The organism is Streptomyces sp. NPDC058326 (genome assembly GCF_042879855.1).
Lineage (GTDB): Bacteria > Actinomycetota > Actinomycetes > Streptomycetales > Streptomycetaceae > Streptomyces.
Genome location: NZ_JBHVZO010000019.1, coordinates 1 through 56,020, shown reverse-complemented (window position 1 = coordinate 56,020; position 56,020 = coordinate 1). Strand labels below are relative to the sequence as shown.

General features: G+C 71.4%; 51 protein-coding genes and 1 pseudogene (1 of these 52 cut by a window edge). 16 read left to right on the top strand and 36 right to left on the bottom strand.

Annotated elements, in window-relative coordinates; genetic code table 11:
- Positions 1 to 627, bottom strand: partial view of an alkaline phosphatase PhoX gene (locus tag ACFVYX_RS28650; RefSeq protein ID WP_389684381.1) — the 5' portion only. Its footprint begins 819 nt before the window's first position; the window shows 627 of its 1,446 coding nt (coding positions 1–627); the start codon lies at positions 625 to 627; the stop codon falls past the left edge of the window.
- Positions 628 to 928: 301 nt separating this feature from the next.
- On the bottom strand, positions 929 to 2,383 hold the full coding sequence (locus tag ACFVYX_RS28645) for a hypothetical protein (protein WP_389684380.1): 1,455 nt from the start codon (positions 2,381 to 2,383) through the stop codon (positions 929 to 931).
- A 205-nt stretch (positions 2,384 to 2,588) separates the two neighbouring features.
- On the opposite strand from ACFVYX_RS28645, the gene ACFVYX_RS28640 reads away from it, so the two are divergent.
- Positions 2,589 to 4,451 (top strand): endonuclease/exonuclease/phosphatase family protein, encoded by a 1,863-nt coding sequence (locus tag ACFVYX_RS28640; RefSeq protein ID WP_389684379.1) that lies wholly within the window; start codon positions 2,589 to 2,591, stop codon positions 4,449 to 4,451.
- Positions 4,452 to 4,466: 15 nt separating this feature from the next.
- Here the strand turns inward: ACFVYX_RS28640 and ACFVYX_RS28635 are convergent, their stop codons facing one another.
- Positions 4,467 to 5,183, bottom strand: a complete 717-nt coding sequence (locus ACFVYX_RS28635; protein ID WP_389684378.1) for an antibiotic biosynthesis monooxygenase — start codon at positions 5,181 to 5,183, stop codon at positions 4,467 to 4,469.
- Between the two features lie 93 nt (positions 5,184 to 5,276).
- On the opposite strand from ACFVYX_RS28635, the gene ACFVYX_RS28630 reads away from it, so the two are divergent.
- Positions 5,277 to 5,720 (top strand): GNAT family N-acetyltransferase, encoded by a 444-nt coding sequence (locus tag ACFVYX_RS28630; RefSeq protein ID WP_389684377.1) that lies wholly within the window; start codon positions 5,277 to 5,279, stop codon positions 5,718 to 5,720.
- Positions 5,721 to 5,781: 61 nt separating this feature from the next.
- Here the strand turns inward: ACFVYX_RS28630 and ACFVYX_RS28625 are convergent, their stop codons facing one another.
- Complete coding sequence (locus ACFVYX_RS28625) at positions 5,782 to 6,534, bottom strand: SDR family NAD(P)-dependent oxidoreductase (RefSeq protein ID WP_389684376.1); 753 nt, start codon at positions 6,532 to 6,534, stop codon at positions 5,782 to 5,784.
- 135 nt (positions 6,535 to 6,669) lie between these two features.
- Here ACFVYX_RS28625 and dapA point away from each other — a divergent pair, with 135 nt between their 5' ends.
- Positions 6,670 to 7,554 carry a 4-hydroxy-tetrahydrodipicolinate synthase gene (gene dapA, locus ACFVYX_RS28620; protein ID WP_389684375.1) on the top strand — a complete coding sequence of 295 codons (885 nt, stop codon included), beginning with the start codon at positions 6,670 to 6,672 and terminating at the stop codon, positions 7,552 to 7,554.
- On the opposite strand, the gene ACFVYX_RS28615 is transcribed toward dapA, so the two are convergent.
- From ACFVYX_RS28615 to ACFVYX_RS28600, 4 genes and pseudogenes are all read right to left on the bottom strand, one after another.
- Positions 7,533 to 7,751 (bottom strand): hypothetical protein, encoded by a 219-nt coding sequence (locus tag ACFVYX_RS28615; RefSeq protein ID WP_389684374.1) that lies wholly within the window; start codon positions 7,749 to 7,751, stop codon positions 7,533 to 7,535. The two genes, dapA and ACFVYX_RS28615, sit on opposite strands and share 22 nt — an antisense overlap.
- 74 nt (positions 7,752 to 7,825) lie before the next feature.
- The gene (dapD, locus tag ACFVYX_RS28610) at positions 7,826 to 8,809 is read right to left on the bottom strand and encodes a 2,3,4,5-tetrahydropyridine-2,6-dicarboxylate N-succinyltransferase (RefSeq protein ID WP_389684373.1); all 984 of its coding nucleotides are present in this window, start codon (positions 8,807 to 8,809) and stop codon (positions 7,826 to 7,828) included.
- 44 nt (positions 8,810 to 8,853) lie between these two features.
- Positions 8,854 to 9,261 (bottom strand): annotated as a pseudogene (locus tag ACFVYX_RS28605) (hypothetical protein).
- Positions 9,258 to 9,578, bottom strand: a complete 321-nt coding sequence (locus tag ACFVYX_RS28600) for a DMT family transporter (protein ID WP_389684372.1) — start codon at positions 9,576 to 9,578, stop codon at positions 9,258 to 9,260. The pseudogene ACFVYX_RS28605 and the gene ACFVYX_RS28600 overlap by 4 nt, the downstream one beginning before the upstream one ends.
- Positions 9,579 to 9,716: 138 nt before the next feature.
- On the opposite strand from ACFVYX_RS28600, the gene ACFVYX_RS28595 reads away from it, so the two are divergent.
- The gene (locus ACFVYX_RS28595; protein ID WP_389684371.1) at positions 9,717 to 10,763 is read left to right on the top strand and encodes an oxidoreductase; all 1,047 of its coding nucleotides are present in this window, start codon (positions 9,717 to 9,719) and stop codon (positions 10,761 to 10,763) included.
- A 68-nt stretch (positions 10,764 to 10,831) separates the two neighbouring features.
- On the opposite strand, the gene ACFVYX_RS28590 is transcribed toward ACFVYX_RS28595, so the two are convergent.
- From ACFVYX_RS28590 to ACFVYX_RS28555, 8 genes are all read right to left on the bottom strand, one after another.
- Positions 10,832 to 11,170, bottom strand: coding sequence for a metal-sulfur cluster assembly factor (locus tag ACFVYX_RS28590; protein ID WP_030205917.1), 339 nt, complete (start codon positions 11,168 to 11,170; stop codon positions 10,832 to 10,834).
- Entirely contained in the window at positions 11,167 to 11,637 is a 471-nt protein-coding gene (sufU, locus tag ACFVYX_RS28585) for a Fe-S cluster assembly sulfur transfer protein SufU (protein ID WP_389684370.1), read from the bottom strand. Before sufU ends, ACFVYX_RS28590 begins: the two co-directional genes overlap by 4 nt.
- Positions 11,638 to 11,646: 9 nt before the next feature.
- Positions 11,647 to 12,915: a cysteine desulfurase gene (locus tag ACFVYX_RS28580; RefSeq protein ID WP_209494174.1), complete on the bottom strand. Its 1,269-nt coding sequence runs from the start codon at positions 12,913 to 12,915 to the stop codon at positions 11,647 to 11,649.
- Entirely contained in the window at positions 12,912 to 13,679 is a 768-nt protein-coding gene (gene sufC, locus ACFVYX_RS28575; protein WP_384143233.1) for a Fe-S cluster assembly ATPase SufC, read from the bottom strand. The genes ACFVYX_RS28580 and sufC overlap by 4 nt, the downstream gene beginning before the upstream one ends.
- 7 nt (positions 13,680 to 13,686) lie before the next feature.
- Positions 13,687 to 14,004, bottom strand: coding sequence for a bifunctional 3-phenylpropionate/cinnamic acid dioxygenase ferredoxin subunit (locus ACFVYX_RS28570; protein WP_030322524.1), 318 nt, complete (start codon positions 14,002 to 14,004; stop codon positions 13,687 to 13,689).
- Positions 14,004 to 15,188: a Fe-S cluster assembly protein SufD gene (gene sufD, locus ACFVYX_RS28565; RefSeq protein WP_389684369.1), complete on the bottom strand. Its 1,185-nt coding sequence runs from the start codon at positions 15,186 to 15,188 to the stop codon at positions 14,004 to 14,006. Before sufD ends, ACFVYX_RS28570 begins: the two co-directional genes overlap by 1 nt.
- A 62-nt stretch (positions 15,189 to 15,250) precedes the next feature.
- Positions 15,251 to 16,666, bottom strand: coding sequence for a Fe-S cluster assembly protein SufB (sufB, locus tag ACFVYX_RS28560; protein ID WP_329419615.1), 1,416 nt, complete (start codon positions 16,664 to 16,666; stop codon positions 15,251 to 15,253).
- On the bottom strand, positions 16,663 to 17,391 hold the full coding sequence (locus ACFVYX_RS28555; protein ID WP_389684368.1) for a helix-turn-helix transcriptional regulator: 729 nt from the start codon (positions 17,389 to 17,391) through the stop codon (positions 16,663 to 16,665). The genes sufB and ACFVYX_RS28555 overlap by 4 nt, the downstream gene beginning before the upstream one ends.
- Before the next feature lie 180 nt (positions 17,392 to 17,571).
- Here ACFVYX_RS28555 and ACFVYX_RS28550 point away from each other — a divergent pair, with 180 nt between their 5' ends.
- From ACFVYX_RS28550 to ACFVYX_RS28540, 3 genes are all read left to right on the top strand, one after another.
- Positions 17,572 to 18,516 (top strand): ABC transporter ATP-binding protein, encoded by a 945-nt coding sequence (locus ACFVYX_RS28550; protein WP_389684367.1) that lies wholly within the window; start codon positions 17,572 to 17,574, stop codon positions 18,514 to 18,516.
- Complete coding sequence (locus ACFVYX_RS28545) at positions 18,513 to 19,277, top strand: ABC transporter permease (protein ID WP_389684366.1); 765 nt, start codon at positions 18,513 to 18,515, stop codon at positions 19,275 to 19,277. Before ACFVYX_RS28550 ends, ACFVYX_RS28545 begins: the two co-directional genes overlap by 4 nt.
- A 73-nt stretch (positions 19,278 to 19,350) precedes the next feature.
- Positions 19,351 to 20,310, top strand: coding sequence for a heme A synthase (locus ACFVYX_RS28540; protein WP_389684365.1), 960 nt, complete (start codon positions 19,351 to 19,353; stop codon positions 20,308 to 20,310).
- Positions 20,311 to 20,343: 33 nt separating this feature from the next.
- Here the strand turns inward: ACFVYX_RS28540 and ACFVYX_RS28535 are convergent, their stop codons facing one another.
- The 3 genes from ACFVYX_RS28535 to ACFVYX_RS28525 form a co-directional block, all read right to left on the bottom strand.
- Entirely contained in the window at positions 20,344 to 21,438 is a 1,095-nt protein-coding gene (locus tag ACFVYX_RS28535) for an amidohydrolase family protein (protein WP_389684364.1), read from the bottom strand.
- Between the two features lie 75 nt (positions 21,439 to 21,513).
- Positions 21,514 to 21,834: a hypothetical protein gene (locus ACFVYX_RS28530; protein ID WP_389684363.1), complete on the bottom strand. Its 321-nt coding sequence runs from the start codon at positions 21,832 to 21,834 to the stop codon at positions 21,514 to 21,516.
- A 125-nt stretch (positions 21,835 to 21,959) separates the two neighbouring features.
- Entirely contained in the window at positions 21,960 to 22,907 is a 948-nt protein-coding gene (locus ACFVYX_RS28525) for a heme o synthase (protein ID WP_389684362.1), read from the bottom strand.
- Between the two features lie 313 nt (positions 22,908 to 23,220).
- Here ACFVYX_RS28525 and tkt point away from each other — a divergent pair, with 313 nt between their 5' ends.
- The 5 genes from tkt to pgl are packed head-to-tail and all read left to right on the top strand — an operon-like array spanning position 23,221 to position 29,818.
- Positions 23,221 to 25,308: a transketolase gene (gene tkt / locus ACFVYX_RS28520; protein WP_389684361.1), complete on the top strand. Its 2,088-nt coding sequence runs from the start codon at positions 23,221 to 23,223 to the stop codon at positions 25,306 to 25,308.
- Between the two features lie 37 nt (positions 25,309 to 25,345).
- Positions 25,346 to 26,464, top strand: coding sequence for a transaldolase (tal, locus tag ACFVYX_RS28515; RefSeq protein ID WP_389684360.1), 1,119 nt, complete (start codon positions 25,346 to 25,348; stop codon positions 26,462 to 26,464).
- A 5-nt stretch (positions 26,465 to 26,469) separates the two neighbouring features.
- Positions 26,470 to 28,002, top strand: coding sequence for a glucose-6-phosphate dehydrogenase (gene zwf, locus ACFVYX_RS28510; protein WP_389684359.1), 1,533 nt, complete (start codon positions 26,470 to 26,472; stop codon positions 28,000 to 28,002).
- Positions 27,999 to 29,045, top strand: a complete 1,047-nt coding sequence (gene opcA, locus ACFVYX_RS28505; RefSeq protein ID WP_389684358.1) for a glucose-6-phosphate dehydrogenase assembly protein OpcA — start codon at positions 27,999 to 28,001, stop codon at positions 29,043 to 29,045. The genes zwf and opcA overlap by 4 nt, the downstream gene beginning before the upstream one ends.
- Positions 29,042 to 29,818 (top strand): 6-phosphogluconolactonase, encoded by a 777-nt coding sequence (pgl, locus tag ACFVYX_RS28500; protein ID WP_389684357.1) that lies wholly within the window; start codon positions 29,042 to 29,044, stop codon positions 29,816 to 29,818. The genes opcA and pgl overlap by 4 nt, the downstream gene beginning before the upstream one ends.
- Positions 29,819 to 29,840: 22 nt before the next feature.
- Here the strand turns inward: pgl and ACFVYX_RS28495 are convergent, their stop codons facing one another.
- The 15 genes from ACFVYX_RS28495 to ACFVYX_RS28425 all read right to left on the bottom strand — a co-directional run bounded on the left by ACFVYX_RS28495 (position 29,841) and on the right by ACFVYX_RS28425 (position 48,101).
- Positions 29,841 to 31,394, bottom strand: coding sequence for a PH domain-containing protein (locus ACFVYX_RS28495; RefSeq protein ID WP_389684356.1), 1,554 nt, complete (start codon positions 31,392 to 31,394; stop codon positions 29,841 to 29,843).
- Complete coding sequence (locus tag ACFVYX_RS28490) at positions 31,391 to 31,891, bottom strand: PH domain-containing protein (RefSeq protein WP_389684355.1); 501 nt, start codon at positions 31,889 to 31,891, stop codon at positions 31,391 to 31,393. The genes ACFVYX_RS28495 and ACFVYX_RS28490 overlap by 4 nt, the downstream gene beginning before the upstream one ends.
- 4 nt (positions 31,892 to 31,895) lie before the next feature.
- Positions 31,896 to 33,557 (bottom strand): glucose-6-phosphate isomerase, encoded by a 1,662-nt coding sequence (gene pgi / locus ACFVYX_RS28485; RefSeq protein WP_389684470.1) that lies wholly within the window; start codon positions 33,555 to 33,557, stop codon positions 31,896 to 31,898.
- Positions 33,558 to 33,745: 188 nt separating this feature from the next.
- Positions 33,746 to 34,081 carry an RNA polymerase-binding protein RbpA gene (locus ACFVYX_RS28480; RefSeq protein WP_189505794.1) on the bottom strand — a complete coding sequence of 112 codons (336 nt, stop codon included), beginning with the start codon at positions 34,079 to 34,081 and terminating at the stop codon, positions 33,746 to 33,748.
- A 77-nt stretch (positions 34,082 to 34,158) separates the two neighbouring features.
- A complete protein-coding gene (gene secG / locus ACFVYX_RS28475; protein ID WP_024758014.1) occupies positions 34,159 to 34,389 on the bottom strand; it encodes a preprotein translocase subunit SecG in 231 nt (76 codons plus the stop codon).
- A 97-nt stretch (positions 34,390 to 34,486) separates the two neighbouring features.
- Positions 34,487 to 35,263: a triose-phosphate isomerase gene (gene tpiA, locus ACFVYX_RS28470; protein WP_389684354.1), complete on the bottom strand. Its 777-nt coding sequence runs from the start codon at positions 35,261 to 35,263 to the stop codon at positions 34,487 to 34,489.
- A gap of 7 nt (positions 35,264 to 35,270) precedes the next feature.
- On the bottom strand, positions 35,271 to 36,482 hold the full coding sequence (locus ACFVYX_RS28465) for a phosphoglycerate kinase (protein ID WP_389684353.1): 1,212 nt from the start codon (positions 36,480 to 36,482) through the stop codon (positions 35,271 to 35,273).
- A gap of 105 nt (positions 36,483 to 36,587) precedes the next feature.
- The gene (gap, locus tag ACFVYX_RS28460; RefSeq protein WP_389684352.1) at positions 36,588 to 37,598 is read right to left on the bottom strand and encodes a type I glyceraldehyde-3-phosphate dehydrogenase; all 1,011 of its coding nucleotides are present in this window, start codon (positions 37,596 to 37,598) and stop codon (positions 36,588 to 36,590) included.
- Between the two features lie 218 nt (positions 37,599 to 37,816).
- Positions 37,817 to 40,768 carry a M14 family zinc carboxypeptidase gene (locus tag ACFVYX_RS28455; protein ID WP_389684351.1) on the bottom strand — a complete coding sequence of 984 codons (2,952 nt, stop codon included), beginning with the start codon at positions 40,766 to 40,768 and terminating at the stop codon, positions 37,817 to 37,819.
- 175 nt (positions 40,769 to 40,943) lie between these two features.
- Positions 40,944 to 41,933, bottom strand: coding sequence for a DNA-binding protein WhiA (gene whiA, locus ACFVYX_RS28450; protein WP_073806627.1), 990 nt, complete (start codon positions 41,931 to 41,933; stop codon positions 40,944 to 40,946).
- Positions 41,924 to 42,949, bottom strand: a complete 1,026-nt coding sequence (gene yvcK, locus ACFVYX_RS28445; RefSeq protein WP_389684350.1) for a uridine diphosphate-N-acetylglucosamine-binding protein YvcK — start codon at positions 42,947 to 42,949, stop codon at positions 41,924 to 41,926. The genes whiA and yvcK overlap by 10 nt, the downstream gene beginning before the upstream one ends.
- A complete protein-coding gene (rapZ, locus tag ACFVYX_RS28440) occupies positions 42,946 to 43,935 on the bottom strand; it encodes an RNase adapter RapZ (RefSeq protein ID WP_389684349.1) in 990 nt (329 codons plus the stop codon). The genes yvcK and rapZ overlap by 4 nt, the downstream gene beginning before the upstream one ends.
- Positions 43,932 to 45,908, bottom strand: a complete 1,977-nt coding sequence (gene uvrC / locus ACFVYX_RS28435) for an excinuclease ABC subunit UvrC (protein WP_389684348.1) — start codon at positions 45,906 to 45,908, stop codon at positions 43,932 to 43,934. Before uvrC ends, rapZ begins: the two co-directional genes overlap by 4 nt.
- 814 nt (positions 45,909 to 46,722) lie before the next feature.
- Entirely contained in the window at positions 46,723 to 47,511 is a 789-nt protein-coding gene (locus ACFVYX_RS28430) for a hypothetical protein (protein ID WP_389684469.1), read from the bottom strand.
- A 5-nt stretch (positions 47,512 to 47,516) separates the two neighbouring features.
- Positions 47,517 to 48,101, bottom strand: coding sequence for a papain-like cysteine protease family protein (locus tag ACFVYX_RS28425; protein ID WP_389684347.1), 585 nt, complete (start codon positions 48,099 to 48,101; stop codon positions 47,517 to 47,519).
- A gap of 229 nt (positions 48,102 to 48,330) precedes the next feature.
- Here ACFVYX_RS28425 and ACFVYX_RS28420 point away from each other — a divergent pair, with 229 nt between their 5' ends.
- Positions 48,331 to 49,260, top strand: a complete 930-nt coding sequence (locus tag ACFVYX_RS28420; RefSeq protein ID WP_389684346.1) for a hypothetical protein — start codon at positions 48,331 to 48,333, stop codon at positions 49,258 to 49,260.
- A 121-nt stretch (positions 49,261 to 49,381) separates the two neighbouring features.
- On the opposite strand, the gene ACFVYX_RS28415 is transcribed toward ACFVYX_RS28420, so the two are convergent.
- Positions 49,382 to 49,807, bottom strand: a complete 426-nt coding sequence (locus ACFVYX_RS28415) for a Rieske (2Fe-2S) protein (RefSeq protein ID WP_389684345.1) — start codon at positions 49,805 to 49,807, stop codon at positions 49,382 to 49,384.
- Between the two features lie 91 nt (positions 49,808 to 49,898).
- The gene (uvrA, locus tag ACFVYX_RS28410; RefSeq protein WP_389684344.1) at positions 49,899 to 52,943 is read right to left on the bottom strand and encodes an excinuclease ABC subunit UvrA; all 3,045 of its coding nucleotides are present in this window, start codon (positions 52,941 to 52,943) and stop codon (positions 49,899 to 49,901) included.
- A gap of 169 nt (positions 52,944 to 53,112) precedes the next feature.
- Between uvrA and ACFVYX_RS28405 the strand changes: the two genes are divergently transcribed.
- The 3 genes from ACFVYX_RS28405 (at position 53,113) to ACFVYX_RS28395 (ending at position 55,931) form a co-directional block, all read left to right on the top strand.
- Entirely contained in the window at positions 53,113 to 53,814 is a 702-nt protein-coding gene (locus ACFVYX_RS28405; protein ID WP_389684343.1) for a maleylpyruvate isomerase family mycothiol-dependent enzyme, read from the top strand.
- Between the two features lie 36 nt (positions 53,815 to 53,850).
- Positions 53,851 to 54,507, top strand: a complete 657-nt coding sequence (locus ACFVYX_RS28400) for an MBL fold metallo-hydrolase (protein WP_389684342.1) — start codon at positions 53,851 to 53,853, stop codon at positions 54,505 to 54,507.
- Between the two features lie 131 nt (positions 54,508 to 54,638).
- Positions 54,639 to 55,931 (top strand): MFS transporter, encoded by a 1,293-nt coding sequence (locus ACFVYX_RS28395; protein ID WP_389684468.1) that lies wholly within the window; start codon positions 54,639 to 54,641, stop codon positions 55,929 to 55,931.
- The last annotated feature ends 89 nt before the right edge of the window (positions 55,932 to 56,020 follow it).

The window sequence follows — 56,020 nt, the reverse complement described above, 5'->3', positions numbered from 1 at the left end:
GAGCGGGTCGACCTCGAAGACGTAGCCGTGGTCCTTGGTCATGCCGTTGACGCCGGCGCGGTCGGAGTTCTCCTCGCCGGTCAGCCAGGTGCCCCACGCGGTGCTGCCGCCCGCGCAGTTGGTGGAGGTGCCGGCGATGCCGACCCACTCGGCGACGGTGCCGTCGCGGTGGACCTCGATGACCGTGCAGCCGCCGGCCGCGGCGGGGTCGTAGACGAGGCCTTCGGTGAGCGGGACGGGGTGCGCCCACCTGTCGCGGGTGCCCTTGAGCTCGTGGTTGTTGACCAGGTACGTGGAGCCGCGCGGCCCGGCGAAGGCGGCGGTGCCGTCGTGGTTGGACGGCGTGAACTCGCCGGACTCCAGCCGGGTCACGCCGGTGCGGGTGAGGACGCGGTAGGAGAACCCGGCGGGCAGGGCGAGGATCCCGTCGGGGTCGGCGACGAGCGGTCCGTAGCCGAGCCGGTGGCCGTGGCCGTGCCCATGGCCGTGGTCGGATCCGTACGCCTCCGGCTCGTCGGACGCGAGGGCCGCGGGGGCGGTGGCGAGAGCGCCGACGACCCCGGTGAGGGCGAGGCCCGCACCGGCGACGGCGGACTGCTGGGTGAACTCTCTGCGGTTGAGAGGCATGGTGTGGCGTTCTCCCTGTGGTGGCCGGATCTCGCGGGCCACCCTGCCGCGCCGCCACGAACACCGCCTGAACGCCACGGGAACACCGCCGGGCGCGAGCCCCGGCGGACAGGGCGCGAGCCCCGGCGCGCGCCGGACGCACCGGAACACCACCCGCCGGAAGCAACCCACCCGAAGCCCGGCCCCGAACCCGCCGCCGAAAACGACCCACCCGAAGCCCGGCCCCGAACCCGCCGCAGGACCCCGCCGATCGCAGGAACCCCGCCCCGCCGTCACGCCCCCCGCGCCGGCCGGCCCGTCGTCAGGAGCCCGACCTCGAGCGCGCCTTGAAGGCGGCCTTGCGGGCTTCCTTCGCCGCGCCCTTGTCCCGGTGGAGCCGTCCCATCGCCTCCAGGACCTCCGCCGTCGCCGGGTGCTCCACCCGCCAGGCCGCCTCGAAGAAGCCGCCGTGGCGGCCGGTGAGGCCCTCGATCAGCTCCTGGAGCTCTTGCAGGTCGCCCTCCGCGTCGAGCTGGGCCGCGATCGTGTCGATCGCCAGCCAGAAGATCATCGACTCCGGCGGCGCGGGCACGTCCGTCGCGCCGCGTTCCGCGAGCCAGACCCGCGCCAGGCCGCCGAGTTCCGCGTCGTCCAGGACCTCCCGGAGGGCGGGCTCCGCCTCGGCGCCCACCAGGGAGAGCGTCTGCTGGCAGTGGAGGCGGCGGAGCGGCGAGCCCGCGTCCACGCCCCGCGCCGCGTGCAGCAGCTCCCGGGCCGCGCCCAGGACGTCCCGCCCTTCGAGCCAGGCGGCGGTCTCCTCGCGGGCCGCGGCCTCGGGGTAGCCGGCGATGCCGTCGAGGAGCGCGTCGGCGCCCTTGTCCGCGAGGTCGCCGACGGCGGGCGCGTCCACGCCGGCCTCCAGCATCCTGGCCCGGACGCCGTAGAGGCCGAGCGGGGTGAGCCGGACCATGCCGTAGCGGGTGACGTCCTCGTCGTCGACAGGCGGCGCGGGCTCCTCGCCCTCCTCGGCCATCAGGGCCTCGTCGACGGGCTGGTACTCGACGAGTCCGATCGGTTCGAGGAGCCGGAACTGCTCGTCGAGCCGCATCATCGCGTCCGAGACCTGCTCCAGGACGTCGTCGGTGGGTTCGCCCATGTCGTCGGGGACGACCATCGACGCGGCGAGCGCGGGCAGCGGCACCGGCCCCTCGCCGGGTCCGCTCTCGCTGACGGTGAGGAGGTAGAGGTTGCCGAGGACACCCTCCAGGAACTCGGCCTCCGCCTCGGGGTCCCAGTCCAGCGCCTCGATGTCGATCTCGCCGTCGTCGCCGACGATGGCGTCCAGGTCGTCGAGGACGGGGGCGACTGCGTCGGCGAAGACCGTATCGAAGCCTTCGAGCCAGAGCGCGAGGACGTCCTGGGGCGAACCGCCCGTGACGACCGGCAGGTTCTCGCCGGGCGCGGCCCGCCCGGGGGTGTCGCCGTCCTCCGTCTCCTGGCCGTCCTCCACCGCCACCAGACCGGTGTCGACCGCGAGCCGCCAGGCGTCGCCCGCCCACATCTCGGCGTCCTCGTCGTCGCCGAGGCCGAGGACCTCGACGGCCTCGGGCAACTGCTCGTCGACGAGTTCGCCGCCCGCGTCGACCCGGGTGTCGGGCCCGGCCCAGCGGGCGAGCCGTACCGCGTGGGCGAGGAGGGGGGCGGCCAGGGCGTCCCGCGCCAGCTCCGCGTCCGCACGGAGCCGAACGGGGGGAAGGGTGGGGTGCTCCGCTGACATCTGGGGGGTCTCCTCGGCGCGTACGTGGGTGAAGGGGGCTCAAAGAGCGGCTCCCAGCGTAGACGCATCCGCGAGGGCGTCCGGCGGTTCACGGATCCGTCAGCCTTCGTACACCCGTCGACTCTTGACAAGGTGGGCGCTCTGCCAAGAGATTGACGCGCGTAGATCTATCTGCCGTTCCTCCAAGCACCCTCGGAGTCCCCTGATGCCTTCCTCCATACCGAGATCTGCCGGCCGTACCGTCGCGCGATCCGCCGCGGTCTCCGCCGTCGTCGCCTCGGCCCTCGCCGCGGGTCTGCTCGGCGGTTCGACGAGCGCCGCCGCCGATGACGCCGCCGGCGTCCGCGTCCACGACATCCAGGGCACGACCCGGGTCTCCCCCCTCGTCGGCAAGCAGGTCACCGGCGTCACGGGCATCGTCACCGGTGTCCGCACCTACGGCTCGCGCGGGTTCTGGATCCAGGACCCCCAGGCGGACGCGGACCCGGCCACCAGCGAGGGCCTCTTCGTCTTCACCAGCTCCGTCCCGACGGTCGCCGTCGGCGACGCGGTCAGCCTGAACGGCACCGTGACCGAGTACGTCCCCGGCGGTCTGAACTCGGGCAACCAGTCGCTCACCCAGCTGTCGAAGCCGGTCGTCACCGTGCTCTCGAAGGGCAACGCCGTCCCGGAGCCGGTGACGATCTCGGGCTGGTCCGTGCCCGACGCGTACGCCCCCGAGGGCGACCCGGCCGCCGGCGGCTCGATCAACGGCCTGACGCTCGACCCGGAGACGTACGCCCTGGACTACTACGAGTCCCTCGAGGGCACCAACGTCCGGATCGGCTCCTCGCGCGTGGTCGGCGCCACCGACCCGTACGCGGAGCTGTGGGTGACGGTGAAGCCGTGGGAGAACGCCAACCGGCGCGGCGGCACGGTCTACGGCTCGTACGAGTCGCAGAACACCGGCCGGCTCCAGATCCAGTCGCTGACCCCGCTCGCCCAGCAGCCGTTCCCCAAGGCGAACGTCGGCGACCGGCTGACCGGCACGACCGAGGGCCCGCTCGACTTCAACCAGTTCGGCGGCTACACGCTCACCGCCCGCACCCTCGGCACCGTCGCCGACCAGGGCCTGGAGCGCGAGTCCACGGACAAGCAGCACAAGAACGAGCTGGCCGTGGCCACGTACAACGTGGAGAACCTGGACCCGAGCGACCCGCAGGAGAAGTTCGACGCGCTCGCGAAGGCGGTCGTGGAGAACCTCGCCTCGCCCGACATCCTCGCCCTGGAGGAGATCCAGGACAACAACGGCGCCAAGAACGACGGCACGGTCGCCGCCGACCAGACGGTCAAGAAGTTCACGGACGCGATCGTGGCGGCCGGCGGCCCCGCGTACGAGTGGCGCTCGGTCGACCCGCGGAACAACGAGGACGGCGGCCAGCCCGGCGGCAATATCCGTCAGGTCTTCCTCTTCAACCCCGAGCGGGTCTCCTTCACGGACCGCGCGGGCGCCGACGCCACCACCACGCCCACCGCCGTGACGGGCGAGAAGGGCCGCGCCGCGCTGACCCTCTCCCCCGGCAGGATCGACCCGGCGAACGCCGCCTGGGACAACAGCCGCAAGCCGCTCGCGGGCGAGTTCGTCTTCCGCGGGCGTACGGTCTTCGTGATCGCCAACCACTTCGGCTCGAAGGGCGGCGACGAGTCCCTCGTCTCGCACCACCAGCCGCCGAACCGTTCCTCCGAGGCGCAGCGACTCCTCCAGGCGCAGGCCGTGAACGCCTTCGTGAAGGACATCGTCGCCCTGGAGAAGCAGGCCGACGTCCTCGTCGTCGGTGACATCAACGACTTCGAGTTCTCCGGGACGACGCGGGCGCTCACCGACGGCGGCGCGCTGTACCCGGCCGTGAGGTCGCTGCCGCGCGGCGAGCGCTACTCGTACGTCTACCAGGGCAACAGCCAGGTCCTCGACCAGATCCTGACCAGCCCCGGCGTGCACCACTTCGAGTACGACAGCGTGCACATCAACGCGGAGTTCGCCGACCAGGACAGCGACCACGACCCGCAGGTGCTGCGCTTCCGCCCGTAGGACGCACCGGTCCGGTCACGCGCCCGCGCTCAGGCTGAGCGCGGGCGTGTACCGCCGCACCCGGCTGCCGGTGAGCCCCGGGTACCCGCGCACGCGTGCCCAGGCCTCACCGACCTCCGACGCGTCCGCCGCCAGCCACTCCGCGTGGGCCCGCTCGTCCTCCCACTCGGCCAGGTTCAGGACGCGGGTGCCGTCGGTCGACAGATGGAAGTGCGCGCCGATCCCGCCGCGCGCCGGCCGCTTCCCCTCCTCGTCGTCCATGGCGGCGAACACGGCGTCCACCCAGCCCTTCTGCCGCGCCTCGTCCGGCCCTTCGAAGTCGACCTCGACGACCGCGAGGGCCCCGGGCAGCGTCCGCGCGCTGCGGTCGTCGAGGACGGCGGAGCGGTACGGGGGCGCGTAGCGGTGGAGCACGACCCGCTCGATGCCGGGCACGGCCGCGTCGATCTCGGCGTTCCGGTCGTCGCGGTGGGTGCGGACGAAGTCCTCGAAGGCCTGCTCGGTGGTCCACTGCGAGTAGTGCAGCAGCGTGTCCCCGTCGTTCCCGGTGTACACGGTGTACGCGAGCAGCCCGGGGTCGGGCCATTCCCTGCTCTGCCAGACCCCGCGGACGGCCTCGACGGCGGCCCGCTGGCGTTCGGGGGTGCCGACCCGCCAGGTGCTGGCGAGGACGGCGCCGACTCCCGGGCGGTGGAAGTCGGGGCGCGCGTCGGGGTGTGCGACGGTGTTCATGGGCGGGTCTCCTGTCTCTTCTCCGGATGCCTCCACCCTCGTACCTCAACTTTGGTCGAGGTCAAGGCTCCGCCCCGTGCGAGACTGCGCGCCATGATCCTTCGCCCCGCCACCCGCGCCGAACTGCCCTCCGTCCTCGCCCTCCTGGCCGACGAGCGGAGGGTCGTGGACCCCTCCTCGGTCACCGTCACGGAGGCGTACGAGCGAGCCTTCGCGGACATCGAGGCGGATCCGCGCAACGAGGTGCTGGTCCTCCTCGACGGTGACCTCGTCGTGGGCTGCCTCCAGGCCACGTACATCCCGGGGCTCGGCAAGGGCGGCGCCGAGCGGGCCCTGATCGAGGCGGTCCGGATCAGGGCCGACCGGCGCGGCGGCGGACTCGGCCGGGAGCTGATGGAGCGGGCCGTGGCGCGGGCGCGGGAACGCGGCTGCGCCCTCGCCCAGCTGACCAGCGACAAGAAGCGGACGGAGGCCCACCGCTTCTACGCGTCGCTGGGCTTCGCACGCAGCCACGACGGCTTCAAACGGGCGCTGTAGGGGGTGCCCTGCCGCCGACCCGATCGGCGATCCCCCCGACAGGTCAGCCCGGTCCGCCCGGTCAGCCCAGGAGGTGTCCCCCTCCGTCGACGAGGAGCACCTCGCCGGTGATGTACGAGGCGTGGGCCAGGTCGTGGACGGCCTCGGCGATGTCCTCCGCCCTGCCGACCCTGCGCAGCGGGACGGCCTCCGCCACGTGCGCCTTGGCCGCGTCGGCGCCGTCGACCCCGTCGAACCAGGGGGTGTCGATGAGGCCGGGGGCGACGGCGTTGACCCGGATGTCCGGGCCGAGGGCCTTGGCGAGGAGCTTCGTCATGTGGTTGACGGCCGCCTTGGAGACGGCGTACGGGATGGAGCTTCCGCCCGGGCGGACCCCGGCCTGGGACGAGATGTTCACGATGGCGCCGCGCGTCTTCCGCAGGTGCGGGACGGCGGCGGTGACGGTCTGCCAGACGCCGATGACGTTGACGTCGTAGAGGTGGCGCCAGACCTCGGGCGAGGCGGCTTCGAGGTCGTCGTGCGGGATGAACCTGGTGGTGCCCGCGCAGTTGACGAGGAGGTCGAGGCGGCCGAGGGCGGCCACGGTCCGCTCGACGAGGGCCGTGGCCTGGCTCTCGTCGGAGACGTCCGCCTGGAGGTGGACGGCGCCGGGGAGTTCGGCGGCGAGCCGCTCGCCCGCATCGACGGAGCGCGCGGAGTTGACCGCGACCCGGTATCCGGCCGCGGCGAGCCGGCGGGCGACGGCGGCCCCGATGCCCGAGGAGGAGCCGGTGACGAGGGCGACGCGCCCGTCGGCCGTGCTGTGTGAGCTCATGCTGTGTGCTTCTCCATGTCCTCCTGTCGCGCCCGTCGATGATGCCAGAAGCGCACCAGTCTTCAGCACTGCTTATCTCTCGAACCAAGCAGATCTAAGTGGACCTTCACCGTCCGGGTCGTCCAGACTTCGGGGATGAGCACTGAACGCCCCTTCGGCCGCGCCCTCTGCGCGATGATCACCCCGTTCACCCCCGCCGGCGATCTCGACCTCGACGGTGCGCGGGACCTCGCCGTCCGTCTCGTCGCGGAGGGCTGCGACGGTCTGGTCCTCAACGGCACCACGGGCGAGTCCCCGACCACCACCGACGCCGAGAAGACCGCGCTCGTCCGGGCCGTCCGCGAGGCCCTCGGCCCCGGCCCCTCGGTCGTCGCGGGCGTCGGCTCCGCCGACACCCGGCACACCGCCGAGCTGGCGCGCCGGGCCGAGGAGGCGGGGGCGGACGGGCTGCTCGTCGTCACCCCGTACTACAGCCGCCCGCCGCAGCCGGCCGTCGAGGCGCACTTCCTGAAGGTCGCCGACGCGACCGGACTGCCGGTGATGGTCTACGACATCCCGGGGCGCACCGGCACCCGTGTCGAGCCCGCGACGATGCTGCGGCTCGCCCGCCACCCCCGGATCGTGGCGGTCAAGGACTGCGCGTACGACCTGCTCGGTTCGGCCCGGGTGATCGCGGAGACCTCGCTCGCGTACTACTCGGGCAGTGAGGAACTGAACCTGCCGCTGTACGCGGTCGGCGGCGCCGGCTACGTCAGCACGGTCGCGAACGTGGCGCCGCGTCAGCTCCGCGCCGTCCTCGACGCCTTCGACGCGGGCGACACGGCCGGGGCCACCCGGCTGCACGCCCGGCTCCTGCCGCTGGTCGAACGGATGATGGCCTCGGGCCTGCCCGGCACGGTGACCGCCAAGGCCCTGCTCGGCGGGCCGGTGCGCGAACCGCTGCAGCCCGCCGACCGGGAGACGGCCGACGGGCTGCGGGCGGTGTACGAGGCGGTGGTTCAGGCGGAGTCGGTGGTGTAGGTCCTGCCGAGGACGGCGGCGTGCTCCAGGACGTCCTCCAGCGGGTCGTCGATCTGTCCGGTGTGGAGCGAGATGCTGGGCCCGTTGGTCACGGTGGGCCCGTTGTGCGTGTGCGTCTCGTCCGCCCGGGCCGCGCCGGCCTGCATCAGCACCGCCGCGACCGTGAGCACCCCGACGACCGTGGACTTCGTCTTCATGTCGACCCCTCGCCTTGTCCGCCTGCAGTGAGTCTGCGCCTGTCTAACGCCGACGGTGACGCAGGGTCACCGGGTCAGTTGTGGCTGTGGAGAATGTCGTTGAGTCCGCCCCAGACCGCGTTGTTCGGGCGGGCTTCGACGGCGCCGGTGACCGAGTTGCGGCGGAAGAGGATGTTCGAGGCGCCGGAGAGGTCGCGGGCCTTCACGATCTGGCCGTCGGGCATCGTGACCCGGGTGCCGGCGGTGACGTACAGACCGGCCTCGACAACGCACTCGTCGCCAAGGGCGATGCCGACGCCCGCCTCCGCGCCGATCAGGCAGCGCTCGCCGATCGCGATGACGACGTTGCCGCCGCCCGAGAGGGTGCCCATGGTGGAGGCGCCGCCGCCGATGTCGGAGCCGTCGCCGACGACGACCCCGGCGGAGATCCGGCCCTCGACCATGGAGGTGCCGAGCGTGCCGGCGTTGAAGTTGACGAAGCCCTCGTGCATGACGGTGGTCCCGGCGGCGAGGTGGGCGCCGAGGCGGACCCGGTCGGCGTCGGCGATGCGGACGCCGGCGGGCACGACGTAGTCGGTCATGCGGGGGAACTTGTCGATGCTCGTCACGGCGAGGTGCAGGCCCTCCGCGCGCGCGTGGAGCCGGACCTTCTCGACGTCGTCGACGGCGACCGGTCCGAGCGAGGTCCAGGCGACGTTGGCGAGGAGGCCGAAGACGCCGTCCAGGCTCTGGCCGTGCGGCTTGACCAGCCGGTGGCTGAGCAGGTGCAGACGCAGGTAGGCGTCGTGGGCGTCGAGCGGCTTCTCGTCGAGCGAGCCGATGACGGTGCGGACGGCCACGACCTCGACGCCACGGCGGGCGTCCACGCCGAGGGCCTTGGCGGCGCCCTCGCCGAGGGCGTTCACGGCCTCGTCAGGGGTCAGGCGCTCGGTGCCGGCGGGGCCGGGCGCGTCGGTCAGCTCGGGGGCGGGGAACCAGGTGTCGAGAACGGTGCCGTCGGCGGCGATGGTGGCGAGGCCGGCGGCGACGGCGCCGGTGGTGCGAGGAGCAGTGGTCATGACGGAGAACCTAACCGGCGAAGCCCCGCCCGGGCCAACCGGTCTCAGCTCCCGGTCGGGCGGGTCGGCGGTTCCGACAGGCCCGGGACCGGGGACTTCGGTGGTTCGTGCAGGATCAGCGCCGGCATCACGCGCGCGTGCTCCTCGTCGTAGGCGCCGCCGGTGAGCGGGACCTGGAGGCGGATGCCGTCCATGAGCGCGGCCGGGGCCCGGGCGGTGGCGGGGTCGGTGCGAGGGACCAGGGCGGCCGACGACGACCTCGGTCCACTCGGCGGCGACGGGTCGGAGGGCGGGGCGCCGCAGGGAGGCGAAGTGGTACGGGTCGAGCCCAGCGGCACGTTCGCCTCGGCGGCCACCGTGCGGCGGCTCGAGCCGGCGATCCCGCCCCGCCCGGCCACCCGGAGGGCCGCGTTCCACGATCCGGGGTCGTGGCGGCGGGGGCGGCCCGTCAGTGCGCGCCGCCGAGGTTGAGGACGGCGACCCCGGCGATGATGAGGACGATTCCGGCGACCTTGGCAAGGCTGAGGGTCTCGCCGAGGAAGAGGATGCCGATGGCGGCGACGGCGGCGGTGCCGACCCCGGACCAGATGGCGTACGCGGTGCCGACCTGGAGCGTCTTGAGCGCCTGCGCGAGGAGCGCGAAGGCGATCAGATAGCCGGCGCCGGTGACGATCGAGGGCCAGAGCCTGGTGAAGCCCTCGCTGTACTTCATCGAGGTGGTCGCGAGGATCTCCGCCGCGATGGCGCCCGCCAGCAGTCCGTAACCCATGGGCGCGAGCGTATCCACGCGTGTGTACGGCCGTACACGGGCTCGCGCGCCTGCGGGTCGCCGTCCGGACCCGCACCCGCTTGCGTACAGGCGTACAGGCGTACAGGCGTACGATCCCCGCCCGATACGGTGTCCCGCATGACGTTTCCCCCGGGGCCGCCCTACGGCTATGGCTATCCGCCCCCGCCTCCCCCGCCGAAGCCCGGCGTGATACCCCTGGCGCCGCTCGGCTTCAGCGCGATCCTGACCGGCGCCTTCGCCGCCTTCGGCCGCTACTGGAAGCAGTTGCTCGGGGTGACGGCCACCGTGTACGCGGTGGCCCTGCTGGCCGTGGGAGCGGCACTCGGCATCGCGTACGCGGCCGTCGGCGACCTCTTCCCCGCCGTGTTCGACCTGCCGCCCGGCCAGGAGCCCCAGTGGGACGACGTCCGCCCGCTGCTCGTCGCGTTCGCCTGCGTCTGGATCGCCGGCATGATCACGGTCCTCTGCGCCAACGCCGTTATCGCGGCGGCCTGCCCCGCCGTGATCCAGGAGGCGGTCCTCGGCCGCCCGACGACCTTCGGTGCGATCTGGCGCCGGTCGTGGGCCCGGATGCCGGCCGTCCTCGGCACGGTGATCCTGACGAGCCTGCCGATGGTGCTCCTGGTCGCGGTGTACGTGGGGACGCTCGTCACCCTGCTGATCAACCTCCATGGCGGCAGTCCGATAGCCCTGGTGATCACGGTCTTCGGCGGCGCGACGCTCGCCGCTCTGCCCGTCGTCCCGCTCGTCCTCTGGCTCTGGGTGAAGTTCAGTCTGGCCCCGGCCGCCGCGGTGATGGAGAACCAGGGCACCGTGGCCTCGATGCGCCGCTCCTCGGCCCTGGTCCGCGGTTCCTGGTGGCGCGTCTTCGGCTGCCTCTTCGTCGCCGGGGTCATGGCCGCCGTCGTCGGCTGGCTGATCCAGCAGGCCTTCTCCCTCCTGGTCTCGGTCCCCCTGGCGACGGCCGACTTCTCCGGCGACGACCCCGCGGCCGTCATCGCCTCCCTCGTCGGTGTCGTCGCCTTCCTCGCCGTCGGCCAGCTGATCAGCCAGGTCGTCGTCTCCGTCTTCCCGCCCCTGATCACCGGCCTCGTCTACGTCGACCAGCGCATCCGCAAGGAGCAGCTGGCCCCGGAACTCGCCCGGGCCGCGGGCGTCCTCTAGCGGCACGGCCGGAGAACGCGGAACGGCCGTGCCCCGAAGGGCACGGCCGTTCTCGCGTACGGCGTCGATCAGACGTTGAAGCCGAGCGCGCGAAGCTGCTCGCGGCCGTCGTCAGTGATCTTGTCCGGGCCCCACGGGGGCATCCAGACCCAGTTGATCTTCAGTTCGCTGACGATGCCGTCCGTCGCGGACTTCGCCTGGTCCTCGATCACATCGGTCAGCGGACAGGCCGCCGACGTCAGGGTCATGTCCAGCGTCGCGACGTTCGAGTCGTCGATGTGGATGCCGTAGATCAGACCCAGGTTGACGACGTCGATGCCCAGCTCGGGGTCGACGACGTCGTACAGCGCCTCGCGGACTTCTTCCTCGGAGGCCGGCTTCATCGTGGCCTCGGCGTTCTCGGTCATGCCGACTTCCTCACAGACTTCTGATCGTCACCCAGCGCCTGGGCGGTCGCGTCCTTCCACGCCATCCAGCTGAGCAGCGCGCACTTCACACGGGCCGGGTACTTGGAGACTCCGGCGAACGCGACCGCGTCCTCCAGGATCTCCTCCATCGCGTCGTCCGGCTCGATCTGGCCCTTGGACTGCATCAGCTCCAGGAAGGTGCCCTGGATCTTCTGCGCCTCGGACAGCTCCTTGCCGACGAGCAGCTCGTTGAGGACGGAGGCCGAGGCCTGGCTGATGGAGCAGCCCTGGCCCTCGTACGACACGTCCTCGATGCGCGAGCCGTCGTACTTCACGCGGAGCGTGATCTCGTCGCCGCACGTCGGGTTGACGTGGTGCACCTCGGCGTCGCCGTCCCGAAGACCGCGCCCGTGGGGGTGCTTGTAGTGGTCCAGGATGACGTCCTGGTACATCGAATCCAGCTTCACGAGAATCCCCTACCCGAAGAAGTTCCGTACGTGCTCCAGGCCGGCGACGAGGGCGTCGACCTCACCCGGCGTGGAGTACAGATAGAACGACGCTCGCGTGGTCGCGGGAATTCCGTACCGCAGGCAGACCGGCCGCGCGCAGTGGTGGCCGACCCGGACCGCGATGCCCTCCTCGTCGAGGACCTGGCCCACGTCGTGCGGGTGGATGTCGCCGAGCGTGAAGGAGATCGCCGCGCCGCGGTCCTCGGCCGTGGTGGGGCCGATGATCCGCAGGTCGGGCACCTCCTGGAGGCGCCGGACCGCGTACTCGGTGATCGCGTGCTCGTGGCGCGCGATGTTCTCCATGCCGATCGCCGACAGGTAGTCCACGGCCGCGCCGAGGCCGACGGCCTGGGCGATCGGGGGCGTACCCGCCTCGAACTTGTGCGGGGCCGGCGCGTACGTCGAGGAGTGCATCGAGACGGTCTCGATCATCTCGCCGCCGCCGAGGAAGGGCGGCAGGTCCTCCAGGAGCTCCTGCCGTCCCCACAGCACGCCGATGCCGGTCGGGCCGCACATCTTGTGGCCGGTGAAGGCCACGAAGTCGGCCTGGAGCGCCTGCACGTCCAGGACCATGTGCGGGGCCGCCTGCGAGGCGTCGATGCAGACGAGCGCACCGACCTCCTGTGCGCGGCGGATGATCGTCTCGACCGGGTTGACCGTACCGAGCAGGTTCGACACCAGGGTGAACGAGACGATCTTGGTCTTCTCGGTGATGACCTCTTCGATGTTCGAGAGGTCGAGACGGCCGTCGTCGGTGAGGCCGAACCACTTCAGCTTCGCGCCCGTGCGCTGCGAGAGCAGCTGCCACGGCACGATGTTGGAGTGGTGCTCCATCTCCGTGATGGCGATCTCGGTCTCGTGGTCCACGCGGTAGGGCTCGTCGGCCCAGCCCAGCATGTTGGCCACGAGGTTCAGCGACTCCGAGGCGTTCTTGGTGAAGATCACCTCGTCGCGGCTCGGCGCGTTGATGAAGGCCGCGACCTTGTCACGGGCGCCTTCGTACAGCGCCGTCGCCTCCTCGGCGACCGTGTAGACGCCGCGGTGGACGTTGGCGTTGTGGCGCTCGTAGTACGTGTTGAGCGCGTCGAGGACCTGCCGCGGCTTCTGCGAGGTCGCCGCCGAGTCGAGGTACACGATCTTCTTGCCGTCGTGGACCACGCGATCCAGGAGCGGGAAGTCCTTGCGGATCGCCTCGGTGTCGAGGAGGCCGGAGAGCCCCTGATGGGCAGATGTCACGCGGATGCGCCACCCTTCGTGCTGTAGGCCTCGTAGCCCTCGTTCTCCAGCTTGTCGGCGAGCTCGGCGCCGCCGGACTCGACGATGCGGCCGCCGGAGAAGACGTGCACGAAGTCGGGCTTGATGTAGCGGAGGATCCGGGTGTAGTGCGTGATCAGCAGCGTGCCGACCTCGCCGGTCTCGCGGACGCGGTTGACGCCGTCGGAGACCTGGCGCAGCGCGTCGACGTCCAGGCCGGAGTCGGTCTCGTCGAGGATCGCGATCTTCGGCTTGAGGAGCTCCATCTGGAGGATCTCGTGGCGCTTCTTCTCACCGCCGGAGAAGCCCTCGTTGACGTTGCGCTCGGCGAAGGCCGGGTCCATCTGGAGCTGCTCCATCGCGGACTTGACCTCCTTCACCCAGGTGCGCAGCTTGGGGGCCTCGCCGCGGATCGCCGTCGCCGACGTGCGCAGGAAGTTGGAGACCGAGACGCCGGGGACCTCGACCGGGTACTGCATGGCCAGGAACATGCCGGCGCGGGCGCGCTCGTCCACCGACATCTCCAGGACGTCCTCGCCGTCGAGCGTGACGGTGCCGCTGGTGATCGTGTACTTGGGGTGCCCGGCGATCGAGTACGCGAGGGTCGACTTGCCGGAGCCGTTGGGGCCCATGATGGCGTGGGTCTCGCCCTGCTTCACGGTCAGGTCGACGCCCTTGAGGATCTCCTTCGTGCCGTTCTCGGCTTCGACGGAGACGTGCAGGTCGCGGATTTCAAGCGTTGCCATGGGTGACTCAGGACTCCTGGGTGACGGAGACGAGCACATCGTCCCCTTCGATCTTTACGGGGTATACGGGGACGGGGCGCGTCGCGGGAAGGCCGGAGGGCTTGCCGGTGCGCAGGTCGAAGCTCGACCCGTGCAGCCAGCACTCGATGGCGCAGTCCTCGACCTCGCCCTCCGAGAGGGACACGTTCGCGTGCGAGCAGATGTCGTTGATCGCGAACACCTCGCCCTCGGTGTGCACGACCGACACCGGCGTGCCGTCGACCTCGACCCGCTTCGGGGTGTCGGCCTCCAGCTCGCTCAGCGCGCAGACTCGGACGAAGGCCATCAGACGGAGGCCTCCAGCTCGGCCTCGATCTTGGCGAGGAGGCGCTCCTGGACGTCCGGCAGACCGATCTGCTGGACCAGTTCCGCGAAGAAGCCGCGGACGACGAGGCGGCGGGCCTCGACCTCCGGGATGCCGCGGGACATCAGGTAGAAGAGCTGCTCGTCGTCGAAGCGGCCGGTGGCCGAGGCGTGACCGGCGCCGGCGATCTCGCCGGTCTCGATCTCCAGGTTCGGTACGGAGTCGACCCGGGCGCCGTCCGTGAGGACCAGGTTCCGGTTGAGCTCGTACGTGTCGGTGCCCTCGGCGGCGGCCTGGATGAGCACGTCACCGATCCAGACGGCGTGCGCGCCCTGGCCCTGCAGCGCGCCCTTGTAGGCCACGTTGGACTTGCAGTGCGGGGTGTTGTGGTCGACCAGGAGGCGGTGCTCCTGGTGCTGCCCGGCGTCGGTGAAGTACAGGCCGAAGAGCTCGGCCTCGCCACCGGGGGCCGCGTACGCCACGCGCGGGTGGATGCGGACGACATCGCCGCCGAAGGTGACCACGACGGACTTGAAGGAGGCGTCGCGGCCGACCAGCGCGTTGTGCTGGGCGACGTGGACGGCCTTCTCGTCCCAGTCCTGGACGGAGACGACGGTCAGCTTGGCGCCGTCGCCGAGGACGTAGTCGACGTTGGCGGCGAGCACCGCGTCACCGGTGTGGTCGATGACCACGACGGCTTCCGCGAAGGCGCCGAGCTCGATCACCTGGTGACCGAAGGCGACTCCGCCCTGGCCGTGCACGGCGATGCGGATCGGCTCGGTGAGGACGGCCTCCTTGGCGACGGTGACGACCGATGCCTTCTCGAAGGAGGAGTACGCCTGGGCGGCGACGCGGTCGACGGGCGTGCCGGCCTTGCCGAGGCGCGCGTCGTCACGGCCGACGGTCTCCACGGTGACGCCCTCGGGTGCCTGGACGTCGACCGTGACGCCCTCGCCGGAGGCGACGGCGGTGCCGTCGTGGAGGCCGCGCAGGCGCTCGAGCGGCGTGAACCGCCACTCCTCCTCGCGGCCGTGCGGGACGGGGAAGTCCGCGACGTCGAAGGACGGGGGCGCGCTCATGCGCGTGGCGACGGTGGAATCGGCGGCCACCGCGATCGAGCCCGCGGTGGTGGAACCCGCCGGGATGTTCTGCTGAGCCTCAGCCATGGCTGTCGTGTTGCTCTCTTCCTGCGTACGTACGAAGTCGGTCGCTGCTGGTGCGGTGGCGGTCAGCCGACCGCGCCTTCCATCTGCAGCTCGATCAGCCGGTTGAGCTCCAGGGCGTACTCCATCGGGAGTTCCTTGGCGATGGGCTCGACGAAGCCGCGGACGATCATCGCCATGGCCTCGAACTCGGTGAGGCCGCGGCTCATCAGGTAGAAGAGCTGGTCCTCGGAGACCTTGGAGACGGTGGCCTCGTGGCCCATGGAGACGTCGTCCTCGCGCACGTCCACGTAGGGGTACGTGTCCGAGCGGGAGATCGTGTCGACGAGCAGCGCGTCGCAGAGCACGTTCGACTTGGACCCGGGCGCGCCCTCGCCGATCTCGATGAGACCGCGGTAGGAGGTGCGGCCGCCGCCTCGCGCCACCGACTTGGAGACGATGTTGGAGGAGGTGTTCGGGGCCATGTGGACCATCTTGGCGCCGGCGTCCTGGTGCTGGCCCTCGCCCGCGAAGGCGATGGACAGGGTCTCGCCCTTGGCGTGCTCGCCCATCAGGTAGACGGCCGGGTACTTCATGGTGACCTTGGAGCCGATGTTGCCGTCGACCCACTCCATGGTGGCGCCCTCGTAGGCGACGGCGCGCTTGGTCACCAGGTTGTAGACGTTGTTCGACCAGTTCTGGATGGTCGTGTAGCGGCAGCGGCCGCCCTTCTTGACGATGATCTCGACGACGGCGCTGTGCAGCGAGTCCGAGGAGTAGATCGGGGCGGTGCAGCCCTCGACGTAGTGGACGTAGGCGTCCTCGTCGACGATGATCAGCGTCCGCTCGAACTGGCCCATGTTCTCCGTGTTGATACGGAAGTAGGCCTGGAGCGGGATCTCGACGTGCACGCCCTTCGGCACGTAGATGAACGAGCCGCCGGACCACACGGCCGTGTTCAGGGAGGCGAACTTGTTGTCACCGACCGGGATGACGGTGCCGAAGTACTCCTTGAAGAGCTCCTCGTGCTCCTTCAGCGCGGTGTCGGTGTCGACGAAGATGACGCCCTGCTCCTCCAGGTCCTCGCGGATCTGGTGGTAGACGACCTCGGACTCGTACTGGGCGGCGACACCGGCGACGAGGCGCTGCTTCTCGGCCTCGGGGATGCCGAGCTTGTCGTACGTGTTCTTGATGTCCTCCGGCAGGTCCTCCCAGGACTCGGCCTGCTTCTCGGTGGACCGCACGAAGTACTTGATGTTGTCGAAGTCGATGCCGGAGAGGTCGGAGCCCCAGGTCGGCATGGGCTTCTTACCGAAGAGCCGCAGACCCTTGAGACGCAGCTTCAGCATCCACTCGGGCTCGTTCTTCTTCGAGGAGATGTCGCGGACGACGTCCTCGTTGAGGCCACGCTTGGCGGTGGCACCGGCCGCGTCGGAGTCGGCCCAGCCGTACTCGTACCGACCCAGGCCCTCAAGCTCGGGGTGGCTGATCTCGGTGGTCATGCGGGGTTCCTCCCGGCGGTACTGACGGATGCTGATGGGGTGGTGGTCTGTGGGGCGCTGTGCGGGATGAACGTGGTGCAGACGCCGTCACCATGCGCGATGGTGGCCAGACGCTGGACGTGCGTTCCCAGGAGGCGGGAGAAGAACTCCGTCTCCGCCTCGCACAGCTGTGGGTACTGCTCGGCGACGTGGGCGACCGGACAGTGGTGCTGGCAGAGCTGCTCGCCGACCGGCGCGTTCCGCGCAGTGGCAGCGTACCCGTCAGCGGTCAGGGCCTTGGCGAGAGCCTCGGTCCGCTGCGCGGGCTCGGCGGCCTCGACGGCTTCCCGGTAGGCCTCGCCCTGGGCCTCGATCCGGTCCCGGGCGAAGGCGGCCACGGCCGCTTCCCCACCGGCGTTCCGCTCGATCCAGCGGAGCGCCTCCACGGCCAGCGAGTCGTACGACTGGTCGAAGGCGTCCCGGCCGCAGTCGGTGAGCGCAAAGATCTTCGCGGGGCGGCCGCGGGCTCGTGCCCCGTAGACGCGCTTCTCGCGGGCTTCGACGACCTTGTCGGCGACCAGCGAGTCGAGGTGGCGCCGCACGGCCGCCTGGGTGAGGCGGAGCCGTCCGGCCAGATCGGCGACGGTCGAGGGACCGTGGTCCAGGATCGACCGCGCGACCCGGTTGCGCGTCGAACGCTCACGGGTCGCGAGTTCCTCCACGGGAGCCGCGCCAACGTTTTTCACAACGCCATTGTTGCGTAATTAATCGCGGACTGACAAGCGGCACCGATACCGGGGGCGGTGCCGTGCGTCACTCAGGTAAGGCTTACCTGACCTGCGGAAATGATCATTCGTAGGACGAATGACGGCCGCCCACGGGCCCCGCGACCGGAGGACCCCCGGACGCTCTCTAGACTTCCCGGCATGCGAAACACGCCCGTCGGTGGCACCGTCAGTGCCGTCCGCGTACGCGGCCTGGTCAAGCGGTACGGAGGCAAGACCGCCGTCGACGGCCTCGACCTCGACGTACGGTCCGGCACCGTCACCGCCGTCCTCGGCCCCAACGGGGCCGGCAAGACCACCACCATCGAGACCTGCGAGGGCTACCGCAGGCCCGACGGCGGCACCGTCCGCGTCCTCGGCCTCGACCCCGTCGCCGACGCGGCGGCCCTCCGCCCCCGCATCGGCGTCATGCTCCAGTCCGGCGGCGTCTACTCCGGCGCCCGCGCCGACGAGATGCTCCGCCACATGGCGAAGCTCCACGCCCACCCCCTGGACGTGGACGCCCTCATCGAGCGGCTCGGCCTCGGCTCCTGCGGCCGTACGGCCTACCGGCGCCTCTCCGGCGGCCAGCAGCAGCGCCTCGCGCTCGCGATGGCCGTCGTCGGCCGCCCCGAGCTCGTCTTCCTCGACGAGCCGACCGCGGGCCTCGACCCGCAGGCCCGCCGGGCCACCTGGGACCTGGTGCGGGAGCTGCGCGCCGACGGCGTGACCACCGTCCTCACCACGCACTTCATGCAGGAGGCGGAGGAGCTCGCGGACGACGTCGCCATCGTCGACGCCGGCCGGGTCGCCGCCCAGGGCAGCCCCGAGGAGCTGTGCCGGGGCGGCGCCGAGAACACCCTGCGCTTCACCGGACGCCCCGGACTCGACCTCGGCTCCCTGCTCAAAGCACTGCCGGACGGCACGGCCGCCGCCGAGCCGCTCCCGGGGACGTACCGGATCACCGGCGGCGTCGACCCCCAGCTGCTCGCCACGGTCGCCAGCTGGTGCGCCCAGCACGGCGTCATGCCCGACGGCATCTCCGTCGAGCGCCACACCCTCGAAGACGTGTTTCTGGAACTGACGGGCAAGGAACTGCGGTCGTGAGCACTGGCACCTACTCCCCGAAGCCGGGAGCCGCCCCCGTCGGCCGGATGATCGCGGCACAGACGGCCCTGGAGACCCGGATGCTGCTGCGCAACGGCGAGCAGCTGCTCCTGACAGTGATCATCCCCTCGCTGCTCCTGGTGCTCTTCTCGACGGTCGACATCATCGACACCGGTGCCGACAAGGCCGTCGACTTCCTCGCCCCGGGTGTCCTCGCCCTCGCCGTCCTGTCGACCGCCTTCACCGGGCAGGCCATCGCGACCGGTTTCGAGCGGCGGTACGGCGTGCTCAAGCGGCTCGGCGCCTCACCGCTCCCCCGCTGGGCGCTGATGACCGCCAAGACGCTCTCCGTGCTGGTCACCGAGGTCCTCCAGATCGTCCTCCTGACGGCGATCGCCCTGGCACTCGGCTGGTCCCCGCAGGGCAACCCCGCCTCCGTCCTGCTGCTGCTCGTCCTCGGCACGGCCGCCTTCTCGGGCCTCGGCCTCCTGATGGCCGGCACGCTGAAGGCGGAGGCCACCCTGGCCGCCGCCAACCTCGTCTTCCTGCTGCTCCTGGTGGGCGGCGGGGTCGTCGTCCCGCTGGAGAAGTTCGGCGCGGCGGGCGACATGCTGGCGCTGCTCCCGATCTCCGCCCTCTCGGACGGCCTGCGGGACGTCCTCCAGGACGGTGCGGCGATGCCCTGGGGCGACGCGCTCGTCCTGGCGGTCTGGGCGGTCCTGGGGCTCGGGGCGGCGGCGCGCTTCTTCCGCTGGGAGTAACCGGAAGGTTCCGTTCGGCCATATACGCCCCCCTCGTGAAAGCGCGCACAAGCGCCGCCCTACGATAGGGCCCGTGCTGACCCCCCTCGCCTCCATCGCCAGGCGCTGGACCCCGTCCCCCAGGACGCTCCGGCGCGCCGCGCTCTCCGCCGTCGTGATGAGCGTCCTCATCATCGTCACGGGTGGCGCGGTACGGCTGACCGGTTCCGGTCTCGGCTGCGACACCTGGCCCAAGTGCACCGACGACAGCCTGATCGTGACGCCCGAGCAGGGCTACCGCGGCCTGATCGAGTTCGGCAACCGGATGCTGACGTACGTCCTGTCGGCGGCCGTCGGCTGGGCGATCATCGCCGCCCGGTCCACCAAGCCGTGGCGCCGGAACCTGACCCGCTGGGCCTGGGCGCAGTTCTGGATCGTGATGAGCAACGCCGTGCTCGGCGGCATCACGGTGTGGATGGGCCTCAACCCGTGGACGGTGGCCGGCCACTTCCTCGCCGCGAACGCCCTGCTGACGGTCGCGGTCATCACCTGGCACCGGACCGCCGAGGGCGACACCGCCCCGCGCCCCCGTGTGCCGCGCCCGGTGCGGAAGCTGTCCTGGGCGGTCTCGATCGCCTCAGCTCTGCTGATCGCGCTCGGCACGACGGTGACCGGTGCGGGCAAGCACGCCGGTGACAGCAGTGAGGTCCCGCGCATGCCGTGGGACTGGACAGACGCCGCCCACCTCCACGCCATCGCCGCCTGGGTCGTCTGCGCCCTGGCGCTCGCGATGTGGCTGGTCCTGCGTGTGGTCGACGCCCCGGTCGACACCCGGGCGCGCGCCCGCGACCTGCTGATCGTGCTGCTCGCCCAGGGCGGGATCGGCTACGTCCAGTACTTCACCGGCGTCCCCGAGCTGCTCGTCGCGGTCCATATGCTCGGCTCCTCGCTGATGTGGATCGCGGTGCTGCGGCTCGCCCTGAGCATGCGCGAGCGCCCCGCGCCCACCGCCGCCATCCCGGCCCAGGCGGAGCCGGAGCCTGCGAGGGCCTGACCTTCCGGTCCGACAGGCCCGGACCGCCCGGGTCTACCGGCTCCCCGCGAGCCGGTAGACCCGGCGCGCGTTGTCCCCCGCGATCATCGTGGCGACCCGCTGCGCGTCCGTACGGGACCAGGCGCCGTCCATGACCCACTCGCCGAGCACCCGGGTGAGCGCGGTGCGGAAGACGCTCGCGGCGACCACATGCAGCTCGGGCAGCCCGTGGGCGCCGCTGGAGAACAGCAGCTTGCCGAACGGAGCCCGCTCCAGGACCTCGGCGAGAACGGCCGCCGCCCGCGCCCCCGTGTGCGCGAGAACGGGGCCCAGGTCCGCGTACACATGGGGGTGGACGCCGCTCAGCCGCGCGGCGGCGCGGTGGTACGGGTAGGAGTGCAGCAGCACCAGGTCGGCGCCGAGGCCCGCGGTGGCGGCGGCGAAACCGGCGACCGCGGCCGGGTCCCCGGTGTGCAGTTGGAGGGGTCGGCCGGCGGTGACCGCGATCCAGAGCAGGTGCCGCAGCAGGACGGGGTCGGTGAGCCGGCCGCCGGCCGGACGTCCGGTGAGCCAGCGCCCCGCCGCCCCGCGCACCTCCCCGGGACCCGGCGGCTCCGGCGCGTACGCGAGCCCCTGACGTACGCCTGCCGCGGAGGCGAAGGCCACGGCGCCGGCGGCGGCCCCGTGGACGGCCTCGGCGAGGTTGGCGAGGAAGCCCTCGACGGTGCCGGAGGTGTCGGCGACCTGTTCGGCGAGGGGTTCGAGGCGGACGATCTCGTGGGCCTCGGCCGCCCCCGCGGCGGCCAGCTCGGCGGGCCCCGTCAGATCGCCGGGGAGCCCGGTGTCGACCAGGTAGGTGGCGATCCCGGAGGCGCGGAGCAGCCGGCGGCCCGCCTCGTCGACGCCCAGCTCGCGGCGGCGGGCGAGATACCGGGCGGGCGGGCAGTGCGGCTCGAGACCGAGGAGCGGCGGGCACCAGCGGCGCACGGCGAAGCCGGTCTGGGTGTCGAAGAAGGTGGTGCCCGCGGCGGGCAGCGCGGAGCTCCCGCCGAGCTGGGCGCCGAGGTGGGCCTCGAAGGTGCCGAGGCCGAGCTCCGTACGGAGCACCCCGTGGCAGTACTGGTCCACCAGGCTCGGCGTGTCGATCATCTCGGGGGGCTCCCTGTGTGGACGTGTCGCGTCTCCACACGTCCTAACGGGTGAGCCCCGCGCGAGGTTGTTGCCTCAGCCGTTGGAGGGGCCGCCGATCTGGATACCGGCCATCCGGCTCCACTCGTACGGTCCGGTGGCGACCTTGGCGGCGATCTCGCCGTCGAACTCCTCGTGGAGGGTGAGACCGGCCTTCTCGGCGGCCTGCTGCGCGATCGCGTACGTCGGCGCGACGAGGTCGCCCCAGCCACCGTCCGTGCCGACGAGGACGATCCGGGTGCCCGCCTGGCCGATGTGCGCGAGGTGCCCCTCGGAGCCGCCGTGCTCCTTGGCGAAGGCCCGGATCTCCTTGGCGAGCTTGGCCGCCTTGCGCTCTTCGTGCTTCGTTTCTGCCATGACAGCGATGCTACCGACGCGTAGATCGAGTGACGACGGCCGGGCCACGTGGCCTATCCCACGTGACCCGGCCGTCGACCGGAGCTGATCATCTGAGCGGAAACCGCTCGGCGCCCAAGAAACCGCTAGCGGAGGAAGGGATCCACCGCGACCGCCACGAAGAGCAGCGAGACATAGGTGATGGACCAGTGGAAGAGGCGCATCTCCTTGAGCTTCGCGCCCGTCGCGCCCGCCTTCGCGCGGTTCAGGAGCGCGTGCGCCTCCCAGAGCCACCAGCCGCCGGTGAGCAGCGCCACGGCCAGGTAGAACCAGCCCGTGTAGCCCAGCGGGGTGAGCAGCAGCGAGACGGCGACCATCACCCAGCTGTAGAGGACGATCTGCTTGGCGACGACCTTGTTGGAGGCGAGGACGGGCAGCATCGGCACGCCCGCGCGTGCGTAGTCGTCCTTCACCTTCATCGACAGCGGCCAGTAGTGCGGCGGCGTCCAGAAGAAGATGACGAGGAAGAGGATGACCGCGGCCCAGGACATCGAGTTCGTCACGGCCGACCAGCCGATGAGCACCGGAAGGCAGCCGGCGATGCCGCCCCAGACGATGTTCTGCGCGGTCCGTCGCTTCAGGATCATCGTGTAGACCACGACGTAGAAGAGGAGCGCGCCGAGCGAGAGGGCGGCGGACAGCCAGTTGACGAGCAGGCCGAACCAGAGCGTGGAGACCACGGCGAGGGCGAGGCCGAAGACCAGGCCCTCGCGGGGCGTCAGCACGCCGGTGACCAGCGGTCGCTGGGAGGTGCGGTCCATCAGCGCGTCGATGTCGCGGTCGATGTACATGTTCAGGGCGTTTGCGCCGCCCGCCGAGAGGTATCCGCCGAAGCAGGTGGCGAGCACCAGCCACAGGTCGGGCACGCCCTGCTCGGCGAGGAACATCACCGGGACGGTCGTGATGAGCAGCAGTTCGATGATCCGCGGCTTGGTCAGCGCCACGTATGCCTTGACGCGGGCCCCGAACGGCCGATGGCCCCCCGGGCTGGGAGTCAAGACGACCCCTGCGGGTCGGGACTCGACGGCCGTCACGCACACCCCTGACAGAGAAATTCCCAGCAAGCTCCCCGGATGAAAGCGGGGTGAAGCTTGCGCGTACCACGCCACTGTAGACGTTGCCCAGACACCGATCTTCGCGGGGGTGGGGTCGTGTTGAGGGGGTACGTCCCAAGGGGTGGACACGCCTCGGGAGGCGAACTCGCACGGGCGGCGGCAGTCTTGCTCTGTCCGCTCATTTGAGGGGCGCGCGCACGGAAAGAGGGACGTCCGGCGGGGGTAGGCTCGACACCGCCGGTACACCCTCAGTCACCGGCTTCAGACATGTGGAGAGGAGCCCTGACCCAGGGTGAGCACTAAGCCGACCACCACAGACCTCGAGTGGACCGAGTTGGACCAGCGGGCCGTCGACACCGCCCGCATCCTGGCCGCGGACGCCGTACAGAAGGTCGGCAACGGCCATCCCGGTACGGCGATGAGCCTGGCGCCCGCCGCGTACACCCTCTTCCAGAAGGTGATGCGGCACGACCCGGCCGACCCCGAGTGGGTCGGGCGCGACCGGTTCGTCCTCTCCGCCGGCCACTCGTCCCTGACCCTCTACACCCAGCTGTACCTGGGTGGCTTCGGGCTCGAGCTCGACGACCTGAAGGCCTTCCGCACCTGGGGCTCGAAGACCCCCGGGCACCCGGAGTACGGTCACACCGCCGCCGTCGAGACGACCACGGGCCCGCTGGGCCAGGGTGTCGCCAACGCCGTGGGCATGGCGATGGCCGCCCGCTACGAGCGCGGTCTGTTCGACCCGGAGGCCGCCACCGGCACCTCCCCGTTCGACCACCGCATCTACGCGATCGCCGGTGACGGCTGCCTCCAGGAGGGCATCTCCGCGGAGGCGTCCTCGCTCGCGGGCCACCAGAAGCTCGGCAACCTGATCCTGCTGTGGGACGACAACCACATCTCGATCGAGGGCGACACCGAGACGGCCGTGTCCGAGGACACGATGAAGCGGTACGAGGCGTACGGCTGGCACGTCCAGCGCGTCGAGCCGCAGGCCAACGGCGACCTGGACCCGGCCGCGCTGTACGCGGCGATCAAGGCCGCCGAGGCCGAGACCGAGCGTCCTTCGTTCATCGCGATGCGCTCGATCATCGCCTGGCCCGCGCCGAACGCGCAGAACACCGAGGCCGCGCACGGCTCGGCGCTCGGCGACGAGGAGATCGCGGCCACCAAGCGCGTCCTGGGCTTCGACCCGGAGCAGACCTTCGAGGTCTCCGACGAGGTCATCGCGCACACCCGCTCGCTCGGCGACCGGGGCCGTGAGGCCCGCGCCGCGTGGGAGAAGTCGCTCGCCGAGTGGCGTACGGCCAACCCGGAGCGCGCCGCCGAGTTCGACCGCATCCAGGCGAACGAGCTGCCGGCCGGCTGGGCCGAGAAGCTCCCGGTCTTCGAGCCGGGCAAGGGTGTCGCCACCCGTGCCGCCTCGGGCCAGGTCCTCAAGGCGCTCGGCGCGGTCATCCCGGAGCTGTGGGGCGGCTCGGCCGACCTCGCCGGCTCCAACAACACGACGATCGACAAGGACTCGTCGTTCCTGCCCGAGGGCAACCCGCTGCCGGAGGCCGACAAGTACGGCCGCACGATCCACTTCGGCATCCGCGAGCACTCCATGGCCGCGGAGATGAACGGCATCGCGCTGCACGGCAACACGCGCGTCTACGGCGGCACCTTCCTGGTGTTCTCCGACTACATGCGCAACGCGGTGCGTCTCTCCGCGCTGATGCACCTGCCCGTGACGTACGTCTGGACCCACGACTCGATCGGTCTCGGCGAGGACGGCCCGACGCACCAGCCGGTGGAGCACCTCGCCTCGCTGCGCGCGATCCCGGGTCTGAACGTGGTCCGGCCGGCCGACGCCAACGAGACGGCGATCGCCTGGCGCGAGATCATGCAGCGCCACACCAAGGTCTTCGGCAAGGGCGCCCCGCACGGCCTCGCGCTGACCCGCCAGGGTGTGCCGACGTACGCGCCGAACGAGGACACCGTCAAGGGCGGCTACGTGCTCTTCGACGCCGAGGGCGGCGAGCCGGAGGTCGTGCTGATCGCGACCGGCTCCGAGGTGCACCTGGCCGTCGAGGCCCGGGAGCAGCTCCAGGCCGCCGGTGTCCCGACCCGCGTGGTCTCGATGCCGTCCGTGGAGTGGTTCGAGGAGCAGGACCAGGCGTACAAGGACTCCGTCCTGCCGCCGTCGGTCAGGGCACGGGTCGCGGTCGAGGCCGGTATCGGTCTCACCTGGCACCGGTACGTCGGGGACGCCGGCCGGATCGTCTCGCTCGAGCACTTCGGTGCCTCGGCGGACGCGAAGGTCCTCTTCCGCGAGTTCGGGTTCACGCCGGAGGCGATCGTCGCCGCCGCGCGGGAATCGATCGACGCCGCCGCGCGCTGACGTCCATACGTACGACTTAATTGGAGATGCAACTCCCATGACAGACGCTCTCAAGCGCCTCTCCGACGAAGGCGTCGCGATCTGGCTCGACGACCTCTCGCGCCAGCGGATCACGTCCGGCAACCTGGCGGAGCTGATCGACCAGAGCCACGTGGTCGGTGTCACCACGAACCCGTCCATCTTCCAGAAGGCCATCTCGGAGGGCCACGGGTACGACCAGCAGCTGGCCGACCTCGCCGCCCGCAAGGTGACCGTCGAAGAGGCCATCCGCATGATCACGACGGCGGACGTCCGTGACGCCGCCGACATCCTGCGGCCGGTCTTCGACGCGACCGACGGCCAGGACGGCCGGGTCTCCATCGAGGTCGACCCCCGTCTCGCCCACGAGACGGCCGCCACCATCGCCGAGGCCAAGCAGCTGGCGTGGCTGGTGGACCGCCCCAACACGCTCATCAAGATCCCGGCCACCCAGGCGGGTCTGCCGGCGATCACCGAGGTCATCGGCCTCGGCATCAGCGTCAACGTCACGCTGATCTTCTCCCTGGAGCGCTACCGCGCGGTCATGGACGCCTACCTGGCGGGCCTGGAGAAGGCCAAGGAGCGCGGCCTGGACCTCTCGAAGATCCACTCGGTGGCCTCCTTCTTCGTGTCCCGCGTGGACTCGGAGATCGACAAGCGCCTGGACGGCATCGGCACCGACGAGGCCAAGGCCCTCAAGGGCAAGGCCGCCCTGGCCAACGCGCGCCTGGCGTACGAGGCGTTCGAGGAGGTCTTCTCCTCCGAGCGCTGGGCCGCCCTGGACAAGGCGCAGGCCAACAAGCAGCGTCCGCTGTGGGCCTCGACCGGCGTCAAGGACCCGGCGTACAAGGACACCCTGTACGTGGTGGACCTGGTCGCCCCCGGCACGGTCAACACCATGCCGGAAGGGACCCTGGAGGCCACCGCCGACCACGGCGAGGTCACCGGTGACACCGTGCGCGGCACGTACGACCAGTCGCGCGCCGAGCTGGCGGCCGTCGAGAAGCTGGGCATCAGCTACGACGACGTCGTGCAGCTCCTGGAGGACGAGGGCGTCGACAAGTTCGAGGCGTCCTGGAACGACCTGCTCAAGTCCACCGAGGCGGAGCTCGAGCGCCTCGCACCTTCGGAGGCGTAAGCACTTTGAGCGCAGTCCACGGAGCCAACCCGCTCCGTGACGCCGCAGACCGACGGCTCCCGCGCATCGCGGGGCCGTCGGGTCTGGTGATCTTCGGCGTCACGGGCGATTTGTCCCGTAAGAAGCTGATGCCTGCCGTCTACGACCTGGCCAACCGCGGCCTGCTGCCGCCGGGCTTCTCGCTCATCGGCTTCGCCCGCCGCGAGTGGGCGGACGAGGACTTCGCGCAGGAGGTCTACGAAGCCGTCAAGCAGCACGCGCGCACCCCCTTCCGCGAGGAGGTGTGGCAGCAGCTCATCCAGGGCATGCGGTTCGTCCAGGGCGACTTCGACGACGACGACGCCTTCGAGAAGCTGAAGTCCACCGTCGAGGAGCTGGACAAGGCGCAGGGCACCGGCGGCAACTTCGCCTTCTACCTGTCCGTGCCGCCGAAGTTCTTCCCGCTCGTCGTCCAGCAGCTCAAGAAGCACGGCCTGGCCGACCAGAAGGACGGTTCCTGGCGCCGCGCGGTCATCGAGAAGCCCTTCGGCCACGACCTGGTCTCCGCCAAGGAGCTCAACGAGGTCGTCCACGAGGTCTTCCCGCCCGAGGCGGTCTTCCGGATCGACCACTACCTCGGCAAGGAGACCGTCCAGAACATCCTGGCGCTCCGCTTCGCCAACACGCTCTTCGAGCCGATCTGGAACCGGTCGTACGTCGACCACGTGCAGATCACCATGGCCGAGGACATCGGCATCGGCGGCCGCGCCGGCTACTACGACGGCATCGGCGCCGCCCGTGACGTCATCCAGAACCACCTGCTCCAGCTGCTCGCGCTGACCGCGATGGAGGAGCCCGCCTCCTTCGACGCCGACGCGCTGGCCGCCGAGAAGACCAAGGTCCTCGGCGCGGTGAAGCTGCCCAAGGACCTGGGCGCGTCCACGGTCCGCGGCCAGTACGCGGCCGGGTGGCAGGGCGGCGCGAAGGCCGTCGGCTACCTCCAGGAAGACGGCATCGACCCCCAGTCGAAGACCGACACCTACGCGGCCGTCAAGCTGGAGATCGACAACCGCCGCTGGGCGGGCGTCCCCTTCTACCTCCGTACGGGCAAGCGTCTGGGCCGCCGCGTCACGGAGATCGCGGTCGTCCTCCAGCGCGCCCCGCACTCCCCCTTCGACCACACCGCGACCGAGGAGCTCGGCCGCAACGCCATCGTGATCCGGGTCCAGCCGGACGAGGGCGTCACGGTGCGGTTCGGCTCCAAGGTGCCCGGCACCCAGATGGAGATCCGGGACGTGTCGATGGACTTCGCGTACGGCGAGTCCTTCACGGAGTCCAGCCCGGAGGCGTACGAGCGGCTCATCCTCGACGTCCTGCTCGGCGACTCGAACCTCTTCCCGCGCGTCGAGGAGGTCGAGCTGTCCTGGAAGATCCTCGACCCGATCGAGCGGTTCTGGGACAGGCACGGCAAGCCCGCGCAGTACCAGTCCGGGACCTGGGGTCCCGTCGAGGCGGACGAGATGCTCGCACGAGACGGACGGAGCTGGCGCAGGCCATGAAGACCGACCTGACGGACACCACGTCCTCCAAGATCAACAAGGCGCTGGTGCTCGGGCGGCGGGCGATCGGCACGCCGGCCGTCGGCATGGTGCTCACCCTCGTCATCGTCACCGACGAGGAGAACGCCTACGACGCGCTGAAGGCCGCGAACGAGGCGTCCCGCGAGCACCCCTCGCGGACCCTCGTCGTCATCAAGCGGGTCTCGCGCTCCCCGCGGGACCGCGCCAAGGCACGGCTCGACGCCGAGGTCCGCCTCGGCGCCGACGCCAGCACCGGGGAGACGGTGGTGCTCCGGCTCTACGGCGAGGTCGGCGACCACGCCCAGTCGGTGGTGCTCCCGCTGCTCCTCCCGGACGCCCCCGTCGTCGTCTGGTGGCCGGTGAACGCGCCGACCGACCCGGCGAACGACCCGCTGGGCGCCCTCGCCCAGCGCCGGGTGACCGACACGTACGCCGCCGAGCAGCCCATCCACGAGCTGGCCGCGCGCGCGGACGCGTACACCCCGGGCGACACGGACCTCTCGTGGACCCGGATCACCCCGTGGCGTTCGATGCTCGCCGCCGCGCTCGACCAGGTCGTGTGCGAGGTGACCTCCGCCGAGGTGGAGGGCGAGGAGTTCAACCCGAGCGTCGAACTGCTCGCCATGTGGCTGGCGGAGCGACTGAAGATCCCGGTGCGCCGCTCGAAGTCGGCGGGCCCCGGTCTCACCTCCGTACGGATGCAGACGAGCTCGGGCCCGATCGTGCTCGACCGGCCGGACGGCTCGCTCGCGTCGCTCTGCATCCAGGGGCAGCCGGACCGTGCCGTGGCGCTCAAGCGCCGCGAGACGGCCGAGCTGATCGCCGAGGAGCTGCGCCGGCTCGACCCGGACGACACGTACGCGACGGCGCTCAAGTTCGGTCTCGAGCGTCTGGACGAGGAGGCGGCCGTCACCGCTCCCGAGCCGGAGGCCGAGGCGGCCGAGGCCGGTCCCGAGCCCGAGCCGGTGGCGAAGCCCACCGCGAAGAAGGCGCCGGCGGCCAAGAAGGCGGCGGCCAAGTGAGCACCCCTCAGCTGGTCGTCCACCGCGACAAGGAGCTGATGGCGCAGGCGGCCGCGGCCCGGCTGATCACCCGGATCGTCGACGCCCAGGCCACCCGCGGCTCCGCCTCGGTCGTGCTGACCGGCGGGCGCAACGGCAACGGCCTGCTCGCGGCGCTCGGTACGGCGCCCGCGCGGGACGCGATCGACTGGTCGCGGCTCGACCTGTGGTGGGGCGACGAGCGTTTCCTGCCGGAGGGCGACCCCGAGCGGAACGTCACCCAGGCCCGTGAGGCACTGCTCGACCGGGTGCCGCTCGACCCGGCCCGCGTGCACGCCATGCCGGCCTCGGACGGCCCGTACGGCAGTGATGTCGACGCCGCCGCCGCCGCGTACGCGACGGAGCTCGCGGCCGCCACGGGTGGCCGCGACGACGTGCCGGCCTTCGACGTCCTGATGCTGGGCGTCGGCCCTGACACCCATGTGGCCTCGCTCTTCCCCGAGCTGCCGGCGGTCCGCGAGACCGAGCGGACGGTGGTCGGCGTGCACGGCGCGCCCAAGCCGCCGCCGCTGCGGATCTCGCTGACGCTTCCGGCGATCCGGGCGGCGAAGGAGGTCTGGCTGCTCGCGGCCGGTGAGGACAAGGCGAAGGCGGCGGCCATCGCGCTGTCGGGCGCGGGCGAGGTGCAGGCCCCGGCGGCCGGTGCCTACGGCCGCTCGCGCACCTTGTGGTTGCTCGACGCGGCGGCGGCCTCGGAGCTGCCGCGGAGTCTGTATCCGCCGGCTTCGGCCTGACTCCCGCCCACTGAGGCCCGGTTCACCTTCTGGTGGGCCGGGCCTCCGGCGTGTGGACGGGCTCGAGGAAGGGCGCGAGGAGCCCCGGCACGGCGTCGGCGGCGAAGGCCAGGCCCTGGCTCTCCCCGGCGTCGAGGATGTCGTACGCGCCCGCCCCCGCGGCCGTCGTGGCGGTCAGCGTCAGGACGCCGGCGCGCCGCTGGAAGTACGACTGCTTCACGGTCCAGCCGATGACACCGGAGCGCTGGAGGGCGACCGTGGCGCGCCGGACCGTGCCCGAACGCGTCACGAGGTAGGCGCCGCTGACACCGTGTCCGAGAGCCCGGTACGCGTCGAGGGCGAACAGCACGGCGACCGGGACGAGGACGACCGCGCAGCCGGCCGCCACGTACAGCAGGACCGGGGTGAGGAGGAGCCCGAGGAGGGCGAGGACCGCGACGGGCCCGAGGACGCTCCACAGTGCCCAGCGCAGCCGCCGGGTGCGGGCAGCACGGGGGTGGGCGGCCAGGGGCGCCCCGGTGGGCGGCTCGGGCTCGCGCAGGACCTGGGCGGCGACCCGGTCGGCGACGGCCCGCTCCACGGCCGGCAACAGGTTCTTGAGGTCGCCGTGCTTGTCGCCGTCGTCCTTGACGAGGCCCGTGGCGACGGCGTCGAGGCGGGCGGCCCCGCACATCCGGACGCCCAGCGGCTCGACGCGTTCGATGCCGCGCAGCCTGCGCTCCTCGAGGGAGACCGAGCGGGCGGTGAGCAGACCGCGGGAGACCCGCAGGGTGCCTCCCGGGGCGCGCTCCAGGCGGTAGTTCCACCACATCTCGACCCAGAGGCCGAGGGCGCCGACGGCGCCGGCGACGGTGGCGAGGAGGACCAGGTCGAGGATCATCCAGGGGACGGAGACGTCCTGGAAGCGGTCCCCTATCCAGTCGATGACCTTCCCCTGGGCGCCGAACCACTCGCTGACCTGCATGACGGCGCCGGCCGCCGCGCCACCGAGCGCGGGGGCCAGGAAGGAGACGGGGGCGAAGCGGATCCAGCGCGGGTCGAGTACGGCCAGGGTGTCGTCGTGGTCCGGGTCCTCGGGGGTGGCGGCGGCGCGGGTGAGGAGTTCGTGGCGGAGCCGCTCGCCCTCCGCCCGGGTGACCAGGTCGAGTTCGAGGGTGGACTCGGTGCCGCCGGTGTGCTCGCCGGTACCGATGCGGACCTTGACGAGTCCGAGGACGCGATGGAGGGGATTGGCGGTGAGGTCGGCGCTGCGGATCCGCTCGCGGGCGAGCGAGCGGCGCTGGACGACGAGGAGTCCGGTGTGGAGTTCGACCCGCTCGGAGCCGACCCGGTAGCGGGTGCGGCGGAAGCGGACCGTCTCGGCGACGATGTCGACGGCGAGGGCGGCGGCGACGCCCGCGGCGACCCAGGCGAAGGCCTGCCACAGCGGTCGTGATCCGGCGAGGCCGAACGCGACGGGCAGCGCGGCTCCGGCGAGGACACCGGCGAAGAGGACGACGCGGACGAGGACCGTACGGGGATCGAGGAGCAGCCAGTCGGTGTCCCGGTCCGCCACGGCGTCCCGGTCCACGCTCATGTGGCGTCCCCCGGGGTGGCCTGGGTAATGACGGTCAGCCGCTCGGCGAGGCCGGCGGCCAGTTCGTGGTCGAGGCCCTCGATGCGGATCGCGCCCTTGGAGGAGGCGGTCGTCACGGTGACGGTGGCGAGCCGGAAGAACTGCTCAAGCGGGCCGCGTGAGGTGTCGACGGTCTGGATCCGGGACATCGGCGCGATGCGCCATTCCTGCCAGAAGGCCCCCGTACGGACGTAGACGGCGTCCGCGGTGACCTCCCAGCGGTGCACCCGGAACCACCAGGCGGGGAAGAACGCGGCGCAGGCGAGGCCCACGGCCGCCACGGTCCCGGCCGCGACGAGCAGCCAGAAACGGGCGGGGCCGATGAGGGCGCCGAGGACGCCGAGGACCACCACCGGTACGGCGGTGGTCGCCAGGAGCCGGCTCCGCCACCAGGTGACGGCCCGCTCGGCCACGGCGTTCCTGGGCGGCCGCAGCCGCACCGCGTTCTCCCCCGTCATGCTTCTACCGTCCGCGCAGCGAGCGGTAGGCGGTCACGAGACCGGCGGTGGAGCTGTCGAGCTGCCCCGTGCCCCCGACGCCCTCGCCGTCCGTCAGGACCGGCTCGATCCGCTTGGCGAGGACCTTGCCGAGCTCGACGCCCCACTGGTCGAAGGAGTCGATGTTCCACACGGCGCCCTGGACGAAGACCTTGTGCTCGTAGAGCGCGATCAGCTGGCCGAGGACGGAGGGGGTGAGCTTCTCGGCGAGGATCGTGGTGGTGGGGTGGTTCCCCCGGAAGGTCTTGTGCGGGACGAGCTCCTCCGGGACGCCCTCGGCCCGTACCTCCTCGGGCGTCTTGCCGAAGGCGAGCGCCTGGGTCTGGGCGAAGAAGTTGGCCATGAGCAGGTCGTGCTGGGCGACGAGGCCGGGCAGCAGGTCGGCGACGGGCCGGGCGAAGCCGATGAAGTCGGCCGGGATGACCTTGGTGCCCTGGTGGATCAACTGGTAGTACGCGTGCTGCCCGTTGGTGCCCGGGGTGCCCCAGACGACGGGGCCGGTCTGCCAGTCGACCGGCTTGCCCTCGCGGTCCACCGACTTGCCGTTGGACTCCATGTCGAGCTGCTGGAGGTAGGCGGTGAACTTGGACAGGTAGTGGGAGTACGGCAGGACGGCGTGCGACTGGGCGTCGAAGAACGCGCCGTACCAGACGCCGAGGAGGCCGAGAAGGAGCGGCGCGTTCTCCTCGGGCGGGGCGGTGCGGAAGTGCTCGTCGACGAGGTGGAAGCCGTCGAGCATCTCGCGGAAGCGCTCCGGTCCGACGGCGATCATCAGGGAGAGGCCGATGGCGGAGTCGTAGGAGTAGCGGCCGCCGACCCAGTCCCAGAACTCGAACATGTTCGTGGTGTCGATGCCGAACTCCTCGACCTTCTCGGCGTTGGTCGAGAGGGCCACGAAGTGCTTGGCGACGGCCTCCTGGCCGGCCCGGAGGCCGGTGAGGAGCCAGTCGCGGGCGGAGGTGGCGTTGGTGATCGTCTCGATGGTGGTGAAGGTCTTCGAGGCGACGATGAACAGCGTCTCGGCGGGGTCGAGGTCGCGGACGGCCTCGTGGAGGTCGGCGCCGTCGACGTTGGAGACGAAACGGAACGTCAGGTCCCGCTGGGTGTAGGAGCGGAGGACCTCGTAGGCCATGGCGGGGCCGAGGTCGGAGCCGCCGATGCCGATGTTGACGATGTTCTTGACCGGCTTGCCGGTGTGGCCGGTCCACTCACCCGCGCGGACCGTGTCGGCGAAGGCGGCCATCTTGTCGAGGACGGCGTGGACTCCGGGGACGACGTTCTCGCCGTCGACCTCGATCACCGCGTCGCGGGGGGCCCGCAGCGCGGTGTGGAGGACGGCCCGGTCCTCGGTGGTGTTGATCTTCTCGCCGCGGAACATGGCGTCGCGCAGCTCGGCGACGCCGGTGGCGGCGGCCAGTTCGCGCAGCAGGGTCAGCGTCTCGTCGGTGACGAGGTGCTTGGAGTAGTCCAGGTAGAGGTCGCCGACGCGCAGGGTGTGGCCGGTGCCCCGCTCGGGGTCGGCGGCGAACAGGTCGCGCAGATGGGTGTCGCCCAGCTGCTCACGGTGCTTGCCGAGGGCCGCCCACTCGGGCAGCCGGTTGAGCCTGGTGCGGCCTTCGTTGTTCATCTCGGACATCGCCCACTTCTTCTCGTACTGCTTGTCTGCCCCGCTGCTTCTCCAACCTAATTGATCAGAGGGGCGGATGAGGCGACGGCGAGCGGCCGGGACGGAGACGAGGACGGGAACGGCGAACGGGCCTTGTCCGCGAACCGGGTTCGCGGGCAAGGCCCGTTCGTCACATCGTCACACCACGTTCAGATCTCGCCGCGCAGCTTGGCCAGCGCCTCGGCGAGGATCGCCTCGCCGTCCGCGTCGCTGCGCCGCTCACGCACATAGGCGAGATGGGTCTTGTACGGCTCCGTGCGCGGCGGGTCCGGCGGGTTGTCCCGGTCCTGACCTGCTGGGAAGCCGCAGCGGGGGCAGTCCCAGGTCTCCGGGACCGCCGCGTCGCTGGCGAAGCTCGGCTGCGTCTCGTGCCCGTTCGAGCACCAGAAGGAGATGCGGGCGCGCGGCGCCGATTCGCCCCGCTCGGCCTCGCCCATCGGCCCCGCTCCGACCCGGCTTCCCCGGATCGCGTTGCCACTTGCCACGGTCGTAACTCCCTGCGTGATGGTGCTCGAAGATGCCCCAGTCTACGTAAGGCCCAACGCGCGTCCAGTGTTCGGAGTTACCCGTCCAACTTCATCAGCAGACCAAGTACCACAATGCAGGCGAACCAGAGCAGACCGACCACGACGGTGATCCGGTCCAGGTTGCGCTCGGCGACCGAGGAGCCGCCGACGGAGGACTGCATGCCGCCGCCGAACATGTCGGAGAGGCCGCCGCCCTTCCCCTTGTGCATCAGCACGAGCAGCATCAGCAGGCCGCTGAAGACGAGCAGGGCGATCGAGAACCCCATAACCACGGCTGGACCAACTTCCTCGGACTTATACGGACGGGGGCCGGGCACCTGCCCGACCCCCGCTAGGGTACGACGTATATGCGCTACCGCATACTCACTGGTCGCGGAAGCGCACGATCTTGACGAACTCGTCGGCGTCCAGCGCCGCGCCGCCCACCAGGGCGCCGTCGACGTCCGGCTGCGCCATGATCGCGGCGACGTTGCCGGACTTGACCGAGCCGCCGTACTGGATGCGGACCTTGTCGGCAAGCTCCTGCGAGTACAGCTCGGCGAGACGGCCGCGGATCGCGCCGCAGACCTCCTGCGCGTCCTCGGGGGTGGCGACCTCGCCGGTGCCGATGGCCCACACCGGCTCGTACGCGATCACGATGGTCTCGGCCTGCTCGGCGGGGACGTCCTTCAGGCCGCCGTCGAGCTGGGCGAGGGTGTACTCGACCTGCTGTCCGGCCTTGCGGACGTCCAGGCCCTCGCCGACGCAGAGGATCGGGGTCACGCCGTGCTTGAAGGCGGCCTTCACCTTGGCGTTGCAGACCTCGTCGTTCTCGGCGTGGTACTGGCGGCGCTCGGAGTGGCCGACGGCGACGTAGGCGCACTTCAGCTTGGACAGCATCAGGCCCGAGATCTCGCCGGTGTAGGCACCGGACTCGTGCGCCGAGATGTCCTGGGCGCCGTACTTGATCTTCAGCTTGTCGCCGTCGATCAGGGTCTGCACGGACCGCAGGTCGGTGAAGGGGACCAGGACCGCGACCTCACAGGCGTCGTAGTCCTTGTCGGTCAGGGCGAAGGCGAGCTTCTGGACGTGGGCGATGGCCTCGAGGTGGTTGAGGTTCATCTTCCAGTTGCCCGCCATCAGCGGGGTGCGAGTGCTCATGAAAAGGTCAGTCCTCCAGTGCGGCGAGGCCGGGAAGCGTCTTGCCCTCGAGGTATTCGAGGGAGGCGCCGCCGCCGGTCGAAATGTGGCCGAATGCCTTCTCGTCGAAGCCCAGGATGCGGACCGCGGCGGCGGAGTCGCCACCACCGACCACCGTGAAGGCCGGGGAGTCGACGAGCGCCTGGGCGACGGCCTTGGTGCCCTCGGCGTAGTCGGGGTGCTCGAAGACGCCCATCGGACCGTTCCAGAAAACGGTGCCGGCGTCGGCGACCTTCGAGGCGTAGAGCTTACGGGTCTCGGGACCGATGTCCAGGCCCTCCTCGTCCGCCGGGATGGCGTCCGCGGCGACCGTGGTCGGGTGGGCCGGTGCCTTTGTCTTCAGGTCGGGGAACTCCGCCGAGACCAGCACGTCGACGGGGAGCACGAACTCCACGCCGCGCTCCTCGGCGCGCTTCAGGTAGTCCTTGACCGCCGGGATCTGGTCCTCCTGGAGCAGCGAGATGCCGACCTCGTGGCCCTGGGCCTTGAGGAAGGTGTACGCCATGCCGCCGCCGATGAGGATGCGGTCGGCCTTCTCCAGGAGGTGGTCGATCACGCCGAGCTTGTCGGAGACCTTGGCGCCGCCGAGCGCGACCACGTAGGGCCGCTGGACGTCGTCCGTGAGCTTCCTCAGGACGCCGACCTCGGTGGCGATGAGGTAGCCGGCGGCGTGCGGGAGGCGCGCCGGGAGGTCGAAGACCGAGGCGTGCTTGCGGTGGACGGCGCCGAAGCCGTCGCCGACGTAGACGTCGGCGAGGGCGGCCAGCCGGTCCGCGAACGCGCCGCGCTCGGCGTCGTCCTTCGAGGTCTCACCGGCGTTGAAGCGCAGGTTCTCGATCACGGCGACCTGGCCGTCGGAGAGGCCCGCGACGGTGGCGGTGGCGGAGTCGCCGACCGTGTCCGTCGCGAAGGCCACCTCGGCGCCGAGGAGCTCGCCGAGCCGCGCGGCGGCCGGGGCGAGCGAGAACGCCGGGTCCGGGGCGCCCTTGGGGCGGCCCAGGTGCGAGGCGACCACGACACGGGCGCCCGCGTCGGCGAGCGCCTTGACCGTGGGGACGACGGCGCGGATGCGGCCGTCGTCGGTGATGGTGGTGCCGTCGAGCGGCACGTTGAGGTCGGCGCGGACGAACACGCGCTTGCCTTCGACGCCCTCGTGGAGAAGCTCGTCGATCGTCTTCATCTGTTAACTGACTCCTTGGTACGCGGTGGAGCACACAAACAGGGCTCGCACAGCGCGGCGTTGCGCTGCCCGAGCCCTGCTCACATCGAAAGCCCGCCCTGAAGCTTAGAGCTGGCCGCCGACGAAGACGGTGAGGTCGACGAGACGGTTGGAGTAACCCCACTCGTTGTCGTACCAGCCGAGGATCTTGACCGTGCTGCCCTCCTGGATCATGGTCAGGGAGGCGTCGAAGGTGCAGGACGCCGGGTCGCCGACGATGTCGGAGGAGACGATCGGGTCCTCGGTGTAGACCAGGACGCCCTTGAGGTCGCCGTCCTCGGCGGCCTTCTTGAACGCGGCGTTGACCTCGTCCTTGGTCACCTCGCGGTCGAGCGTGACGACCAGGTCGGTGGCGGAACCGGTCGGGACCGGGACGCGCATGGCGATGCCGTCCAGCTTGCCCTTGAGCTGCGGGAGGACCAGGGCGGTGGCCTTGGCGGCGCCCGTCGTGGTCGGGATGATGTTCTCCGCGGCGGCGCGGGCGCGGCGCAGGTCCTTGTGCGGGAAGTCCAGGATGCGCTGGTCGTTGGTGTACGCGTGGACCGTGGTCATCAGGCCCTTGACGATGCCGAAGTTCTCGTCGAGGACCTTGGCCATCGGTGCGACACAGTTGGTGGTGCAGGACGCGTTCGAGATGACGTGGTGCTGCGCCGGCTCGTACTTGTCCTGGTTGACACCCATGACGATGGTGATGTCCTCGCCGGAGGCCGGAGCCGAGATGAGGACCTTCTTGGCGCCACCGGCGATGTGCTTCTCGGCGTCGGCCTTCTTGGTGAAGATGCCGGTCGACTCGATGACGATGTCGACGCCCAGCTCACCCCAGGGGATGTCGGCCGGGTTGCGCTCGGAGAGCACCTTGATGGTGTGGCCGTCGACCGTGATGGTGTCGGCGGTGTGGGTGACCTCGGCCTTGAGACGGCCCAGGATGGTGTCGTACTTCAGCAGGTGGGCCGTGGTCGCGGTGTCGCCCAGGTCGTTGACAGCCACGATCTCGATGTCAGCACCCTGCTCAAGGAGCGCGCGGAAGTAGTTCCGGCCGATGCGGCCAAAGCCGTTGATGCCTACGCGGATCGTCACGAACCGATCTCCTCGTTAGGTACGCCGGTGTGCTCGACGCCGGCGAGATTTTTGTTTTTTGGGATGTCCCCGACCGCTTACGACCCTACCCCTACAGGCGCCCCGGAGTGACATCGGCCGCATCCGAGCGTGCCCGGAAAGTGAGCGGAAATGGCCGACGGCCCGTACCTACCAACGGGTACGGGCCGTCGTGGGACCTTTGTCCCGACTACTCTCCGTCAGTGCCGGAGTGCCCCGAGGGCCCGGCCGACGAGTCGTGCCCGCTCGGTGGCGGCGGGCACGTGCTCGAGGCCGTAGCCCAGGAGGACGGTGTCACGCGTGGTGACCGCGGCCTGGGAGTGGAAGAGCGCTCCGGAGCGGGTCCAGTCAGCGCCGTTCCCGGGGCTGCCGGCCGGGGCGCCCGGAACGGTCCACGCGCCGAGGGCGGTCTCGAAGCCCTCCGCCTCGGTGGTGGTGCCGGTGACGAGGCGGGTGTCGTCGACGAAGGCGCCCATCTCTCCGGTGCCGGGGTCGGAGACGTACGAGATCGACAGCTCGACCTGCTTGCCCGCCCAGGCGCTCAGGTCGACGGAGGCCTGCCGCCAGCCGTTGGAGGGGCCGGTGAAGGCGTTCCAGGAGCCGGTGGTGCCGGCGGGCGTGCAGCCGTCCTCGCCGACGGTGAGGTAGTGGGCGAGGAAGGGGTGGTCGCGGACGTAGAAGCCCTCGCCGCAGTCGGCGGGGGGCTCGGCGGAGGTGCCGCCGTTGGTGTCGGGCAGGGTCGTCCAGTCGTCCTGGCCGACGGTGTGGGCCTCGACGACGAGGTTGTCGTAACCGGGCTCGGTGTCGTAGCTGACCTGGAAGTCCAGGCGCGGGGCGGCGCCGGCCGCGACGCCGGTGAGGTCGACGGTCCTGCTGAGCCGGGCCCAGGTGTTGTCGGCGTGCTTGACGGCCGCGAAGGACGCGCCTTCGGCGGGCTCGAAGGGGGTGCGGACGCCGGGGTAGTCACCGGCGGAGGCGCTGCTCGCGAACTGCGGGAACTGCTCCCGCCTCAGCGTGTCCGAGGTGACGGTGTACGCGCCCGCGTTGTCGAGAGGGTTGTCGGCGGCGTCGCCGAGGCCCGCGCCGATGCCCGCGAAGGCGCCGGTGCCGGCGAAGGCGGGCGGGTTCCCCAGGCCTGCGCGGTGGTAGGCGCCGAGGTAGTACTGGGCGAAGTCGTTGGACTCGGCCCGGCCGATCCGGGTGAGGCCGCCGGACTTCTCGCCCGCGTTGATCAGCTTGCCGCCCTCGTTGAGGTAGGCGCGGACGGCGAGCTGAGTGGTGCCGGAGGGCCGCTCAGCGCCGGTGTACCAGACGACCGTACGGAAGTGGGAGAGCACGCCGAGGGCGTCGGGCGTGCCCTGGGTGGCGACGTCCCAGACGGCGGCCCCGCGCTTGTTGTCGGCGAGCGCCTTCACGTAGGCGGCGGTGTGCCGGGCTGCGGTGGTGCCGCCCTCCTCCGCGAGGACGAGCACGTCGCCGCGGGGGCGCTCGGCCACCCGGTAGGTGAAGGGCGCGGAGGCGGTGGCCCGGCCCTCGCGGGTGCGGGCGGTGAACCAGACCTCGACGGAGTCGCCGGGCCGTGCGTCCTCGACCTCGGCGCGGTACTCGTCGAAGTAGAGGTTATCCTCGCCGCCGAAGGTCTCGCCGCCCTTCCAGGCGTCGAGCTCCTCGCTGTGGGTGCGGCCGCCGTTGATCCGGTACTTCAGGGTCTTGCCGCGCAGGGACTTGCGGGCGGTGACGGCGACCTCCTGCTCCTCGCCCCGGGCGTAGGAGGTGGTGAAGGTCTTCGGCGTGAAGTCGGGGGCGTCGATGCCGACCGGGGAGACGGGCCGGTCCGGGTGGGCGGCGGTCTCGGCGACGGCGAGCGCGAAGGGGATGTTCTTCGCGAACTCGGCCTGGATCAGCTTCTCGTCGTCCGGGAAGGTGAAGACGGACGCGCAGTCGGCGGGGTTCCAGGCGTCGTTCGGGTCGACCCGGGAGGCGGTGGCGCAGGTCGACATCTCCGGGGTGAACATCTGCGTCCCGTTGACGTTGGCGGCGTGTCCGTCCGCCTCGCCGTTGGTGATGTACAGCTCCGAGGAGACCTGCGGCCGGTAGCCGGGCACGGCCGGGTTCTGCGGGGTGCCGGCGAGGGCCTTGAGGGCCACGTCGTCGGGGGTGTCGGTGGCGACCTGCCAGCCGACGCCGTAGAGGATGAGCTGGGCGGCCGAGTGGTAGTTGATGCCGTACGCGAAGCCGATGCGCTTCTGGAAGGCGTCGAGGGCCTTGGTCTCGGGCTCCGACATGGGCCCCGCGCCGCGGAAGGTCTCGTCGGCCGGGTCGGGCGACGAGCCCTCGTTGTCGTAGCCCCACTTGTAGGCGAAGTTGCGGTTGAGGTCGACGCCGTCGCCGGGGGCGATCTTCCCGTCGCCGTCGTTGTCCCGCAGGTTCTTGCGCCACTGGCGGTTCTCGGGGTCGGCGTGCGTGTGGTCGTAGCCGTCCGGGTTGGCGGAGAGCACGAACCACAGCTCGGTGGAGTCGACGATCCGGGTGATCCGCTCGTCCTTGCCGTATCCGTCGAGGTAGTGGTGGAGCAGCCGCCGGGTCATCTCCGGGGTGATCCACTCGCGCGCGTGCTGGTTGGACATGTAGAGGGTGGCGGGCTTCGAGCCGTCCTTGACGCGCTGGGCACCCTTGCTGACCTTGAGGGCGAGGATGTCCTGGCCCTTCAGGGTCTTGCCGATGGAGACGACCTTGGTGATCCCGGGGTTGGCCCGGGCGGTGTCCAGGATCTCCTGCTTGAGACCGTTCGGGCCCCCGTACGGCCGGAAGACGCCGTCCCCCGCGGCGGCCACCCGCTTCTCGGCCTGGGCGGTCAGGGTGTGCTCGGCGAGCTCGACGCCCTGGCCGCGCAGCTGCCCGGCCTGCCGGCCGGTGAGGAAGAGCTCCACCGTCGCGGAGCCCTTGTCGGGCACCTGCTCGGTCATCTCGTGGGCGTCGGCACCGGCCTCCAGGAGCAGCGGTACCTGCTCCTTGGTGACCTCGGCCCGCCATACGGAGAGGGCGTCACCGCCGTCCCGGTCGTTCGGCTGCGCTCCGGCGACGGGTGCCGCCGCCACTCCCGCGATCAGCAGTGAAGCCGCGGCGAGGATCGATCTCGCTCTGCGTCTCATGAGCCCCCCTTGTTGTCGTATGCCACGAAGGTGAACAGACGCCAGGCTCATGGGCGCTCATGGGCCTGTCAAGGGTGCCTCGCGGGGCGTACGAAAAAGCTGCCGGTGCCTCAGAAAGGCACCGGCAGCCCGGAGTTCGATGTTCCGTGCGGCGGCGGGTCCGGTACGGATCCGGTCAGCCGACGAGGCTGTCGTCGAGCTCCTCGGTCAGGTTGGACTCGGTCCCCGGAATCCCCAGGTCCTGCGCCCGCTTGTCGGCCATGGCGAGCAGCCGGCGGATCCGGCCGGCCACCGCGTCCTTCGTCAGCGGCGGGTCGGCGAGCGCGCCCAGCTCCTCGAGGGAGGCCTGCTTGTGCTCCATGCGGAGCCGGCCGGCCGCCGCGAGGTGCTCGGGCACCTCCTCGCCGAGGATCTCCAGGGCGCGCTGCACCCGGGCCCCGGCGGCGACCGCGGCGCGGGCCGAGCGGCGCAGGTTGGCGTCGTCGAAGTTGGCCAGGCGGTTGGCGGTGGCGCGGACCTCGCGCCGCATCCGCCGCTCCTCCCAGGCGAGCACCGACTCGTGCGCGCCGAGCCGGGTGAGGAGGGCGCCGATCGCGTCGCCGTCGCGGACGACGACCCGGTCCACTCCCCGCACCTCGCGGGCCTTCGCCCCGATGGAGAGCCGGCGCGCCGCCCCGACCAGGGCGAGCGCCGCCTCGGGACCCGGGCAGGTGACCTCCAGGGAGGAGGACCGGCCGGGCTCGGTCAGCGAGCCGTGCGCGAGGAACGCACCCCGCCAGGCCGCCTCCGCGTCACAGGTCGCCCCGGAGACCACCTGCGGAGGGAGGCCCCGGATGGGGCGGCCCCGGCCGTCCACGAGACCCGTCTGCCGGGCCAGCTGGTCGCCTCCTGCCACCACCCGCACCACGAAACGCGAACCGCGCCGCAGCCCGCCGGGGGCCATCACGATCAGCTCCGAGCTGTGCCCGAAGATCTCCAGGATGTCCCGCTTGAGGCGGCGTGCCGCCATCGCGGTGTCGAGCTCCGCCTCGATCACGATGCGGCCGCTCACCAGGTGCAGCCCGCCCGCGAACCGCAGGATCGACGAGACCTCTGCCTTCCTGCAGCAGGTCCGGGTGACGGGAAGCCGGGAGATCTCGTCCTTCACCGCTGCCGTCATCGCCATGGGCCGATCCTTCCATGCATCCGAAAAATACGGTCGTACGCGGCGGCCAACAGCTCCGGGTCGTGCTTCGCGGAGCCGTCGGGCCCGGCCACCGGCGCCAGCTCGACCGCGGCACCGAGCCGCTTGGCGGCATCGGAGAGGGACTCGCGATCGGGCACGGCGGCCTCGTCGGCCAGCACCACGTCCAGGGCGAGTTTAGGGGCGTGTCGTCCCAAAACCTCCAAATGACGCTGCGGGGAGAAGCCCTCGGTTTCTCCGGGCTGCGGCGTGAGGTTCAGCGAGAGCACCTTCCGGGCCTTCGTCCCGGCCAGCGCGTCGAGCAGTTCGGGGACGAGAAGGTGCGGGATCACGGAGGAGAACCAGGAGCCGGGGCCGAGGACCACCCAGTCCGCGTCCAGGACCGCCTCGACGGCCTCCGGCACCGCCGGCGGGTCGTTCGGCACGAGGTGCACCGACTGCACCTCGCCGGGCGTGAGCGCCACGGTCGCCTGACCGCACACGGTGTCCACGTCGTCCGGTCGCTCCGGATCATGGCCCCTGACCAGGGCCTGGAGCTCCAGGGGCACGGCGGACATGGGCAGCACCCGGCCCTGGGCGCCGAGCAGCCGGCCCACCAGGTCGAGGGCCTGGACGGGGTCGCCGAGCTGCTCCCAGAGGGCGACGATCAGCAGGTTGCCGACGGCGTGGCCGTTGATCTCGCCCTTGGACTGGAAGCGGTGCTGGATGACCCGGGCCCAGGTCTGGCCCCAGTCGTCGTCGCCGCAGAGCGCGGCGAGCGCCTTGCGGAGGTCTCCCGGGGGCAGCACGCCGAGCTCCTCCCGGAGCCGGCCGCTGGAACCGCCGTCGTCGGCGACGGTGACGACGGCGGTGAGGTCGCCGGTGATCCGGCGGAGGGCGGCGAGGGAGGCCGAGAGCCCCATGCCGCCGCCCAGCGCGACCACCTTGGGCTGGGCGCCGCGCCTGCGGAGCGTACGCCGCACCGAAAGGGTGGAGGCACGTCGACGGTACGGCTTCACTCGCGCCCCATGTCCCGGTGCACGACGACGGTCTCGACCCCTTCGGCGGCGATCCGGGCGGCAAGGCGCTCGGCGGTGGCCACGGAGCGGTGCTTGCCGCCGGTGCAGCCCACGGCGATGGTCACGTACCGCTTGCCCTCACGGCGGTAGCCCGCGGCGATCAGCTGGAGCAGCTCCGTGTAGCGGTCGAGGAACTCCTTGGCGCCGGGCTGGTTGTAGACGTAGTTCGACACCTCCTCGTTGAGGCCGGTGAAGGGGCGCAGCTCGGGGACCCAGTGGGGGTTGGGCAGGAAGCGCATGTCGACGACCAGGTCGGCGTCGACCGGCAGGCCGTACTTGAAGCCGAAGGACATGACGGTGGCCCGCAGCTCGGGCTCCTCGTCGCCGGCGAACTGGGCGTCCATCTTGGCGCGCAGTTCGTGGACGTTGAGGCTGGAGGTGTCGATCACCAGGTCGGCGTCGCCGCGCAGCTCGCGCAGCAGGTCGCGCTCGGCGGCGATGCCGTCGGTGATCCGGCCGTCGCCCTGGAGCGGGTGCGGCCTGCGGACCGACTCGAAGCGCCTGACCAGAGCGTCGTCGGACGACTCCAGGAAGACGATCCGGCGGGTGACCTGCTTGGCGTCCAGGTCGGCGAGGGACTCCCTGAGGTTGTCGAAGAACTGCCGGCCGCGGACGTCGACGACGACGGCGATCCGGGCGACATTGCCCTGGGAGCGGGCGCCGAGCTCCACCATGGTGGGGATCAGCGCGGGCGGCAGATTGTCCACGACGAACCAGCCGAGGTCCTCCAGACACTTCGCCGCGGTGGACCGGCCGGCCCCGGACATGCCGGAGATGATCACCAGCTCGGGAATGGCCGCCTCGGCGCCGTTGTCGCCGGGGGTCTCCTTCGTGCCCGTACTCACGTGTCCTGCTCCGTCTTCTCGGTCGTGCTGGCCTTGCGCGTCCTGCTCATCGTGCCGGTCCTGCTCTTCGTGCGCGGTCATGCCGTGCCGCCCCCGTCGTCTTCCATGATCTCTCCTGTCGCGGTGTTCACGGCGGGCGCGGCCGGGGCCGCCCGGGCGAGGGCCACGGCGACCGCCTCCGCGGTCTTCCGGCCCATGCCGGGAACCTCGCAGATCTGCTCGATTGTCGCCTGCCGGAGCCTCTTCACCGAGCCGAAGTGCTTGATCAACGCGCGTTTCCGGGTGTCCCCGAGACCGGGGACGTCGTCGAGAGGGCTGGTCCGGATGCGTTTCGTCCGCTTGGACCGCTGGTAGCGGATGGCGAAGTCGTGAGCCGTGTCACGTACCCGCTGAAGGAGGTACAGGCCCTCGCTGGAGCGGGGCAGCACCACGGGGTCGTCGTCGCCGGGCAGCCACACCTCCTCCAGGCGCTTGGCGAGCCCGCAGACCGCGATGTCGTCGATCCCCAGCTCGTCCAGGGCACGCCGGGCCGCCGCGACCTGCGGCTGCCCGCCGTCGACCACGACCAGCTGCGGCGGGTACGCGAAGCGCTTGGGCCGTCCGCTCTCCTCCGGGTCCTCGACGACCCCCTCGGGGTCCCACTCCCCCGTCTTCTCCTTCTCGGCCAGATAGCGCCGGAAGCGGCGGCCGATCACCTCGTGCATCGAGCGGACGTCGTCCTGGCCCTCGAAGCCCTTGATCTGGAAGCGACGGTACTCGCTCTTGCGGGGCAGACCGTCCTCGAAGACCACCATCGAGGCGACCACGTCCTCCCCCTGGAGGTGCGAGATGTCGAAGCACTCGATCCGCAGCGGCGCCGAGTCCAGGTCCAGGGCCTCGGCGATCTCCTCCAGGGCCCGGGAGCGGGTGGTGAGGTCGCTTGCGCGCTTCGTCTTGTGCAGGACGAGCGCCTGCTGGGCGTTGCGCGCGACGGTCGCCATGAGGTCCTTCTTGTCGCCGCGCTGCGGGATCCTCAGCGAGACGTTGGACCCGCGGCGGCCGGTGAGCCAGGCGGTGACGGCCTCCGTGTCCTCGGGGAGCGCCGGGACCAGGACCTCCTTCGGGACCGTGTCGCCGCTCTCCTCGCCGTACAGCTGCTGGATCGCGTGCTCGACGAGGCCGGCGGTGTCGACGGCCTCGACCTTGTCGGTGACCCAGCCGCGCTGGCCGCGCACGCGTCCGCCGCGCACGTGGAAGATCTGCACGGCGGCCTCCAGCTCGTCCTCCGCGAGGGCGATCAGGTCGGCGTCGGTGGCGTCGGCGAGCACGACCGCGCTCTTCTCCATGGCCCGGCGCAGCGCCTCTATGTCGTCACGCAGCCGGCCGGCTCTCTCGTACTCCATGTCCTCGGCGGCCAGCATCATCTGCTTCTCGAGACGGCGGATGTACGTCCCGGTACGGCCGGCCATGAAGTCGCTGAACTCCTCGGCGAGTTCGCGGTGCTCCTCGGGGGTGACCCGGCCGACGCAGGGCGCCGAGCACTTGCCGATGTAGCCGAGGAGGCAGGGGCGGCCGGCCGAGGCGGCGTTCCGGAACACCCCCGCGGAGCACGTCCGCACGGGGAACACCCGCAGCATGAGGTCGACGGTCTCGCGGATCGCCCACGCGTGCGCGTACGGCCCGAAGTAGCGCACGCCCTTCTTCTTGTGGCCGCGCATGACCTGGACGCGCGGGAACTCCTCGTTCATGGTGACCGCGAGGTACGGGTAGCTCTTGTCGTCCCGGTACTTCACGTTGAACCGGGGGTCGTACTCCTTGATCCAGGAGTACTCCAGCTGGAGCGCCTCGACCTCGGTCGACACGACGGTCCACTCCACGGAGGCGGCGGTGGTCACCATGGTGGCCGTGCGCGGGTGCAGGCTCGTGAGCGGCTGGAAGTAGTTGGCGAGCCGCTGGCGCAGGGACTTCGCCTTGCCCACGTAGATCACTCGGCGGTGCTCGTCGCGGAACTTGTAGACCCCCGGGGAGTCGGGGATCTGACCCGGCTTGGGGCGGTAGCTGGAGGGGTCTGCCATGCTCCCCACCCTACTGTCGGGCACGGACACTCCGACCGCGCGCGCGGGTTGCCGAACCACCGCCCGAACGCCGCCCACCACCACGTGGCCAACCCTCCGCGCCGCCACCCACCCCCGTGCCGGCGATCGTCCGCTGGGCGGCGCCCGGCCGCCTGGGGGCCTCGCCCCCGCCGTGTGGGCATTCGTCCCGCTGGGGCGGGACGGGTGGGCACACGGGACGGCGCCCTTCGGCGGGCGCCTCGCCCCTTGTGCCTGGACCCGCACCCAGCAAGTGCGGCGCACACCGGGTGCGGGTTCAGGCCCGGAAGCCTAGGCCCGGCAGGGTGCGCCGTCCGTTGTGCCCACCCGTTCCGCCCCAGCGGAACAGATGCCCACAACGAGGGGTGGCGGGGGACGGCCAGGGTGGGTGCCGCCCCGGCGGAACAGATGCCCACAACGAGGGGCGGCGGAGGCTGCACGGGTGGGGCCCGCCCCAGCGGAACGATGCCCACCACGCGGGGCGGCCGGGGGGCGGCACGGGGGTTGCCCGCCCTTGCGGGAGCCCACAACGAGGGGCGGCGGCCCGGCGGAGGCGGGTGGGTGCCGACCCAGCGGAACAGATGCCCACCACGCGGGTGGGCGGCGGCACGGGGGCCACCGCCCACGGTGGAACACGGGCCCCCAGCGGGGGCGGGTGGGCCCCGGCCCGGCTGGCCGGAGGCTCGTGACGAGGGGCGGCCGCACAGGGATCCGGCCCGGCGGAGCGGGCGCCCGCGGTGAGGGGCTCAGGTTCTCCGGGGGCGCCCGGTGGAGCGGGCGCCCCCGGAGAGGGGGCTCAGGTTCTCCGGGGGTCTCGGCGGCGGCGTATCGCTGTCGTGGCCGTCAGGGCGAGCACGAGCGCCGCCGACACCCCCGCCGCCATCCCGGCCCCGGCCCCGGCCCCAGCCCGCTTCTCCTCGGCCGGCGGGGCCGCCACGTCGTAACCCCCCGCCGCTCCCTTCTTCGCGTAGGCCGAGCCCGGCAGCTTGTCGCCGTACACGCGGGCCACCCGATCCCGGTACGCGCCGAGGCTCGTCCCGTTCCGGCCCACGGCCCGTATCGCGTCCTCGTCCAGCGGCAGCACCTTCACGCCCTTCTGGACGTACCACGCGTCGATCTGCGGCTCGCGGAAGACGAGCCCGCCGGGCAGCAGGCGGCCGCCCTGTTCCGCGTAGCGGATCTCGTCGTCGCCGGTGGCGATGTTCACCACCTGCCAGCCGCCCGCCCGCTCGACCGTCCACAGCGAGGCCTTCTGTCCGTCCGGGGACACCGCCCGGCTGGCCCGGAACTCGACCCGGGCGACCGGCGCCCCGGCCTTCCCCGCGACGAAGTCCGGGGAGAGGATCCGTACCGGCACGGACGCGCCCTCGACGCGCGGCGCGGCCGCCGAGCGGGCGACAGCACCGTCCCGGGCGAAGAACCGGGCGAGGGTGTCCAGGGTCTCCGGCGCGGAGGCGGCCCGCTCGGGGGTCGGCGCGGCCGGCGCGGTCGGCGGTCCCTCGGCGGCCGCGGCCTCCGGAAGCACCCCGAGGAGCAGAAGCGTCGCGGTGGCGAGGAGCCCGGCGCCCATGGCTCGTGCGTTCATCGTCGTCACGCCCCGATCCGGTAGAGCGAGTGGGTCCAGGAGAAGGAGCCGTTGTCGACGTACCAGGCGTGGGAGGCCCAGTTGTAGCGGTCGCTGGAGGGCCAGGGGTCGCCCCAGTAGACCCAGCTGCCCGCGTCGTCGTAGCCGTAGATCACATGCATGTGACCGCCGCCGCTCGACCACTGGATGCGGGTCTCGACGGGCCGGTCGGCGTTGATCTCGGTCTGGACGGTCGCGTAGCGCAGCCAGCCGTCGACGTACGAGCCGGGGTTGACGCCGGCCCAGCGGAGGCCGGTCTGGACGTTGCCGAGGGTCGCCTGCCAGTTGGGGCAGTCGTAGCCCTGCTGACGGTTGAAGGCGGCGTTGCAGAACTGGTTCTGGCTGTAGCTCCGGCCGAACCAGTTGGCGATGGTGTTGCCACCCGCCGCCCAGCACCAGTTGGTCTTCTGCTGGGCCTGCATGGTGATGTTCAGCCGCTTGGAGCCGAGGGCGGCGGTGTCGTCGGCGGGGGCGGCGGAGGCCGAGGTGGTGGGGACGAGGAAGAGGGCGGCCGCGGCGAGTGCCGCGAGGTTCAGCTTTCTTCTGCGCATCGCGTTCCTCCCTGGAGCGGGGGATGTGGGGGTGGAGGAGCGCGTCCGGACGCTGGTCAGGAGCATCGGCCGTTGTCCGGATCAGGTCAACACGCTTCAATGCGGGGTGACATCGGACTGTGAACGGTGTGACCCGGGTGTGAACCGACGCCCACGGCCCACCTGCCCGCCCACCCCGCGCGGCGCGACGGTCCGCATCCCCGTCGTGAACGTTCACTGAGGAGTCCTCGTGAGCCACACCGAGGCCGATCTGGCGCAGTTGCTGCACACCGGCCCCTTCCATCTGGCGCTGCGCACCGCGCTCGCCGTCCGCGGGCTGCCGCTCCAGCGGGTCCAGCACCATCTCGCGCACCGGGGCGTCAAGGTCGGGGTGACGAGTCTCAGCTACTGGCAGCAGGGCGCCCGCCGTCCGCAGCGGCCGGAGTCGCTGAAGGCCGTGCGCGCCCTGGAGGAGGTGCTCCAGCTGCCGGGGAACTCGCTGCTGCGGCTGCTCACGGGGGACGCGGCGGCGCGGTCCGACGTGGAGCGTCCGGCGGCCCGTTCGTACCGCTCGCTGGTGGAGGCCTCCGGCTCGGTCGAGGAGCTCCTCGCGGAGCTCGAGTCGCCGACGGACGGCGGTCTGCACACGGTGGGGCACCACGAGCGGGTGCGGATCGGGGCGGGGCGTGAGCTGGTGGGGCGCGAGTCGCAGCACGTGGTGCGGGCGCACCGGGACGGCGTGGACCGCTATGTGGCCATCCACCACGGGGATCCGGGCTGCGACCCGTCGCGGGTGGCGGTGAGGGCGGTGGAGAACTGCCGGACCGGTCGGGTGCGGTGGCACGCGGCGACGGGGGTGCTGATCGCGGAGCTGCTCTTCGACGCGCGGCTGCGGGCCGGGGACACGTACCTCTTCTCGTACGGCTTCGAGGACGGTACGGCGGGTCCGAGCGGGGAGTACGTGCGCGGGTTCAGCTTCGCGGGCGGGCAGTACGTGCTGCAGGTGCGCTTCGACGAGGCGGCGCTCCCGGTGCGGTGCCGGAGGTTCGCGCAGGCCTCGACGGGCGCACCGCGCGGGGGCCGGGCGGAACTGACCCTGAGCGGTGTGCACCGCACGGTGCACACCGTGGAGCAGGGGGTGCGCCCGGGGATCCTGGGGATCGACTGGGACTGGACCTAGGGGGTGCCTTGTCGATCAGGCCGGGCTCGCGGGGGCAGGAGCCCGTGCGCGGGGGCAGGACGCCGGGCGCGCGGCGGTAGGAGCCCGGTGCGCGGCGGCAGGATGCCGGGCGCGCTCTGTCTCAGGCCTCGGGGCCCGCGACCAGTCGGCCGTTCTCGACGCGGACGGGGACCTCGGGGAGCGGCACGGTGGCCGGGCCCTTGAGCGCCTTGCCGGTCGTCACGTCGAAGCGGCTGCCGTGGCAGGGGCAGTTGCCCTCGTTGTCCTCGATCTTGTCGAGGACGCAGCCGGCGTGGGTGCACTGGGCGCTGAACGCCTTGTACTGGCCCTTGGCCGGGCAGCTCACCAGGACCCGCTGCTCGCGGTAGAGCTTGGCGCCGCCGACCGGGATCTCGTCCGGGGCGCCGAGGGCGACCGGGGCGGTCGGGGTCGGGACCTCGGCGTGGCCGAGCTTGGACTCGGTGGAGCAGGCGGCGACTCCCAGCCCGGCGGCACCGGCGAGGGCGGCGCCTTTCAGTACGGTGCGGCGGCTGGACTGGCCGGACATGAGCGCTCCACGGTGGATCGGGGCAAGCGTGACCGAACCGACGATACCGGCGGGGAGGCGGGGCCCCGGGGGTGGGGCCCCGCCTCGCACATCAGGCCTTGGGGGCCCGGGTCGTCGCCTTCTTGGCGGCGGCCGTCGCCGTGGTCGCCTTCGCGGCCGTCTTCTTCGCCGGAGCGGCGACCTTGGCGGCGGTCGCCTTCTTGGCCGGGGCCTTCTTGGCCGGAGCCTTCTTCGCCGCCGTCCTCTTCGCCCCGCGGGCCGCCGGTACGGTCCCTCCGGCGTCGCTGATCCGGTCCGCGCCGAGGATCTCGCGGAGGAACTTGCCCGTGTGGCTCGCCGGAACCGAGGCGACCTCCTCGGGCGTGCCCTCGGCGACGACGATTCCGCCGCCGCTGCCGCCCTCGGGGCCCATGTCGATGAGCCAGTCGGCGGTCTTGATGACATCGAGGTTGTGCTCGATGACGATCACCGAGTTGCCCTTGTCGACAAGACCGGACAGGACCGTGATCAGCTTCGAGATGTCCTCGAAGTGCAGACCGGTGGTCGGCTCGTCCAGGACGTAGACCGTGCGGCCCGTCGAGCGCTTCTGGAGCTCGGAGGCGAGCTTGACGCGCTGGGCCTCACCGCCGGAGAGCGTCGGCGCCGACTGGCCCAGCCGGACGTAGCCGAGGCCGACCTCGTTCAGCGTGCGCAGGTGGCGGGCGATGGTCGGGACGGCCTCGAAGAAGTCGAGGGCCTCCTCGATCGGCATGTTCAGGACTTCGGCGATGGACTTGCCCTTGTAGTGGACCTCCAGGGTCTCCCGGTTGTACCGGTCGCCGTGGCAGACCTCGCACGGGACGTAGACGTCCGGGAGGAAGTTCATCTCGATCTTGATCGTGCCGTCGCCGGAGCAGTTCTCGCAGCGGCCGCCCTTGACGTTGAAGGAGAACCGGCCGGGCAGGTAGCCCCGGACCTTGGCCTCCATCGTCTCGGCGAAGAGCTTGCGGACGTGGTCGAAGACGCCGGTGTACGTCGCCGGGTTCGACCGCGGGGTGCGGCCGATCGGGGACTGGTCGACGTGCACGACCTTGTCGACGAGGTCGTCGCCGTCCACCCGCGTGTGCCGTCCGGGCACCGACTTGGCACCGTTCAGCTCGCGCGCCAGGTGGGTGTAGAGGATGTCGTTGACCAGTGTCGACTTGCCGGAGCCGGAGACGCCGGTGACGGCGGTGAGGACGCCGAGCGGGAAGGAGACGTCGATGTCCCGCAGGTTGTTCTCGCGGGCCCCGTGCACGGTGAGCCGGCGCCCGGGGTCCACCGGGCGGCGGATCGCCGGGGTGGGGATCGCCCGGCGGCCGGACAGGTACTGCCCGGTGATCGACTCCTCGTTGGAGAGGAGCTCCTTCAAGGTGCCGGAGTGGACGACCTTGCCGCCATGCTCGCCGGCGCCGGGGCCGATGTCGACGACCCAGTCGGCGACCTTGATGGTGTCCTCGTCGTGCTCGACGACGATGAGCGTGTTGCCCATGTCGCGGAGGCGTACGAGGGTCTCGATGAGCCGGTGGTTGTCGCGCTGGTGGAGGCCGATGGACGGCTCGTCGAGCACATAGAGCACGCCGACCAGGCCGGAGCCGATCTGGGTGGCGAGCCGGATGCGCTGGGCCTCGCCGCCGGACAGGGTGCCCGCGGCCCGGTTGAGCGAGAGGTAGTCGAGGCCGACGTCGACGAGGAAGCGCAGCCGCTCGTTGACCTCCTTGAGGACCCGCTCGGCGATCTTCTTGTCCCGCGCGTTGAGCGTCAGCCGGCCGAGGAACTCGGCGCAGTCGCTGATCGACATCGCGGAGACCTCGGCGATGGACTTGTCCATCACCGTGACCGCGAGCACGATCGGCTTCAGGCGGGTGCCCTCACAGGTGGGGCAGGGCACCTCGCGCATATAGCCCTCGAAGCGCTCGCGGCTGGAGTCGCTCTCCGCCTCGCTGTGGCGCCGCTTGACGAAGGAGACGGCGCCCTCGAAGGCCGGGGTGGTGTACGCCCGCTCGCGTCCGTACCGGTTGCGGTAGCGGACCTCGACCTGGGTCTTGTGGCCGTACATCAGGGCCTTCTTGGCGCGCTGCGGCAGCCCCGCGTACGGCATGTCCGTACTGAAGCCGAGGGCCTGCGACAGACCGCCGATGAGTCGGCCGAAGTACTCCTTGGTGTGGCCGTGCGACCAGGGGTGGATGGCCCCCTCGTCGAGCGACTTGTCCTCGTCGGGAACGATCAGCTCGGGGTCGACCTCCATGCGGGTGCCGATGCCGGTGCAGTCGGGGCAGGCGCCGAAGGGCGAGTTGAAGGAGAAGGAGCGCGGCTCCAGCTCCTCGAAGGACAGGTCGTCGTACGGGCAGTAGAGGTGCTCCGAGTACATCCGCTCGCGCTCGGGGTCGTCCTCCGGGAGGTCGACGAAGTCGAGGACGACCATGCCGCCGGAGAGTCCGAGGGCGGTCTCGACGGAGTCGGTGAGACGGCGCTTGGCGCTGTCCTTCACGGTGAGGCGGTCGACGACCACCTCGATCGTGTGCTTCTCCTGCTTCTTCAGCGTCGGCGGTTCGCTCAGCTGCACGGTCACGCCGTCGACCCGGGCGCGGCTGTAGCCCTTGGTCTGGAGGTCGGCGAAGAGGTCGACGAACTCGCCCTTGCGCTCGCGCACGAGCGGGGAGAGCACCTGGAAGCGGCTGCCCTCGGGCAGCTCGAGGACCTTGTCGACGATGGCCTGCGGCGACTGGCGGGAGATCGGCCGCCGGCACTCGGGACAGTGTGGCTTGCCGATGCGGGCGAAGAGCAGACGGAGGTAGTCGTAGACCTCGGTGATGGTGCCGACCGTCGAGCGCGGGTTGCGCGAGGTCGACTTCTGGTCGATGGAGACGGCGGGCGACAGACCTTCGATGAAGTCGACGTCCGGCTTGTCCATCTGGCCGAGGAACTGCCGGGCGTAGGAGGAGAGCGACTCGACGTAGCGGCGCTGCCCCTCGGCGAAGATCGTGTCGAACGCGAGGGAGGACTTGCCCGATCCCGAGAGCCCGGTGAAGACGATCAGGGAGTCACGCGGGAGGTCGAGCGAGACGTTCTTGAGGTTGTGCTCACGAGCGCCACGGACGATGAGACGGTCGGCCACGCCGGTCCGCACCTTTCTTCAGAGAGCGGATGTGCCTGAACACCCAACACCTCAAGGATGCCGGATGCTTCCCGCGAGCTTATAGCACGCACATTCGATTTCCGGCCGCTCGGAGACCACTTCACCCGAACGAGTGGCGGCGGCCCCTGCGGGCACTAGGGTCTGCGGCATGATCGACCACGAACGCGACCTCGCTCACGTCCGCGAAGCGACCGAAAGGCTGCTGACATCGGCCGCCTCCCTGGACAACGCGGCGGTCGCAGGACCGTCACGGCTGCCCGGCTGGACCCGGGGCCATGTGCTCGCCCACGTCGCCCGTAACGCCGACGCCCTGGTGAACGTCCTCCGGGGCCGCCCCATGTACCCCGACGCCACGACCCGGGACCTCGACATCGAGCGGGACGCCGGCCGGCCGCCGGCCGTCCACCTCGCCGACCTGCGCGAGACCGCCGACCGCTTCCGGGCCGTGGGCGCCGAGCCCGCCGACTGGAGCCGGAGGGTCGAGCTCCGCAACGGCGTCACGGACAGCGCCTCCCGCGTCCCCTTCCGCCGCTGGGTGGAGGTGGAACTCCACCACGTCGACCTCGACCTCGGCTACGAGCTGGAGGACCTGCCGGAGGAGTTCGTCACCCGGGAGATCGACTTCCTGGCCGACCGCTGGTCCGGGCGCCCCGACGTACCGCCGGTGACGCTCCGCCTCGGCCACGGCGAGGACGCCCCGAGCCGGCGCACCGGTGGCACGGAGGGCACGCCGGTCGTCCTCGCCGGCACCGGCGCGGAGCTGCTCGGCTGGCTGGCCGGCCGCGGCGACAAGGGCGCCCACCTGGTCGTGCTCTCCGGCGACGGCGTCCCGGAGCTCCCCGCCCTGTAGCGGACCGCTCACGACACCCGGAGATAGGCTGAGGCCATGACGTACAGCGGAGTGGTGAAGGTCGGCGGCCCTGCGGACGTGCACGAGCTGTCGGATCTGATGATCTCGAAGGTCGCGGTCGGCCCGATGGACAACAACGCGTATCTGCTGCGCTGCCGGGCCACCGGTGAGCAGCTGCTGATCGACGCGGCCAACGACGCCGACACGCTCCTCACGCTGATCGGTGACGACGGCATCGCGTCCGTCGTCACCACCCACCGGCACGGCGACCACTGGCAGGCCCTGGCCGCGGTGGTCGCCGCGACCGGCGCCGTGACCTACGCGGGCGAGTACGACGCGGAGGGCATCCCGGTCGCGACCGACGTCCCCGTCGAGGACGGCGACACGATCCGGGTCGGGCGGGTGGAGCTGACCGCGCGCCACCTGGTCGGGCACACCCCCGGCTCCATCGCCCTGATCTACGACGACCCGCACGGCCATCCCCACGTCTTCACCGGCGACTGCCTCTTCCCCGGGGGCCTGGGCAACACCCGCAAGGACCCGGAGGCCTTCGCGAGCCTCCTCCACGACGTGGAGACCAAGCTGTTCGAGGCCCTCCCCGACGAGTCCTGGGTCTACCCGGGCCACGGCAAGGACACCACGCTCGGTGACGAGCGCCCCTCCCTCGGAGCGTGGCGCGAGCGCGGCTGGTGAAACCCGGAGCGCGCGGCCGATCAGCGGCGTGCTCCCGCACGCCCCCGTAACCGGGACGCTCGCCGGGTAGTTGGCGCCACATGCGCCTCAGTCACTCTCCGTCGCGGCCCGCTCCCCCGGCCGCGCCGTCGATGGGGCGGCTCGCCGCCGCCTCGCTCGTCGGCACCGCCATCGAGTTCTTCGACTTCTTCGTCTACGGGACCGCCGCCGCCCTCGTCCTGGGGCCGCTCTTCTTCCCGACCTTCTCCCCGCTCGCCGGGACGCTGGCGGCCTTCGGCACCTTCGCCGTCGGTTTCGTGGCCCGTCCGCTCGGCTCGGTCCTCTTCGGCCATGTCGGCGACCGGTACGGCCGGCGCCCGGTGCTCTTCGCCTCGCTGCTGCTGACCGGCTGCGCCACGGTCGCGGTCGGCTGCGTCCCCACGTACGCGACGCTCGGCATCGCCGCCCCCGTCCTGCTGCTCGTCCTGCGCTTCCTCCAGGGCCTCGGCCTCGGCGGCGAGTGGGGCGGGGCCGTCCTGCTCACCGCCGAGCACGCCCCCGCGCACCGGCGGGCGCTCTGGTCGAGCTTCCCGCAGATCGGCCCGGCGATCGGCTTCCTCCTGGCGAACGGGGTGATGCTGGCGCTCTCGGCGGGCCTGAGCGACGCGGAGTTCCGCTCCTGGGGCTGGCGGGTGCCGTTCTGGGCGGCGGGCCTGCTCGCGGCGGTGGGGCTGCTGCTGCGCTCCTCCCTCGCCGAGACCCCGCAGTTCGAGGAGCTGTCGGCGTCCGGGAAGCGCTCCGGCGCCCCGCTGGCCGAGGTCGCCCGCGACCACTGGCGGCTCGTCCTGCTGACGGCCGGGGCGCTCGCGGTCGGATACGCCACCTTCTACACGGTCTCCACCTGGGCCCTGGCGTACGGCACCGAGCACCTCGGGGTGAGCAGCACCGTGATGCTGACCTGCGTCATGGCGGCGGTGGCGATCAAGGGTGCGGCCACCCCCTTCGTGGCCCTGCTGGCCGACCGCTGGGGCCGCCGCCCGCTCTGTCTCGCGGGGTGCGCGGCCTCCGCGCTCTGGATGTTCCCGCTGGTGGCCCTGCTGCACACGGCGCGGCCGTTCCTGATGTTCCTCGGCTTCCTGGGCGCGCTGCTCGCCTTCATCACCATGTTCGCGGTGGTCGCCGCGTATCTGCCGGAGCTGTACGAGCCCCGGGTCCGCTGCACCGGCGCCGCCGTCGGCTACAACCTCGCCGGCGTGCTCGGCGGCGCCCTCACCCCGCTGGTCGCCACCGCCCTCTCCGAGGGGGGTGGCTCAGGGCCGCCCTGGGGCGTCGCCGCGTATCTGACCCTGGTCGCTCTCGTCAGCCTGGGCTGCTTCGCGCTCCTCCCGGAGACCCTGCCGGCCAGGACCGTGCCGGAGCCCGTGGCGGATCTGGACCCCGTGTAGGGCGCCCGGAGGCTGTCTCTTAGACACATCAGACGCTGCCGACGAGCGTCGGAGTGTAGATCTCGGGGGGCGCAGGATCATTCAAGAGC

Excerpts from the sequence above, each read along its gene's own strand:
- ACFVYX_RS28530 (WP_389684363.1), bottom strand. The coding sequence starts at position 21,834 with ATGGCAGAAACGAAGCACGAAGAGCGCAAGGCGGCCAAGCTCGCCAAG.
- ACFVYX_RS28415 (WP_389684345.1), bottom strand. The coding sequence starts at position 49,807 with ATGTCCGGCCAGTCCAGCCGCCGCACCGTACTGAAAGGCGCCGCCCTC.
- ACFVYX_RS28635 (WP_389684378.1), bottom strand. The coding sequence starts at position 5,183 with ATGAACACCGTCGCACACCCCGACGCGCGCCCCGACTTCCACCGCCCG.
- opcA (WP_389684358.1), top strand. The coding sequence starts at position 27,999 with ATGAAGACCGACCTGACGGACACCACGTCCTCCAAGATCAACAAGGCG.
- sufB (WP_329419615.1), bottom strand. The coding sequence starts at position 16,666 with ATGACCACCGAGATCAGCCACCCCGAGCTTGAGGGCCTGGGTCGGTAC.
- tpiA (WP_389684354.1), bottom strand. The coding sequence starts at position 35,263 with ATGAGCACTCGCACCCCGCTGATGGCGGGCAACTGGAAGATGAACCTC.
- ACFVYX_RS28535 (WP_389684364.1), bottom strand. The coding sequence starts at position 21,438 with ATGATCGACACGCCGAGCCTGGTGGACCAGTACTGCCACGGGGTGCTC.
- ACFVYX_RS28645 (WP_389684380.1), bottom strand. The coding sequence starts at position 2,383 with ATGTCAGCGGAGCACCCCACCCTTCCCCCCGTTCGGCTCCGTGCGGAC.
- sufD (WP_389684369.1), bottom strand. The coding sequence starts at position 15,188 with ATGGCTGAGGCTCAGCAGAACATCCCGGCGGGTTCCACCACCGCGGGC.
- rapZ (WP_389684349.1), bottom strand. The coding sequence starts at position 43,935 with ATGACCGCGCACGAAGAGCAGGACCGGCACGATGAGCAGGACGCGCAA.
- ACFVYX_RS28400 (WP_389684342.1), top strand. The coding sequence starts at position 53,851 with ATGACGTACAGCGGAGTGGTGAAGGTCGGCGGCCCTGCGGACGTGCAC.
- ACFVYX_RS28550 (WP_389684367.1), top strand. The coding sequence starts at position 17,572 with ATGCGAAACACGCCCGTCGGTGGCACCGTCAGTGCCGTCCGCGTACGC.
- ACFVYX_RS28625 (WP_389684376.1), bottom strand. The coding sequence starts at position 6,534 with ATGAGCTCACACAGCACGGCCGACGGGCGCGTCGCCCTCGTCACCGGC.
- ACFVYX_RS28495 (WP_389684356.1), bottom strand. The coding sequence starts at position 31,394 with ATGAGCGTGGACCGGGACGCCGTGGCGGACCGGGACACCGACTGGCTG.
- ACFVYX_RS28425 (WP_389684347.1), bottom strand. The coding sequence starts at position 48,101 with ATGCGCAGAAGAAAGCTGAACCTCGCGGCACTCGCCGCGGCCGCCCTC.
- sufC (WP_384143233.1), bottom strand. The coding sequence starts at position 13,679 with ATGGCAACGCTTGAAATCCGCGACCTGCACGTCTCCGTCGAAGCCGAG.
- ACFVYX_RS28600 (WP_389684372.1), bottom strand. The coding sequence starts at position 9,578 with ATGGGTTACGGACTGCTGGCGGGCGCCATCGCGGCGGAGATCCTCGCG.
- secG (WP_024758014.1), bottom strand. The coding sequence starts at position 34,389 with ATGGGGTTCTCGATCGCCCTGCTCGTCTTCAGCGGCCTGCTGATGCTG.
- ACFVYX_RS28455 (WP_389684351.1), bottom strand. The coding sequence starts at position 40,768 with ATGAGACGCAGAGCGAGATCGATCCTCGCCGCGGCTTCACTGCTGATC.
- pgi (WP_389684470.1), bottom strand. The coding sequence starts at position 33,557 with ATGAACAACGAAGGCCGCACCAGGCTCAACCGGCTGCCCGAGTGGGCG.
- ACFVYX_RS28570 (WP_030322524.1), bottom strand. The coding sequence starts at position 14,004 with ATGGCCTTCGTCCGAGTCTGCGCGCTGAGCGAGCTGGAGGCCGACACC.
- ACFVYX_RS28590 (WP_030205917.1), bottom strand. The coding sequence starts at position 11,170 with ATGACCGAGAACGCCGAGGCCACGATGAAGCCGGCCTCCGAGGAAGAA.
- whiA (WP_073806627.1), bottom strand. The coding sequence starts at position 41,933 with ATGGCGATGACGGCAGCGGTGAAGGACGAGATCTCCCGGCTTCCCGTC.
- dapD (WP_389684373.1), bottom strand. The coding sequence starts at position 8,809 with ATGACCACTGCTCCTCGCACCACCGGCGCCGTCGCCGCCGGCCTCGCC.
- ACFVYX_RS28630 (WP_389684377.1), top strand. The coding sequence starts at position 5,277 with ATGATCCTTCGCCCCGCCACCCGCGCCGAACTGCCCTCCGTCCTCGCC.
- ACFVYX_RS28615 (WP_389684374.1), bottom strand. The coding sequence starts at position 7,751 with ATGAAGACGAAGTCCACGGTCGTCGGGGTGCTCACGGTCGCGGCGGTG.
- dapA (WP_389684375.1), top strand. The coding sequence starts at position 6,670 with ATGAGCACTGAACGCCCCTTCGGCCGCGCCCTCTGCGCGATGATCACC.
- tal (WP_389684360.1), top strand. The coding sequence starts at position 25,346 with ATGACAGACGCTCTCAAGCGCCTCTCCGACGAAGGCGTCGCGATCTGG.
- ACFVYX_RS28395 (WP_389684468.1), top strand. The coding sequence starts at position 54,639 with ATGGGGCGGCTCGCCGCCGCCTCGCTCGTCGGCACCGCCATCGAGTTC.
- ACFVYX_RS28595 (WP_389684371.1), top strand. The coding sequence starts at position 9,717 with ATGACGTTTCCCCCGGGGCCGCCCTACGGCTATGGCTATCCGCCCCCG.
- ACFVYX_RS28640 (WP_389684379.1), top strand. The coding sequence starts at position 2,589 with ATGCCTTCCTCCATACCGAGATCTGCCGGCCGTACCGTCGCGCGATCC.
- uvrC (WP_389684348.1), bottom strand. The coding sequence starts at position 45,908 with ATGGCAGACCCCTCCAGCTACCGCCCCAAGCCGGGTCAGATCCCCGAC.
- ACFVYX_RS28465 (WP_389684353.1), bottom strand. The coding sequence starts at position 36,482 with ATGAAGACGATCGACGAGCTTCTCCACGAGGGCGTCGAAGGCAAGCGC.
- ACFVYX_RS28430 (WP_389684469.1), bottom strand. The coding sequence starts at position 47,511 with ATGAACGCACGAGCCATGGGCGCCGGGCTCCTCGCCACCGCGACGCTT.
- ACFVYX_RS28405 (WP_389684343.1), top strand. The coding sequence starts at position 53,113 with ATGATCGACCACGAACGCGACCTCGCTCACGTCCGCGAAGCGACCGAA.
- ACFVYX_RS28490 (WP_389684355.1), bottom strand. The coding sequence starts at position 31,891 with ATGACGGGGGAGAACGCGGTGCGGCTGCGGCCGCCCAGGAACGCCGTG.